Below are 43,063 nucleotides of genomic sequence, written 5' to 3' on the forward strand. Positions count from 1 at the left end.
ACACCCGCCAGACGCAACCAGCCGAGCCACCTATCGCCACCCCTGCGCCAGCCGGCAGCAGGTAACCACCGCTCCATCAAAGCGGGGGGAACTCACCCCGTCGTACCAGCGTTTCCATGCCGCGTGCTGGGCGTCGAGGACGGTCACGCGTCGGCTCTGCTCGGCGATCTGGTGGTCGAGGCTGGCCAGCTTCTGCTGAAGGCCGCCGACCTGGTTGGCCGCAGCGGCGGCGTGGGTGTGCAGGCTGCGTTGTGCGGTGAGGCGTCGGGTACGTGACGGGCCGCGGTGCCACCAGCGAGGTTGCAACCGTTGCGCGCGCATCAAGGTGTGGCGGTGGGTGGCGTCGGCGTCGGCGAGCAGCTGCGTGAGGTCGTGGCGGTGGTGTTCGGCGTCGGTGAGGGCGCGGTAGGTGGTGCGCAGCTCGTCGGCAACGTAGGCAGGTGCGGTGCCGTCGATGTTGCGTTGCGCGGTGATGAGGCGGGTGAGTTCGTCGTCGGGTGCGGTGGTGAGCTTGCCGGCGAGGGTGGCGGCGCCGAGAACGAGTCGGGCCCGGTGCCAGGCGTTCCAGCGGGTGATGTCGCTGATGCGGGGTTCGGGTCCGATGGGGTGGTCGCTGGTGAGCTGGTAGGTGTCGCGGTAGGCGGCGATGACCTCGGCACGGGTGAGCCATTGTTGGTGGCCGGTGTCGTCGGTGGGGATGTCGCCGAGGGCGAGGCTCCAGGCGGGCCGGGTCTGTGCGGCGAGGTGCGCGAGTGCTTCGGCGCGGCGGTCGCAGATGGCGGCGACCTGGCGTAGCGCATCACCGATGTCGCCGGTGAGGTCGGCCGGGAGGCGGTCGGTGTGGGTGCGCCAGTGCTCTGGGCGTTCGGCGACGGCAGGGTCAGCGGCGGCTCGTTGCACGAGGCGGTCGACGCGCCAGCTGAGGACGGCGACGATGTCGTCTGCGGTGTCGAGTTCGCGTATGCGGATGACGCGGCGGAGGACATCGCGGGGTTCGTGCCCGGCGGCGGCATAGGTGGTGAGTCGGCTAATGAGCGCCGGTAGGGCGAGGTCGTGGGCGAGCCGGTCGGCGAGGGCGGGGCTGCTGAGTTGGCGGACGATGGCGAGGTATTCGGGGATGCGGGCGCGGGCGGCGAGGTCGTCGTAGATGGGCGTCCAGGTGTGCAGAGCGTCGGCGTCGGCCCAGAGCTGCTGTTCGGTTTCGGTGGCGGAGCGCTCGGGTGCGCCGCGGCGCATGATGTCGGCGAGCACGGCGACGCGGGCGGTGGGTGGCGCCGGTGGGGTGCCTTCGCGGGGGTCGTCGTCGGTGACGACGTACGCCTCGTTGAGCGTTCGGCCGCGGGTGAGCATGACGTAGACGCGGGCGAGTGAGGTGTTGTCGTCGATGAGCGCGCGGGCGGTGTGGACGGTCTGTCCTTGGACCGAGTCGACGGTTTGGGCGTACGCGAGGTGGGTGTGCTTGGCGGTGTAGGCGGCGGGCAGGATGGCGGCTGTGCCGGTGGTGATGTTGGTGACGTGGAGTTGCCCGTCGCTGGTGATGGCGTTGATGCGCCACTGGTCGCGGTTGGTGACGTAGTCGGGGCCGGCGGCGATGCGCCGGTCGTTGCGGCGGGTGACGATGGTGTCGCCCACGCCGGCCAGGTTGCCGTCCCGTAGATGGACGGCGCGGCCGGGCTGCACGTGGCCCGCGGCGATGAGCAGGTTGCGTGCGCGGTGGGCGATGTCGCTGGCCTCTTCGAGGGTGTCGACGAGCATCATGCTGCGGCGGCTAGCGGTGATGTCGGCGAGCCACCGGGTGAGCATCTGGTCGACGAGGTGGCGGCGGTGTCCGCCGACGAGGCGGCCGTGCCGGTCGTACTCGTCGAGGACGTTGGGGTCGCCGTGGCGGAGCCGTAGTGAGGCGGGGCCTTCCCAGTCGTGGGTGAAGCGGTGCACGTGCGACAGGGAGGTGGTGACGCCGAGCGTGGCGAGGTAGCGGAGCAGCCCACCGGGTCCGACGGCGGATGTCTGATTGGGATCGCCGACGAGGATGAGCTTGCCGCGTACCTGGTCGAGCTGGGCGGTGATGCGGGCCAGATCGTGGCTGGAGACCTGGGATGCCTCGTCGACGATGACCCATTGCCCGGGGGCGAACGCCCAGTGGTGGGCTCGGGTGCCGGGCGGGGGCCGATGTTGAGCGTGCAGCCACCGCGCGACGTTCTCGGTGCGCAGGGTGTTCCCGTCGGGTTGGCGGGTGGCGTCAGCGAGCAAGTTGGCGGCGGCCTGACCGACGGTGAGACCCAGAACCGGTATGCCTGCGGCGTGGGCTGCGGCGACGACGGCCCGCTGAAGGTGTGTCTTGCCGGTGCCGGCGGGACCGATGACGCCGGTGATGCGCCGGTCGTCGCCGATGAGGAACCGCAGCACCTCGGCTTTCTCGCCGGACAGGTCCAACTGCTCGACGGCGGCGTTGACGACCTCGGCGGGGACTGGCCGCGCGCCGCGCCGACGGGCGTAGGCGATGACTTGGTGCTCGGCGGCGAGGACGGCGTGGGTGGTCAGGTGCAGATCTCGGTGGCGGGTGTATTCGCTGTGCAGGTCGCTGGCACGTTGCAGGCTCGGTCCCCACTGCACGAGCGCGGGGGGAGTCAGGACGCGGAGGCCCCCAGCCCCTTCGGTGACGGCGCGCGCGGCGAGGCGCTGCACGCGTTGCCAGTCCGCGGCGGGCGAGTGCCCGGGTGTGATGTCGAGGACCTGACCGATGGCGAGTTCGAGGTGATCGCGGCCGAAGACGGCGCGCTGACGGCTGAGCGTGTGCACGGCACGGGCGACCGCCAACCGCTCGTCGGCGCGAACGGCGGCGTCGATGACGCGCGGGCGGTGCGCGCGGGCGACGCGAAGCTGGGCGGCGGCGTCCCGTAGCGTGGCCTCGTCCAGGGCGGCGGGGTCGGCTGCGAGACGGCGGGCCCGGCGCAGCACCCGCAGCGCGATGGCGGCGGTGTCATCGTGCGCGTGACCGGCGAGAAGACGTTGGATCTGCCCGCTGGTGTCGAGGCCCATCTTGCGGTCTTCGGCGAGCCAGCGGCGCACGGCCTCGTGGGTCGACTCGGCGCCTTTGTGAGGGCGGCGGGTGCGCAGGGTGGCGTCCTGGGCGCGAGTGCGCCACTGTCGCGGTGCCATCCGCTGAAGCGGGGACGCGCCGCGGTGGATGTTCTCTGTGATGGCGGCGCGACGTTTGGCGTAGTGGCGCAGGGAGTCGTCGCTGATGCCGACGATCTCACGGATGCCGCTGTCAGGGCGTGGGGCGAAGGTGATGCCGCGGCGCTGGCGTAGCTCAGCTTCGATCGCGCGTTCGTAGGCGACGCGGGCGCCGATCGCGGCGCGGTAGAGGGCCCGGCCGTCGAGGGCGAGCCACTGGGGTTTCGCGTCGTGGCTGTGGGCTTGAACTTTGGCGGAGACCACGATGTGCGCGTGGAGTTGGGGGTCACGTTCACGGCTGAGGCGGTGGTCGAAGACCATGGCCGCCAGGCCGGCGGTGTCGAGTTGGCGGACGCCCCCGGCGCCGGCGCGGGCATAGGCGCCGTGCCGTTGCAGGTGGTCGAGCACGACCCGCACCCCGGCATGGTGGGCGGCCATGACGTCGCGTTTGACGTCGTCGTCGCCGAAGGCCCACAGCAACGACACGGACTTGACCGGAGACACGGTGACGTCGAATGCGGACACTGCGCGGCGCTCCGGGGCGGTCATCGCGTCGTACCACGCCTTGTCCCGCTGTTCGACCGTGGCGTCGTCGGGCAGGAGTGACAGCGCTCGCTGTGCGGCTGCGGCCCGGTACGCGTCTGTCTGCGGCGCGTAGGTGCGCCATCGCTGTCCGAGCTGGTAGCCGGCGCGGGGATGGCGTCCCTGGCCGACGAGGAAGCGCATCTGGCTCTCGGTGACCCAGCCGCTCATTCCGAGGACCGCGGCACCGTCGCCCGCCCACCAGCCGGGGCTCTCACCTCGTGCCGTCGGATCCATGTAGTACGGGGCCGGGCCCCCGGTGGTCGGGGAGCGCATGTCGTGTCGGCCGGCCGCGACTTGCTCCATCAGATAGCGATATCCGCTGCCGGGCGAGATTCGCGTGATGGACAACATGGGAAAACCGTAGAAGATCAACTAGAAGTGGGTGGCGGAGAATGCAAGAGGGTGTGTCGCCTTTAACGGAGCAAGAATCATGAGGGCGAACGTTCGTGCAGGTGGAAGGCTATGTGGCTGGTTCGAGTGAAGGTCTGAGGTGATTCCTGAAATTGCGGCCAGGACCGAACGAGTAGGCAAGATGGCGGGCTCGGGATGTGTTGGTGGGATCGGACAGTCGCTACGGTCGGGATATGGCGAGTCGAACGGGGAATGATGCGGTCCGTGCGCTTCGGGCGCGGCAGGAGGTCGAGCGGCGTGCCGTGCGGGCTGTCGAGCAGTCTGCGTCGGCACTTGCGGATGCTGCCGAGCGGCGGCGCGAGTTGCTGGCAAAGGTAGACGGGGAGGTGCGGGACGCTACGGCGGCACACGACCTGTCGGTGGTGGTCCTCGCGACGATTCTCCGTGACGACGGATTGGCCGCTGAGTTGGCCGGTGTGGACGTGAGCAGGGTCCGGGCGCTGCGGCGGATGGTGGACGGTAAGGCGGTGCGCGAGCGCATCGCGCAGTTGGGGACGGTGGTGCCGCGCCGTCGTGGCCGGCCGCCTGCGCCGGAGGTCGTGTCGCGCGAGGGCGTGATGGGTGATGCCGAGTCAGCCGCCGGCCTGGTGGACGGCGGCTGACCCGCAGATGCGCTGTGGGACGTGGGGTGAGAGTCGGGAGCGGCAGCCGGCGGCGGCGTGCTCGATGCGCGCCGACGACGTCCCGGGTGTGCCGCCCGGCCGCTGCGCGCGGCCGGGCGGGCGTGGGGTCAGGGCTGCTGGCCGAGCAGGCGCCCGGGGTCGCCGGTGGTGGTCCATCCGGCGCAGTCGCTGAACAGCCGGTGCGCGCTGTGGGCGAGCGTGATCGGGTACAGGTTGGGGCGCTGCACGTAGTGCTTGCCGTGCTGCCAGAGGTCGAGCAGCATCGCGGCCAGTCGCAGGGTGGCGCGCATTCGTCCGGGGTTGCAGTCCTCGCAGTGGTGCCGGCGGGCGTACTTGATGAGGGCGACGGTTGCGGCGCGCAGTTGTACAGCGGTGGTGAGGTCGTGGACCGGCTCGGTGGGCCACGCGGGGCGGTGGTCGCACAAGTCGAGGTGGCTGATGACGTGCGCCATGCGGCGGCGGGCGTCTTCAAGCATGGCCAGGACTTGACCGGCGCGGCGGACGGCGGGCGTTGCCGCCGGGATCAATGCCGTGGGTGCCGTGAGGGCAGACATAGGGGCTCCTCGTGATGGCGTTCGTGTGGGGCGGTGTTCGCCGTTCCGCCCGGATGGCGCGCGTGGTGCGAGGGGGAGGGGCGGCCCGGGTGGGGTGACCCGGGCCGCGCCGGGGGCGTTAGCGGTAGCGGCGGCGTGAGGTGGCTGCCTTGGTGGCGGTGGTTGCGGTGGTGTGGTGCCACACCTGGACGGCTGTGCCGTGGCGCTTGGCGTCGTACATGGCAGCATCGGCCCGAGTGAGCAGGTCGGAGGCCGTACGGGTGCCGTGGTCGGCTATCGCGAGGCCAACGCTTGCGCGGCAGTTGACGGACTCACCGAAGATCGCAAGCGTGCTGCGGTCGAGGGCATCGGCGGCGGCGGTGGCGTTCTCGCGGCTGGTGCGTTCGCCGTCGTCGGTGATGATCAAGAACTCATCGCCGCTCATTCGGCCGATGTAGGCGGCGGATAGGTCGAGTGCGGTGAGGGTGTCCGCGACGTGGATGAGCAGGCTGTCGCCTGCGGCGTGCCCGTGTTGGTCGTTGATCGCTTTGAAGTCGTTGAGGTCGAGCAGGGCGACGCTGACGGGCCGGGCGCGGTCGGCCAGGAGCGCGTTCAGGTGGCGTAGGAGCGCGCGGCGGTTGGGCAGGCCGGTCAGCGGGTCGTGGTCGGCCTCGTGGCGGGCGGTGGCGAGGGCGGTGCGAAGTCGTCGGTTTTGTACCAGGAGTGCGACGAGGTTGGCGGTGGTGATTGCGAGCAGGATCGTTTGCCACGCCGTTTGCATTCGGGTGCTCCCTGGGGTTGGGGTTTGTGTGGTGCGCGGTGGGGGTTCGCCGTCCCTCCGAGCAATCATTACTATACCTAATTCGATGGTGTCGGTCTATCCAATTCGGCCGGCACGGTCAAGAGACCTCAGTGACTTTGATGTGCCGGCGGCTACGTCGATCACGCCCTTATTTGTCGAGGTGTTGCCATTGACAGGTGACAGGGGAGCCGGCGAGGCCGGCTCCCCTGTGACGTCTCTACGGCTGGTGTCTCTTGCGGGCGTCGCCGAGCACGTGAACCTGATCGGTCAGGATGAGCGGGGCGTCGGCCGGTCCCTTGATGTGAGGGCGGACGTAGGTTCGGCGGCGCAGTGCGCGGCCGGGGCCGTAGGGCTGCTGCCGGAAGAACCCGGCGACCCACCATCGGCGGGTGTAGACGCGCGTGGTCGTGCCGTCGGGGCTGTCCTGGCGGGCCTGCTGCTTGCGTCGCAACCGCACCAGCCGCACCGTTGGCGCGGGTCGATTGGCGCGCTGGTACGCCTTGCGCGTCGCCTTGTCGGCTGGTTCCTCGGTGATCTCGGCATCGGGCTGCGTCGACAGGATCCACGTGGCGATCAGGGAGCACAGCATCAGGCGCGTCTGTTCGCTGCTGGGTGCGTACGGCTGACCGAAGCGCAGTCCAGCGCCGCTACTGACTGGGGCAAGCCAGCCGATGCGCTCGCGCAGCCCCTGCAATTCCAACTCGGTGGGCTGCTGACCCTGTAGGAGGGTTTCGGCGGGGGTGTAGAAGGTGATCCAAACGCCACCGGGGATCGGTCCCCACTGTGCTGCGACGATTGGCACCGTTAGCCCGGTGTGTGGCTCCACCGGCTGATAAATCGGCGTGTGCCAGACGAGCAGGCCGTCGGATGCCGGCATTTCGACTTGCTCGACGCGCACGTCAGGAAGATCGCGCGCCGCGTGTGCGGCGAGGGCGGTGAAATCGGGGTCGATCCAGAACACGCGTCCGTTTTCCGCGTGGTTTGCCATCAGGGCGGTGTACTGGCGCAGTGCTTCGGGGTTGTGGGCGTCAACGATCGCGGCGGGGGCGTCGACTGGTGCGCCCGGGAACAGGTGTCCGGGGATCTTGTACGTCTCGCCGCTGTCGAGCAGGCGCAGGAGATACGAGCCGCCGGACGTGCGCCAGAAACGCACGAGCCGATCCCGCACCTTTGGCAGCATCTGCGGGCGCAGCGACCGTACCTCGGGGGCGGGAGCGGCGTCCTGCGCGGGAGGGCGACTGCGGTTGTTCGCCCTATAGGGGAGCGGTTGTCGTGCCGGTGTGCTGGGAGTGGCGGCGAAGAGGGCTTGGTGCAGGGGTCGGAAGAAGCTCTGCGCGTCGTCCGACAGGCCACGGCGGCGGGCGCGTTTGACGGCGCGAGCGGTCAGCCCTTCGGGGTCGCGTTGCTCGACCAGGCGCGCGCATCCCTCGCACGCTGCCCAACTGCCGCCGAGGTTGTGCATCGCCATGCCGCTGACGTCGGCTGCGGTCGTCATGGCGATTTCGAGTTTTGCGAAGGTGAACGACGCTACCGGGCGAGGCGCGGAGCAAAAGTCGCAGGTCATTTCAACATGCGTCAGCTGTGCGAGCGGCACCGGGTTGGGTTCGTGGTCGTGGTTGCTGTGGCGGGGATGAAGGAACGTCCGTCCGCCGGCCGGGGTGGTGATCACGGTGAGGGGTACGCCGCACGTCGTGCAGCCGTAGCCCTCGACGATCGGCGGAGTGCCGACGTCGTGGGAGTCCATGTGTCTCCTTTGGGTTGGGGTTTGTGTGGTGTGCGGTGGGGGTTCGCCGTCCCCTCTGAACAATCATTACTATACCTCTTCTGGCGGTGTGGATCTATCCGATTCGGCCTGGATGGTCGAGAAATTGCGATGATCTTGGCGGTGGTTTGCCGGCGGCTACGCCGATCACGCTGCCGTGTACGGACACGGCGCGTCCCCCACTTCCTTTGGCGGTGGGGGGCGAGTTCACTCGGCCCGCGGCGCGCGCAGTGGAGGTCAAGTCCGGGAGCGGGGTTTCGAGGAAAGATCATGCGGGGTGTGCATGATGTTTCCGAGCCGCGCCCGGACTTGACCGGAGCGAGCACGTCGCTAGCCTGTTGCGGCCCCCACCGGTGAAGGGGGTTTGGGCAGTGCGGCCGGAGGCCGCTTCCGGTTTACCCGGCCCGCCAGGGCCGGGCGTCTCGTGAGCGGAAGTACGGTGATCGGTCGGGGTCGGCGGCAGCCCTACGCCGAGGGCTAGCTGAGCAGATCAGGGGTGGGTGGTGTGCCCTGCTCGTCCAGGATGGCCCACAGCGTTTCGCGCCTCCACTTGCGGCGGTAGCGCCCCTTTGGGCCTGCTGTCTGCTCATCGGCGCGCTCCAGCACGCGACTGGGTAGGGCGTTGGCGGTGCTGTAGCCGAGCACTCGGGCGGCTTCCGCTTTGCCCACCAGTTCGTCCGGGTTGCCGGAGCGGTCGGGGTGGCCATGGGGAGTGCCGGCTGGTCGTCCGGTGCGCGTCGCGCCTCCCTTGCCGATGCGGTTTTCCGCGATCTCCCACACGGTGCGACGCTTCCACCGTCTGCGTTTGCGGCCGGATGGGGTCAAGGATTCGTCATCCACCTGTTGCTGCAGCCGCAGCCACACGGGGTTGTTTCCGGCGAGGGCGGTTCGGTCGCGGTAGCCGAGGATGCGGGCCGCCGTCGCGGTGTCGACCAATTCGTCGGGGTCGCCGGATCGGTCGACGCTGTCGCGCGCGCTGCGCCTGGCGTGCTCGCGTGGCAGTTCGTATTTGGCGATGTCGTGGCGGTGCCATGTGCGGCCGTCGGCGGCGCGCTCGGGGAAGCCGTTGCTGTCGCGCTCGCGGTAGAGCCGGTCGAGGTGGCTGACGGAGATGCCGAGCATCGCCGCTGCCTCGACCCGGTTGACGACATCGCGGCCGTGTGGGGAGCGCGTGGACATGGAGTGATGATGCCGTACGCACTGGTGGGCGAGCCGAATGGTCGGCGGATGGCGGCTGAGGACGCTTCTCATGGTCTGCTTCACGGTCGATGGCCGGGGGCTGCCGTACGATGGGCGGCACGCGTCCGGCGTAAGGGTTCGTTGGGGCCTGTGTGGCGTCGGATGCCAGGCGGCCGGGGGGAGTTCGCCAAACTAACCCCCCGGCCTCCGCTGAGCAGTCGCCCCAAGGGCGCTGGGGCGCTGTGGTCACTGGCCCTGCGGTGGGTGGTGCCGGGCATTGGGGAAGGCACCGTCGCGCGGCGCACGCCAGGACCCCGCATTGCGTGTCGCCTCTGGCGATCACCTGCCCGGTCGGCAGCCTGCGCGCCACGTACTCGCGGCGATGGGCGTCCCACCCTCCGACGCAGACGGGCGATGGTTCGGTGATCATGTCCCATCGTTCACCGTCGGTGCCGTTGATGTGGACGTGGAACTCGCGGGTGAGAGTCCACCTGTCGCCGTAGGTGTCGAGCCGGAGGCCGTGGGGATTGTTGTCCCGGAAGAGGCGCCAGCGGCCATCGCGTTCGAGTAGCCGTGCGATATCCCGCTGTCCGTCGAGCGGGGCTTGGCCACGTGGGTGCCGTACTGGTGCGGTGGTCGCGTTTCGGCTGAGCGGCCGGTTTGGCATGGTCGAATCCCGTGGGTTGGTGTGGTGGGCCTCCGGAGGTTCGCCGTCTCCGGAGAGAGTCATTACTATACCTGCATCGGGTGTGTGGGCTGAGCGCGGATTGTGGCGCACGCGGAGCTGGCAGGGCGGGCCGGCTGCGGACCTGATGGGACGCGGACGTGTTCCGGCCCGCCTGGTGGCCGCGGGAGCAACGGTCTGGAGCACGACGGGCTCGGGACAAAATCGGTCTTGGGTGGTGCCGGTCGGGGGCCGGTCGTGGCCCCCGACCGGCAGCGGCTAAGCGGCGAGGTTGTGGGTGGTGTCGGAGTCCGTCTCCGTGTCGGCGTCTGCGGTGTCAGCAGCGGCGACGGTGGTCGCGTTAACGCCGTGGCCCTCGGTCTCTGCCTGCTCGGGTTCGTCCTCCGTGCGGGCAGGCTGCGGGTCGTCTGGCTCCGTGTTTGTGGCTACGGCGACGGCCGTTCGCCGATTCGTGGTGCGGTTGGCGACACCGTCGATGATGAGCTGTTCGACCTTGCCGATCTGGAGGCCGTTGGTGATGCACCACTGCAACCACTTCGCGACGGCCGGGTCCGGGGCACGCCAGGAGGTGCGGGTGATGGCGCTTTCGTTCGCGGCGGCGATGGCGGCCAGTGAGATGACCGTGTAGCGGGCGTCGCTGACGCGGGCGGGGACTCGGCTGGTGCCTGCTCGCTTGGTCTTGCCGGGGGAGAGGAGGTCGTCCAGCATCTTTCGGCCGCCGTTGATCCAGGTGGACAGGATGTAGCCGGAGTCGGCCAGCATTTCTGCGATGAGCTTGTTGGTGCCCTTGGGTGGGGTCTTGGCGGCGAGCAGGTTGGTCAGCCACTCGCGGCGGACGGTGTTCGCGGCTTCCATCAGCTTGTTGTTCTCGATGACGCGCCGCCGCTCGGCCTTTTCCTCTTCGGTCATTGGACCGCTGCGGGTGGTGGTTGTGCTGTAGCTGTACTGGGTGTGCCCGTGCTTGCGCCAGTCGGTGCAGTAGGTGCGTTCGGTGAGGCGGTGGCCGAAATCCAGGTACAGCAGTACGGCGTGGCCGGGGCAGGCGATGTGGTCCTCGGCGGTCATGCGCTGGCCTTCGGCGTCGCGGAGGTCGCTGATCTCCTTGACCTTCGCGTCGTGGTAGCCGGGGTGCTCGGCCAGCAGGGCCACCCCGGCGGCGGTCAGCTCGGCGCGGCGCGCGGCTTCGGCTTCGCGGGCGTTACGGGCGGAGCGAGCCTGTTCGACGGCTCGGGCGAACGCAAACGGTCCGGCGTCTTCGGCTTCCTGCAACAGCGTTTCGATCGTGTCGGGTTCGTCGGTGAACTCGGCGAGGGCGGCAGCCTGGGTGAAATCCAGTCCGAGTGCGTGAGTGCGCTCGGCGGTGTGCTTGCCCAGGGCAGCGACGCAGCGGCCGGCCTTGACCTGCTCGGGGTGGTAGCCGGTCCTGCGCGCGATCTCCTCGTCGCTCATGCCGTCAAGGGCGAGCTGCTGGATGCCTCGGGACACCTGTGCGGCGGTGGGGTCCTTGCGGTGGACCTGCCGCAACATGCTGATGATCTGATCGCGGTTGCCGGCCAGATCGTCCCGGACGATGGCCGGGATGTACTCCTGCTCGGCTTCGACGGCGGACCAGTATCGCTGCTCGCCGTCGATGATCAGGTACGTGTCGTCGCCTAGCGGCGTGACGATGACCGGGGCGAGCAGCCCGCGAACGCCGTCCTCTTGCAGGTTTTCCACGATGCCGGGCAGGGATTGGGCGTCGTCGCGGACGTTGTCGGGGTTGGGCTTGATCTGCTTGATGGGCAGCAGTTCGTAGCCGCCGGGCAGGGCGGGCTTGGCGACGGTGTGCTCGGTGTCGGCTGCCTCCGCCGGGTCGGTGGGGGTGGTCGACAGGTCGGGTAGTCCGTCCGGGTTGGGCTGGTCGGTTTCCGCGCTGGGCTGCGCGCCGGTTGCGGTGATCGTGAGCACCGGTGTGCTCCCTTCGGTTGTGGGTGTGTTGGTTGGCCGGTCAGGCCCGGGTTGCCGTCCGGGCCTGACCGGTGGTTTCGGGGCCGCTGCGTTCAGCGGCGCTGGCGGATCCGTGTCGGGTCGCTGCGGAGTTGCCAATGAACGGAGGAACGTCGCACGGCTGTTAGGCGGCTGTGGCGACGGCGGTGAGGCGGGGGCGGGCGGCTGGTGCGGGCATCGTGCATTCGGTGCAGGTGGTGCTGTTCCAGCGGTGAGGGCTTACGCCGTCGCCGGCTGGGCAGGGGCGGGTTTGCAGGTCGCGGATGTCGGCGGCGTTGAGGCAGGTGGGGCAGAGCCCCCAATTGGCGGTCGAGGGACCGGCGATGGGGGAGTCACATTGGGCGCAGTACAAGCCGGCTTGGCGCAGTGCCTGGCCGATCACGTCGGCGGTGGTGACGGCACGGCGGGCTGTTGCCGCGAGGTTCTTCCATGCGGCAGTGTTCTGGACGCGGCGCCAGTCCTCGGTGTTCAGGGCTGGGTCGTGGAGGCTGCCGGGGTCGTCGGCCTGGGCGCGTAGGTACGCCTCGACTTCCGCGCGGCCGAACAGCGGCCCGGTCCATTGGTAGGTGCGGGCGAGCACGGAGACGAGGTGTCGGGCGTCGGGCTCGGCAAGGTTGCGGGGCAGGGACACGCCGTGGGGCAACCCGATGAACAGGGGCATTGCTTCTCCCAAGGTGCGCAGCGGTGGGTTTGCAGCGCACGGCTGCGGACGGGTTGTAGCCCGGCTGCTGTGGCCGTGCGGTGCGGAAGCGGTAGCCCGCGTCGGCGTGCTCGCTGCGCGCCAACGCGGTCAGCCGTGCGGCCGGGCGCTGGGTCCGGGTGCCGCTGGCAGGTTGCGCCAGCGGCACCCGGAGCTCGGGTCAGAGCGTGGCCGCGATTTCCATCGCCCGGATGCCGACGCCCTCCATCTCGTACGCGGCGTCCGGGTCGGTGAGGGTCTTCGCGGCGCTGGTGACGGCGTGCATGATGCCTCCGGCCGTGCGGTCGCCGCCGTCGATGAAGTGGTTCAGGATGAGCCGCTGCTCGTCCTCGGTGAACCGCAGCCGCTGGGCGACGACCCGGATGGTGTGGTCGGGGTCGGGGACCCGGCGGCCGGCCTTCTCCTCGATCTCTTCGATCTTGCGCTGCACGTAGCGGACGTCGAGGAAGCGGCGCACGGCGTCGCGGGTCTGCTTGCCGATCAGGTTGAGGTTCGCCTGGTGGGTGTCGTTGCTCCACCGGATGGTGCCCTCGTCCATCTTCGCGCCGAGGTGCACCGCTCGCAGGGCGTCTTTGGTGATCGTGAGGCCGTTGTCGCAGACCTGCACGACGATGCGGGGAGTGACAGTGAACGCGCCAGAGCCTGTCTCGCTGTTCGTGAAGACGAGACCGGCGAAGACGGTCGGGTTGTCCGCGCCGGTGGCTCCGGTGAAGGGGCTGCGGTAGTTGCGCAGCAGGTTGCGGGCGAGGCTCTTGATCGCCTCGGAGTGCACCCGGACGACCATCCGGCGCTCGCTCAGGTCGCAATCCAATTTGACGCTCATGCCCGATTCGCGGATGCCGGACAGGACGGCCATCAGGACATCGAGGTTGTCGATGATCTTGTATCCGTCGCTGAGGAAGGCGCGCAGGATTCCGCCGCCGTTACCGTCGGACAGGCACCGCGCGAGGTAGCGCTTGCCCTGGCTGAGGTCGAGCCAGCCGTTGATGTTGGCGTCGTAGAGGTGCAGTGCCTGCGCGCGGGTCTTGCGCAGGTAGCTGGTGGGGATGCCGAGCTTTTCGCCGAGTCCCGCGTCGCCCAGTTCGGTGGGCCGGTAGAGCCCGTCGGAGGGGGTGACACCCGATTCGCTGAGGATGGGTTCCGCGCCGGTGATGCGCAGGTGTCCGGCCTCGGCTCGCAGCATCGCCGTGCCAGCGACGATGTCGAGCTTGTGCGCCTGCTGGAGGTCGAGGATGCGGTGCAGGTCCGGCAGCGTCGCGTGCCGGGTGGCCAGGGGGATGGTGTCGAGCGCGTTGCTCACCGTTAATCCCTTTCGGTTGGGGTGTTGGCTGCGAGGGCGGGGGTTGCCGTCCCCTTCCTCACATATTTAATGATACATGGCGAACCTCGCAGAGTCCACTTGAGACCGTTTCAATTCGCGGGATTCCAGCGTGGTCAGTGTGTGACTGTCGGTAGTTAATAACACATGATCTACTAATGTTTCTCTACGTGCTGAATGGTGAATTAGTCGGCGCAGCCGGTTATGTGATGTGCGTCAGAGAGCCTTCCCGGTGGCCTGATCTTTGATCGACCATGTGTGGCTGTGGGGGTCAAGCCTGGGGTGTGGCTTGACCCCCACAGCCACACATGGTTGGCCCTGTGGGGTCAGGTCGCCGGGAAGGATCGGCGCTGTCTTCCCCTTCCCGGAGCCTGCCTCGCCGGCGAGGCGCCGCGGTTCAGCGGCGGGACGCTGACCCGGCTGGAGGCCATCGACCGAAGGTCGATTCAGCCCAAGCGGCGAGACGGCTGCCGGACCGGGCGGGCTAGCGGGCGTCGAGTGGTGCGAATGGGTCTACATCCGGAAGCAGTCGTCTTGCCTACGGCAAATTCGCTTCAGCGGCTGCATTAGGAGTCACTGGTTGGCAAATCGGGCGGCGTGGCGCTGAGCACCTTCCCGCTCCGGGTGTTGATCCATTCCTGCACGCGTCTGCGCTTCCAGTAACGAGTAGATCCCTGTACTGGTGCGGGTTCTTCGCAGTCGGGCATGGGAAGGTAGCCGTCCTCGCCGCGGTCCCATGCGGCCTTGCTCATTCCGACGTACTTGTCCCACCCGCCCTGCGTGATGGTGAGAATCTCCCGGAACCCGGTGGCGGAGATCAGCTCCTCGGGGTCGCCGTTGAGGTCGACATGATGGACCCGCGCTCGGGAGGATTCCACGATCTGCGGTAGGAGGACATCCCGGACGTGCTCCAGCTCGTCGATGGGAAGCCACGCCTTCTTGTCCTGCTTGACCGACGCGGGCCAGCCTGACCCTTGGGCGCGCTGCTTCGGTGACGTCTTGAGCCGCACCGTCTGTTCGGACCGTCCGGTCAGCTCAGCTGCGCCGGCTATGTCCGTGTGCGGCCGGCCACCAATGTTCCGGATTTCCATGCCTACCCCTGCCTGCATCGGTGGCCAGCGGTTGGAACGGCCGGGGGAACATCGTCCGCGAACGAACGAAGCGGCAACCCCCCGGCCGCGTGATCCAACCAACAGCCCCACCCACAAGCCCACCGCTAAGCGCCGGACGTGTGGCCGAAGCGGTGCAGATGGTAGCAGCCTGACTCTCGGCCGCCTGGGAGATCGGCGGGTTGATGCCGTAGCGACCTGGGAATCAATAGTGGTGATTGTTGAGCGGTGATTCACCATGTAGTCGCCCCGGTCGACGGCCAGGCCCGTGACAGCGCGGATGGTGCCCGTTGATCGCCGTGAAGACGTTGATGCGGTGGTATCAGCGTACGGTCAACGTGCACAGCCAGGTACATCTTGCAGACGGCGGAGGCACGTCCGGGCCTTCAACCGCCCGCTCGCCGGCTAGCGGATTCAGCGAGACCCACAGGAACGGGCGGGCGGCCATCGTGGCGTTCCGTTACCAAGAAGCCGGCATCGACCGGATGGCGTATCCGCTTCTGTCGATGTCAGTGCACCGGCTGTGGCAGAGTGATCCCGGGTTCGTGGCCACGCCGGTGCATCCTGATCGTTAGGACATTTGGCTTGGTTCCGACGTGGTCGAACGGCGGTGGGATCATTGCGGGCTCCCAGCTACCGCAGGCGCCCGGCCAGGTCGAGCACCTCAGACAGCTGCTCGCCGGTCAACCGCCGGGCGTCCCAGGCCAACCGGGCAAGTTCAACGCGGTTGCGGTGCAGACGTGGGTCGGTGGCCGCAGCAACCCCGGCGACGGCGGCCAAGTTGTCGTCAGGGATACCCAGGACGGTGGCGAACGAGGTCACGTACTGCGGCGTCAGCCGCGTACGGCCGGGTCCCAGCATGGCCACCGTAGAGTGCGACACCATCGGGCCGCCGCCGATCAAGTACAACAGCTTCGGGCTGTATGGCCCGATATTGCGGTTCCGCAGTAGCCGCAGCATCACCTCGCCAGGCCCCAGCGCGTACCTGTAGCGCGGCCGCACGGGCGGCCACGCCGGCGGATGCTCGGGTAGCGACCGGACGAACTCGTGTAACCGGCGCAGCGACTGCGGCGCCAACTTGGCCGCTATTTCCAGTACCGTCCCGACATGCCAAGGCCCGGTACCACTGGCAGGCACCAGATCTTGCGGCAGATCGAGCCCAGCGATTACGAACAGATCCGCCGTGTCCAACCCGAGCATCGGCGCCAGCCGCCGCACCAACGAAGGAGCGGCCGCGCCGCCGGTCAGCACAGCGTCGAGTTCCGGCCGCAGGGCACCCGCTGTCGCGGCAACCTCCGGCCACCGATGCGCCAACAACCGCCCCAACGCGGTTCCGCTCCCAGCCTCCACCATCGCGGTCAGCGTATCCACCAACAGGCATCCACAGCATGCACGCATCGATTGAGGGAAACGCCCTGATCTGGCACCCCTCTGTGTCAAGTGATGATCAAGAGGGGTGTTCTAGGCTGGGGTGTGGCGGGTCCGGGAAGTGACTTTTCCGAAGTGTCGATCTCGGGGTTCAGATCGGCCGCGCTGGATTGCAGAGTCGCCCCCGCGTGTCCTCCCGGACCCGTCCTGACCAGCTTGGCGTCGGCGACCATCTGCCGGTAGACGATGTCGGACAGGCGGCGTTTCAGTGCCCGTAGGGCCTCCATCGGGGTCTTGCCCGCGGCCAGTCTGCGCCGGTAGTAGCGGCGGCCTTCGGTGTCACGGCGTAGCTGGACGATGGCCATGATGTGCAGTGCCCGGTTGATGCGCCGGTTCCCGGCTCTGGAGAGACGGTGCCGGTTCTGGTCGCCGGACGAGGCGTCGATCGGTGCGGTGCCGTTCCACGAGGCGAAGTGGGCGCGGCTGGTGAACCGGGCGATGTCTGCGATGTCGCCGAGCAGGCGGGCCGCGCCGGACGGTCCGATGCCGGTCAAATTCATCAGCCGACTTCCGGTGCTGTTGACCAGGTCGGTGAGTTCCTGTTTCGCGGTTTTGATCTTCTTGTCGATGACGACGAGTTCGCCGATCAGCTCGGAGGCGAGCCGCCGGCGGGTCTTGCCGACCACGTCACGCGGGCGCACGCTGCCCAGCAGGGCGCGGGCCTGCTGGGCGGACAGGTCCTTCTTCGCGCCGCCGGGCACCAACTCCAGTAGCAGGTGATGCAGCCGGGAGACCACTTCGGTGCGGGCCCGGCCGAGCTGGTCACGGCGGTCGACGAGCAGCCGTAACGCGACTGTGGTGTCGTCGGTGACGACCTGCCGCAGACCTTCGGTGCGCAGGGCGACCACGGCGACGCTGTGGGCGTCGACGGGGTCGGTCTTGCGGCCCTGGCCGGTGGCGAACACGCGGGCCCGGGCGGACAGCTTCGCGGGGACGTCCACGACGGTCTCGCCGTCGGCGACCAGGCGTTGAGCGACGTGCCGGCCGATGCCGTTGCAGCCCTCGACCGCCCACAGGCGGTCCTTGTGCTTGCGGCCGGCGGCGAGCATCGCCTGGTAGCCGTCGCGGTCGGTGCCGAACCGGCCCTGCCCGAGCGCTTTCTCTCGCGCGTTGATGATTTCGATGGTGGCGGAACGCTTGTGCGGGTCCACGCCGATGATGACCTGGGCCATCGTGTCCTCCCTCGATCCGACGATGGAACGTCGACGGGAGGGCAGCGCTACCTTGAGCTGGGCAGTCCCCTCTTGAGCCTCTCACCGCCGCGGTGACCGGCGGGACGCACGCCAGATGAGAGCCACACCAACCTGCGGTGGGCAGCCGCGATGAGAGCGACCCCACCGGTCACCTCGACCAAGCCTGGCCGGGCTGCGGTCGTACCACCAGTCAACAGGTAGCCGCTGACCGTGCGCCTAGATGTCGGCCAAGGGGTGTTGCGACCTACTCGCCGTTAGCAGTCACTCCGTCGGTTGGTGCCCGCCGTGATCTGTCGCCCCGGGGTGTCGTTCGGTTGGCCACGTGTTGCACCACAGGCATGACCAGCACAGGTTTGCGATGTTGTTAGAACCGCCGTTGAAGCGGGCGAGCCGGTGACCGAGGGAGCCGATGCGTCGACCCACGTGCGCCCACGGTGCCGGCCGCCCGTCGGGGCCCGACGGCCGATGTTCGAGGGCAAGGGAGCCGCAGTGCTCGCAGCGCCCTTCAGCGGCCTGAAGGACGTTCCAGATATCCGCGGCGGTGATCTTGTAGTCCGGTGCCCCGGACATGAGCCTCGTCCGATTCGCTGCGCGTGCCTTCAGCCGACACCATGTCTGGCGTTCCTCTGCTGTGGTGCCCGCAAGGTACTGGGCCCAGGACACGTAGACCAAGGCAGGTGGCGCTCCCCCAGCATCCTCTTCGGGCTTGAGCGATGCGGGATGCGCGCTCGCGAGCAGCTTTCGCGCCTGCTCAGGCGGCAGTTGCGTCGCGAAGCGCACCACCTCATGAAGGGTCGGGGCCTCGCGTATGGGCTCCATGACGACAATTCTGCGCGTCCTCCCGGCCTGCCAGCCAATTGGGTCCGGACTTCGCTGGTGCCGCCAGCGGCGGGCAAATCGATCATCAAGTGCAACGCCCCACATCAGCGATCCGCGCTACGCAGGATCCGGATGCTCAGCTGAGCGCCAAGCTGACGGAATCCCAGCGCCCGCGTCGCGCGGCGCGACGGGTCCGGTCGAGCCCGCCACTGCGGCAGCAGATGGTTCGCCAAACCGTCCGCGACTGCTGCGGAGGCAACGGCACGCGCCAGCCCGCGCCCACGTTGATTCGGCTGAGTAAGGACGCACATGTGGGCCACCAGCCCCGGCCAACGTTGGTAGCCAGCCGCCGCGACAACGTGATTCCCACGGCGCACGACGAACGCGTGGGAGGTGATGTCGGCCAACCCGCATTCGTCGGTGTCGTCCGCCGTGACAGAGAGTTTTCACGCCAGCGAGTTTGCAGCCGTCAGGGTTCGCGCCCTCTTCCGTCGCGGTGCGTGCGTCGGCTCGGACGCCAAACGTCACCCTCAGTTATCACGATCTCGGTTCGACTCGGACAGCGACATTCGTCAAAAGCGATGGCCTGATCGACGGCAGGGTGGCCGGACTCGACACATGGGGTTACGACTGGGTGACGTCGAGGCAGGCCTGCACGTTGCGCATCTTCTTTCCCAGGTTGACCAGGCTGCGGGCGGCGGCCTTGAGGTCCTTGGACGCGGTGCGCATCGCGGCCAGGTTCGCGGCGTCGGCGTCCTGGTTCGCTTTGACCCAGCGGTCGATGGTGCGGGCGATGTGTTCGGCGAGTTCGGCTTCTTTGGTGACCACGCTGCGGAAGTGGCCGGCGGACTCGGTCCAGTTCCACGGGTGGGGCTCGTGACCGACGCCGGCGGTGTCGAGCTGGTAGTTGGTGTACTTCAGCGAGGTGCTGATGCCGTCGAGCATGTCCCGGACCGTCACGACCCGGCCGCTGGTGTCCCTAGCAATCGCCACTGCCACTCCTCAGGTGTCCTGGGGTGGCCCCGCGCGGCGCGGGGGAGGCTGCGCGCGGCCACCGGTTCGGATGACGGTGGCCGCGGGCAGGGTGAAGCGGCACAGGCGCCGCGCGGCCACCGGTTCTGTCAGGTCAGCGGGGCCAGGGTCCGCTCGATCCAGGGCACGCGCATGCCGGCCAGCTCGCGGCGCATCGTTTCGACGTCGGTGCCGAAGGGCACGACGCAGCTGCCGGACATGTTGGGAGCGCCCTGGCAGGCGTGGACCAGCCTGCCACCGAGAGCCGCGTGCGCGAGGATGCTCTCGCGCCGACGCGACTCGTTGAACCAGGTGCCGTGATACAGCTCGTCGAGCACTTCAGCGGTCGCCTTGTCCAGATCGTAAACCACCCGGACGGCGCACAGCATCCAGGCAGGGGAAACGTTGCTGATGTGCCCGTCGAGTTCGACCCGATTGAGCGCCATCAGGGTTCCACACTCGCGCAGCATCAGCAGCGTCCCGTCGGGCACGAGGTCCAGGCCAGGGTCCTGCAGGTGCTCCTCGCGGAACATGTAGGCGTACACGTCGTGCGCGGTCCGCAGCATCTCGGCCGGATCCGTACTGGAGTAGCTGTGCTCCCTGACGAAGTTGAGGACAGACGATCGGCGGAAGAGTGCCACCGGCTGCGGGCAGGAGCAGGGCTGTGCGCCCAGAGAGGACGTCGTTCAGTTGCCGCGCCAACGAACCGGGGAACTAACGCGGGGTATCGGACGAGCCCCTCTGCAAGGAGTTGTCTGGTTCTGACGGTGGATCTGGGAGACCTTCGGCTGGTAGACCACTCGCGGGGGCACGAATTACCGATTCGGCAATGTCGAGCGCGCGGAGCAGGGCTCTTAGCTGCGCCGCCGACAGGGTGCCTGCGTCCAAGCCGCATGTTGATACGAGCGTCTTGAGCTGATTGACCCGTTGATGGTGGGCGGCGGCAAGGCAAGTGGGATGAGTCAGTAGATCGCGTGCGGCGTACCCGTCGCCAGCGGCGTGTTGGATCAGTTCGACGGCGAGCTGCTCGGCGGCTGGGTGATCTTTATCGAGGGCGTCTAGAAGGGTGAGGCCGAGCCGGGTGTGGAAGACGGTGAGTCCGGGCTTGGCGGGTCCGAGGGCGTGGTAGGCGGTCAGCGCCTTGTTCGCCTGGTCGTCTGTGGGGTCGGAGTCTGGCATCAGCAGGAGCAGGCAGGCAGTGACGGCGTCTTCCCATGGTTCGCCCGGTTGGGTGGCGTCTAGCATCGCGCGTGCCTGGCGGTAGCGGCCTGCTGTGGCGTGGGCGATGACGCTGATCTGCCTGCCGTCGAGCATGCGTGCGCCGACGCCGTTGTATTGGGTGAGGCGGTGGCTGGCGTCGTCCCACCGTCCGGCCGTGGCGAGGGCGTGGGCGCCGGTGCCGAGCAGGACGGTCCATAGCCAGGTTCGTGTCTTGGTGTGGGCACCGGGTGCCTCGGTGAGGCGGGCGGCGGGGATGGTGAGGCCGTCGATCAGGGTGTCAGTGCGGGTGTCGATGGCCTGGAACAGGGTTTCCAACAGGGTCCAGGCGGTGGGGCCGTCGCCCGCGCGGATGTGGAGGCGGGCGAGGTTCACGATGGGTTCGAGTGCGTGCTGGGGATCGCTGCCGTGGTCGAGGGCGGCGGTGGCGAGCCGGTGGCACCAGGTGTGGGCCAGGTCGGGCATGTCACAGTCCGAGGCTAGGAGCGCGGCGAGGTTGAACACCGCGGTCGCGGCGGCCACGTCACCGCTGTGGTGGGCGAGGTCGGCACGTTCCTCTAGGTCGGCGATGCGCTGGGGTAGGGATGTGCATACGGGGCGGGGCCGGGCGATCAGCGGGAATCTACGGGTTATGGCGGGGTTCATGAGTCACCGTCGGGGGTGAGGGCGGGGCTGGTGGGCTTGGGTCCAAAGATGATGGTTTTGGCAGCGGTGGCGATGGCCGCTTGGTGTAAGCCGGGAATGCTGCGCCGGTTCCAGGCGAAGATCACGTGGTGGGCGAGGGTTGCGCGGAGGCCGCGCTGCAACTGTCCTGTCTGATTGAGCCGGTTTAGGGTGTCGCCGGCGGCGATGTAAGCCTCGAACCAGCTGCGAGTGGCGGCCAGCGGCGCCCCCTGGTGGGTGAGGCTGGCTGGATCGGCTGTGAGGAGCCGTTTCACCGCGTGCAGCAGGTTGTTGACGAGCGTGGGCTGGGGTGGGTCTCGGTGGTTGGCGACGCGGGCCCAGACGTCGCCTTGTTCGTACCAGTCAAGGCCTGCGGCTCGCATCATGGCCGCGGTGAGCATGATCGACAGCTCGGGCTGCCGCGTGGCTAGGTGGTTGGTGTCGGGGGTGAGTAGCTGTCGGCTGTCGTGATGCCAGAGCTGGTGGGTGGTGTCCATGGCTCTGGTGCCGCCGAAGGCATGGGCCTCGGGCTCGTAGATTCCGGGAACGGCAGCGCTGATATGGCGGTTGTGACGTAGGCGGGTCAGCTGGCTGGTCAAGTAGTGGTCGGCGGTGGTGGAGGCGGGAAGGTAGCGCAACCGCCAGGTGTCTTTCCGGACGTAGAACCAGGTGGTGATGAGCTGGCGGGTTTCGGCGTCGACGAGGATCGGCGCGAGCTGGGCGGTGGCTACTTGGTCTGCGGCGTGGGGGTCGGGGAAGGCGATGGTGGTCTGCCGCCATTTGGGTGGCGTCATGTTCGTTTCCCTTGGGTTCAGGCGAGGGCGAGGAAGGTGTCCCAGCTGGTCGCCGGGCTGCCGGTGACGGCGGTCTGCAGCGCCAGCACGGCACCGGCCGTGCCGTTCAGCAGCTCTGGATCACCTTGGGCTTGGCTGGCGAGCTGGTTGGCGAGTTCGGCCGCCAGGCCGGGCAGCTCGGCGGTGAGCTGACCCGCGCGGTGCGGGTCGGTGCTGGCGGCGGCCAAGCGGCTGGCAGTCTGCAGGAGGCCGGCTTTGCCGTGGCAGAGGCCGATCTCGGGCAGCCGGGCGCGTTGGGCGGCGTCTCGCAGCACGGCGAGCAGCGCGTCTTCTGCCCGTTGCTGGCGGGCCGTATCTCGCAGGGCGAGCCCGGCGAGTTGCTGAGCGCGGGCGATGCCGGGGGTGCCGTAGCACCAGGAGGGCCGGTGCCGCCGTGGGGTGGTGTCGGGGGTGACGTAGCCGGGCCACCATGTTCCGGCCGGGTCGTCTTGGCGGTGGTGGTCGGTCCAGTCGCATAGGGCGGCGAGGGCGTTGCGGGCTGCGGGGGTGTCGTGGCCGTGGAGGATGGCGTGGGCGAGCAGGGCGATGACGGCGCTGATGCCGTGGGCTACGCCGATGTTGCCGTGCCCGTGGGGAAAGTCTGGGTGTGGTGTGCCGCCGAGCCCCGATGGCAGCCACCACGGCGGCTGCGTGGAGCCGTTGTCGAGGGGTTCGGTGATGCGGGCCAGGTAGGTCATCACGTCGCGGCTGATGGGGTGCTCGGGGTGGGCATGCAGGTGGTAGAGCCCGAGCCCGGTCAGGCCGTGGACGAGGTCGAACTCGTACATCGTCAGCGGGTCGCGGCGGTCGATGCGGGCGTGGGCGGCGGCGAGCCGTTGTCTGGTGAGGGTGATCGTGGCGTCGTTGAGGCTGGCGAAGGCGCGGCGGTAGCCGCCGAGAGGGCGGGCGGTGTGCAGCATGAACGCCAGCGCGGGGGCGCCGTGGAAGGGGTCGGAGTTGCGGCCGATGCTGACCGGCTCGCTGCCCGCGGCGCGTATCCAGAGGTGGGCGGTGGCTTCGTCGCCGTGTCCGGAGACGGCCCGCTCGATGTGCAGCAGGGCGATGCCCACCGCGCCTCCGGCCAGCGATTGCGGCCGGGTCCGCCCGTCCGGCGACGAGCCGACGATGGAGGGGCTGGCGAGTCTGACGCAGACCGCCGCGAGCACATCCGAGCGGTTAGCGGTGGTGGTCGGGGCGGTCACGAGGTGCTCCTTGTCGTCCAGCTCAGCGCGGCGGCGCGGGCGAGGTGCAGGCAGGCTCGTTCGCTGTCGAGGTCGGCCCCGGCGACGCGGACGTGGTGCAGGTGCAGCAGGTCGGGCAGCAGCTCGGCCGGCGGGATGGTGCTGACGGCGGGCAGGCGGTCGCGCCAGGCGGCCACGGTGCGGCGGCGTTCGGCCCAGCGGTCCGTCAGGTTCTCGCAGCCGGGCAGGGACGCCACGGCGGTGGGGTCGTACGGGTTGGCGAGGCGAATGGCCTGGTCGTAGACGGCTCGTGGGGGTGCTGGCCGGTGCGGGCGGGTACGGGCTATCAGCCATCGCAGGGCATCGTGTGGGTCGCCGATGACCGCCGTGACGAGGTCGACCATGCTCGCGGCGGTCAACGCCTGCCAGCCCAAGGTGGGACGTCGCGTGGTGACGGCTAGCTGGGCGAGCGCGGCTGCGGAGTCCGCCGCGAACAAGGCTGTCGTCGCGTGGTACGCGGCCAGGCTGCCGAAGCGGCCGGGCTCGCCGAAGTCGGTGTCCCACTGGACTCGCCGGGTCAGGTCGGCGTCGGTCAGTTCCTGCGTCCAGCCGGTGATGGCGTCGATGGGCAGGCCGCTGATACGCAGCCGCAGGTGCGGCTCGGGGTCGGCGTGGCGCAGGAACCACCACCCGCCCGCAGGCGGGAGTTGCCCAACAAGCCGTGGCAGGTGGGCGGTAAGGATGGTGGTCTGTTCCTCGGGCCGGGCGTAGATCTTCAGGTAGTGGTGGTCGCGGCCAGGCAGGCTGCCGTGGGTTCGGACATCGACCAGGGGGCTGGTGAGGCGGGGCGCTGGTGGTCTCGGGGTGGTGGCGGTCAACGGGATGACGATCTCGTGGGGACGCCCGCCGATCCAGGCGTCGCCTTCGGGGATGAGACGCAGTAGGGCGGTGGGGTTGCGGGTCAGGTGGTCGCGTAGCAGCGCCCGGTGAGCGGGCTTGTCCAGGTCGAGGCCGAGGGTCTGGTCGCCGATACCGAGCGAGACGGCGGTAGGGCAGCCTGTGGCCTCGAGCCAGGCGGTGAGCGCTCGGGTCCAGTGCTGCCAGCCGGCATGCCGGTCGGGCAGTTCGGCGGCGCTCAGGTGCCACCGCGCGGGGCTCAAGAGGGTCCGGCCGTACCGCAGCGCGGGCAGGAACGGCAAGCCGTTGGCCGCTGGCCCCCACTCCACGGGTGAGCACGGGGTAGCGAGGGCTACGGGCGCTTCGGCCAGGAAGCGGGCCAGAGGGTGGGCGTGCCGTACCGGCTCGACCGCGTTGACCGCGACCGGCTGCAGCGCCCGCCGGCGAGAGATCGACACCAGGTACAGGCGGTGCGGGTCGGCGGTTACCGCGATGTCGTCCAAGCTGATCGCGGCCTGCGACGGGGCGTGATACTCGCCGACGGGGATCAGATGCGGCAGCACCTGGGGGGCGCGGTTGACGTCCAGGCTGATGGTGTAGCGGGTGACCGCAGACAGCTGGGCCAGCAACGCGCCGGCGCTGGCTGGCGGGCTGTCGACGGCGCAGGAAGCCATCCGGTGCCAGTCGGTCTCGCCGAACATGTCCAGGAACCGGCCCGCGGTGGAGAAGGCTTGCGCTGACACCCGTACGACCGACAGCAGGAAGTTGCCGCCGGCGATGGCCTGGAGGGAGTCGGCGTGGACGCGCACGGTGAGCTCGGCGGTCGGCGGGATCTCGGTCGGAGCCGGGCCGGCCAGCCTGTCCAGGAGGACGTCGTCGAGGTCGACCTCGTGTTCACGGCGCAGGGCGGCACGTTGCGCCAAGGCGAGTAGCCTCCGGTCCCTGTCGGTCAACGCGGCCGAATCATTGGCCGGCTCGCCGGTGAAGCCGTCCGGGTAGCCGAAGCCCACCTGAACATCGATCGCATCCAGAACCGGGACGAGGGCGTGCAGGCCGTACCGGTTCAAGAAACGCGTATGCCAGTCCCGCCACCGAAGCGATGTCGGACGGGCGAGGCGGGTCAGCGCGGCAGCGGCGCGGCACGCCTCGGCCGTCACCGTCGTCGGCACCACGAGGTCGCAGTCCAGCCGCAGATCCACCCCGACCGCCTGCCCGGGCTGGATCACGGCGGCCGCTCTGCCGAGGTCCCGGCGGCGGGCAGCAGCTGTGGCCCCGTCCGGTGCGCGGTCGTGTCGGGCCTTGAGATCGCGAACGCGACGCAGCGGATCAAGTAGCTCGCCCACTTCGCCGCCTTCGGCTGCGGCAGTCTCCAGCTGATCCACGAGATGCGCCAGGGGGTCGGTCTCGGTCGACGGCGGGCGCAGGCTCGTCAACAGCAGACGCTGCGTCACCATCTGCTCGATCAGCCGCTGCGCGCCTTCCTGCGGCGCCCCACATTCGGCCGTCAGCTTGCCGGTGAGGTCGGCCCATCGGATCGGGTCAGCCGCCAGCGCGAGAGCCGTGCGGATCATGTCGGTGGCCTTGATGCGCAGATGCGTGGGCGCGCCCGCGGGGTCGGTCGTGGCGGCGCGGTACTCCAGCACCAGCTTCTCACTGCGCTCGACCAGCAGGTTGTTGGCGCGCACCATTACATGCGGGCGCAGCCGCACGTCGGATTCCAGGCCATCGAGGACGGCGGCCAGCCAGGATGCCTGAAGGCGAGCGAAAGGCCGGTGTGCAGTGCCCCAGCGCATGCGTCCGGTGCGGCTCGCGGTGGCGGGGGCAACGCCCGCGAACAACCCGTACGGTGTGGCACGGGTGGTAGTGCGCAGCAGGTAGCGCATGACCGCGAGCACCACCCGGCGGGCGTCAGCTTGCGACAGGCCGCCGCTGATTGCGGCGGTGACCCGCTCGGCGAGGTCCGGTGACGCGTGGGCCAAGGCTGCCGCGAACCCTGGAATCGTCAACGTCTCGGCAAGCCACGACCGCCAACGGGCCGCCGTGTCGCTGCCGGTCAGGTCAGGCCACGCGCCGAGCTGGCCCGGGCGAAGTACGGCCGCCCGGAGCATCAAGGCATCGTTCACGCTGCGGTACACACCAGCCTCCCCATGGGCGTGATCATCTGTCTGCGGGTGAGGAGTGCCCGACCTTCGAGAGCAGGTCTCCCCGGGCCGGGCACTCCTGACCCGATGTCGATGGCTCGCCTTACGGCCTGCCCACCTGGTTTGGGCTGGCCATCAGAGCGAGCCACCAGCGGATGCGGCTGGTCAGCAGCTGGTGCAGGCCGACGCGCAGGTGCTGCCGCAGTTGTCCTCGGTCATCTTGATGATGTGCTCGACGGTGCCACCGGCCTCGATGAACTCGATGTCGAGATCGAAGTCGTCGAGGGTGCCGCCCTCGACGTCGGGCTGGACCGTGGCGAGCTGGGCCATGACAACCTCCCTGGTTGGAGTGATAGGGGTCCCCGACGCTCCCCCCGGCATGGGCCGCTGAGGTGAGCGCCGAAGTCTTCTAGGACCAGGCGATGGCGAGGACGCCGTGTCGCTTGGTGCTGTGCCACCCGGTCAGGTCGCTGGTGTCGGCGGTGTTCGGGTGGTAGGTGATGTGGGCAGCGCCGCGCCGGTAGTAGCAGTCCGCCCAGGTGCGGATCATGGCGAGCAACTCGCCGCCGACCTGCTCGGCTTCCGGCCCGTGGGCGATGACACCGGTCTCGTAGCCGCTGACCGTTTGCGGATTCTCCCGCTTGATGCGATAGGCGAAGCTGCCGCCGCGCACCAGCGTCGGGGTGCCGTTGCGTACCGTGCGGTTGACTACGCCCTGATCGACCGCGGCCTGCGCGGCGTGCAGCATCGGCAGTTCCGGCCCGCTGGTCAGCAGGTACAGCTCCAGCTCGTCCGGCATGTCGAACGGCGTGTCCGACCAGCTCTCCACGGGCTTGGTGTTGAGCGCCTTGCGCAGCGCCGGCACGTCGAACGTGAGAGCGCTGTTCTGATCAAGGCGCAGCCCGACGTCGGGCGTGACCGGGATCAGCTGCTCGCTGGCGGCGCCGTCGCCCTGCATCGGCACGAACGAGCCGAGCCGGTAGCTGCTGGCCGTCAGCACCGACATGCCGGGGGTACGGTCGAAGGCGACCATGCGGGTGATCCCGGCGAAGCGCAGGGGAACGACGATCCGGCCGTCCGGGGTGAGCTGATCGAGCCAGGCGGGCGGGATGTCCCACGCCCCGACCGTGACGATGATCCGGTCATACGGCGCGTGCTGTGCCACGCCGTGCTCGGCGTCGGCGAGCACGACGTTGACCTGCTCGTACCCGGCCCGGCGCAGACCCGCTCGGGCACGGTCCACGACGTCGGCATCGATGTCCACGGTCGTCACCGAACCGGTCCGCCCGACGACCTCCGCGATCAGGGCGGCGTTGTAGCCACCCGAGCCGATCTCCAGCACGTTCATGCCCGGCCGTACCTCGGCCAGTTCTAGCTGGATGGCCTGAATGTGCGAGGCCGAGACCACGCTGGTCTGACGCCCCTGAGCGTCAATCTTGGGCACCAGGGTGCTGTTGGTCTGATACACCTTCTCCAGCGGTTCGCCGGGTGCGAACTCGTGCCGGGGCACCGCGTTCATCGCCGCGGCGACGCTGTCGGTGGTGATCAGACCTTCGTCGCGCAGCGTGCCCACCATGGCCTGGCGCAAGGTGGTGGCGTCGTCGACCTGCAATGTCATGGGAATCCTTTCAGGTAGCGGGGGCTGGCGGACTTGGCGTCCCGCTTCGCCCTATGGGTTTGGGCGGCTGGGTTGTTGCAACCTGGCCCAGCGAGGCTGGCCCGAGGCCAGAGTCAGCTGCTCGTGGGCCAGGAGATCGTCACCACGCCGTGGGTCTTGTTCATGACCGTGGCGTCGGCGCGAATCTGGGAGCGGTCGCCGCCGGCGGGCCAGTAGGCGAACGTCGGAGGCGTGTGCCGCCCGGCTCGGTCCCACGCCTGGATCTGTTCGATCAACGCGGCGGCGGCCACCTGCCCGTCGCGTCCGTAGGCGCGGGCACCGAACTCCGCCCCGGCGCCCTGCATCGCGTCCCGCAACACGAGGCAGGCGAGCCCGGCTCCGCGTACGACCGCGAACGGCAACCAGCGCTTCCGGGCAGCCAGGGCGCTGCCCTCGTCGGCGGCGAGGCGGCAGAACCCATCCAGGTACCACGCGAGCCACAGGTGCAGGTCGGCGAAGGAGATCCCGTGGCTGACCGTGACGCCAGACCACCACTCGGCCGCGCCGGCGTTCAGCACGCCATCGAGCTGAATCAGATCCGGGGGTGCGCCGGAGTCGAACGAAAGCTTGACCTTGCCGCCGGTGGTATCGGCTAGCTCGAGCACCTGGTTGGCGTGGCTGCCGGCGCCCTGCATCGGCACGAACCCGGCCACTTCGGCCGACGTGCTGACCAGCTGGTCGCCGTCGCGCCGGAACCCGATGGTGCGGGTGACCCCGTTCATGATCAGCGGCAGAACGAGCACGCCATCCGGAGCCAGTTGGCCAAGCCAGGCCGGGGCGATGTCCCACGCCCCGACCGTCACGATGATCGCGTCGAACGGCCCCTCGTCCGGCACGCCGTGCTCGGCGTCGGCGACCAGGACACGGACTCGGCTGCTGTAGCCGGTGGCGTCCAGCGCGGTCGCGGCCCGGTCGATGACCTCCGGGTCGATGTCGATGCTCACCACGCGGCCCTCCGGCCCGACGATCTCGGCGATGTAGGCCGCATTCAGCCCGCCCGAGCCGACCTCCAGCACCGTCATGCCAGGTCGCAGCTCGGCCAGTTCCAGCATCCGCGCCTGGATGTACGCCGCGGACACCGACGAGATCGCCATGCCGTGCTGATCGCGCTTGGTCACCACTGAGTTGTCGTAGGCGTAGGCGACCTCAAGCGGCGTACCGGCCGGCATGAACCGCTCCCGCGGCACCACGCGGACCGCCGCCTCCACGAGAGCCCTCGTGACCATCCCCTCATCGCGCAGCGTGTCCACCAGCGCGGCGCGCAGCTGGGCGGCGCGGTCGGCACTGGTGCGTGGCTCAGCCATCTGGGTCACTCGTACTTCCTTCTCATCGGGTCGGACAGGCACTCCTGCATTCGGGGCACGCCTGGTGCGGCGAATGCAGGAAGACAGGGTGCCGGCGGGAGCGCTGCGCTGGTTCCTGCGATGTCACGGACGCCAAACGACAGGAGTGGTTCGTCGTACCCATCGCCGCCCGAGCGGCTGTAGTACCGACGAGTTGTTCCGGGGGAGGGGCGTGCGGTCACGGCGGACCTCCTATCAGGGCGAGGCGGGCGGTCAGGCGTCCTGGTGCTGGTGGCCGTTGGTGGCGCACTCGCGCCAGATGCGAGACAGGTGCCGGGTCATGTGGGCGGTGGCGGGGTGGCCGGGGTGTTCGCGCCGGTGGGTGGTGATGGTGTCGGCGAGGAGGGTGCGGGCGGCTTGGCAGTGGCCGAGGGCGTGCAGGATGAGGGCGGTGGCTGCTTGGACGGCGAGGGTCTGCTGGGCGTGCGGGCCGTCGGTTTTGGTGAGGTGGCCGGTGAGTTCCCGGTAGAGGTGGTAGGCGCGCTGATGGTGTCCGCCGCGCGAGTGGGCAGCGGCGAGGACGTGGAGGGCGTGCAAGGCCCGCCGGTGGGTGGGCCCGTGGAGGTGGACCGTGCTGGCACGGGCGTAGGTGGCCCAGTCCATGGCGTCGGCGGGGTGGCCGAGGCGGAGTTGCAGTTCGGCTAGGAGGATGGCGGCTTCCGCGTGCAGCGGGTGAGCGGGCGCGGTGGCGGGGTCGACGCCGGTGAGGCTGGCGTGTAGGAGTTGCCGGGCGCGCAGCGGGTCGCTGAGGACCAGGGTGCGGGCGGTGGCGACACGCTGTGCGCGTTCGGCCTCGAACCGGCCGGGTTCGGGAACAGGGGTGGCGCGCCAGGTGAGGGTGACATCGCTGGGGGTGGCACCGACGGTGACGCGGGCGAGGACGCGGTGGGCGTGGACGGCTGCGAGGTGTGGCGGGATCGGCGTGCTGGTCGACGGGATGATCCGAGCGGCGCGCGCCAGGATCGCCCGACCGACCGTGTCGGCGACGGCCACGCTATCCAGGGGCCGGGGCCTGCAACCCTGCTGGCACTGGTAGCCCTGCCCAGAGTCGTGCGACTCGGCGTGAGCCATCGGCTGCTGGCAGAACCTGCAGTGCAGCAGTCCCGGCGGCAGGTACATCTCGCACGAGTCGGCGGCCGGCCTGCATGGCTGGAGCGCGACTGGGGCAGTCGCTTTGGTGACCCATTTCTGGACTAGGCGCGGGTCGAGGTTCATCTGACGGGCGACGGTGGTGACGGCGCCGTATGCCCTGACTCGGCGGGCATCCGTGACGCGCTGGACGACGGCGTCGATCAGGTCTGGAGGGTATCTGCTTGGAAAGGCCATGATTCGCGGAGCCAGTTTCAGGACGGGGGTGGTCAGCTGCCTGTGGATGTCACGGGTGGGGCTGTTAGTGACGGGAGCGATGGGGCTACACATGGAAGCCTTGCCAGCGGTTGTCGACCGGGCGGGCCGGGTTGATCGGCATGACACTGCTGCCGTGGCGAGCGTTGCGGCGCATCGGCTGCAGGGTCGGGCCGTCCGGCAGGGTGATCGCCGGCCGGGGTGTGTAGCCGTATCGGGCGAGCAGAGGCTCCTTGCCTGAGGGAACAGCGGTCCAGGACGGCAGGTCGATGCGGTCGAGGCGGCTGCGGTGGTGGGCCAGCAGCGCGACGCCACAGCCGCCCCGTTGGGCGTCGGTGCGGACGGCGAGGAACGCCAGGTGGTAGTGCGGTTCGGTGGGCTGTTTCTCGGCAAGGAGCGTGTCCAGCAGGTCGAAGCGGTCGGCGTTTGGTCCGGCGGCGTCGGTGAGCCTGGTCCGGTAGTTGGCCGGTGGCGGGATGGGCCGGTAACGGTGAAAACCCACGGTGGCGGCGGTGAGGTCATCGGTGAGGTGGATGTCGCCGAAGAACATCGCATGTTCTACCCAGATCGCGAAGACGTCGGCCAGCACCTGGCACCTCTGCCCTGGGTCGGGCACCAGCCACGCGGCGAGCGGTGTGGGGTGCAGGGCGTCGGCGATCAGCAGGGCGACCAGATCCTTGTCTGCCCAACGGGCGGCGCGAATGTGCACCAGGCTCTCCATCGGATTAGATGTCCTTGTGGTCTCGCTTCACCGGTACGTTGCGGTGGCGAGGTCACCGACGGCGGCGTCGAGGGCGGCGATGATGTCCCGCACCGACCGGTGGTGCTGGCCGGCGATGGCCTTCAGGTGCGCCGTCACGGTCGTACTGTCGTCGTTGAGGTAGAGGTGGCCGGTGAGGCCGAGGGTGGCGACGAGTCCGGCGAGTGCGGCGGTGTGGTTGTCGGGCTGCTCACGGCCTTGAGCGACGTACCGCAGGCGTGCGCGGGCGACGACCGCCCACTTGGTGTCGGTGGCGAGGTAGGTGTCGGTGCGGGCAAGGCCGCCGAGGCGCCGGCGAGTGACCTGCCGGAGGATCCCGGCGGCGACGAGTCCGGCGCGGGTGCGCTCGTATAGGTCGTCGGCGAAGCCGCGCAGGAACGCCTTCACCGGTGGTGCTGTACGCCCATAGCGGATGAAGCCGATGGCACTGTCCCCGATCAGGTCTCCGAGCGGTTGATCGGTGTGCAGGCGCAGCCACCGGTCTCCGGACAAACGGTCGTTGTTCGGGTCGAGGACGATCCGCCCGGCGAGAAACAGGTCGATCAGGACCGCGCCGGCCAGCCCCAACGCCAAGGCTTGGCGGTGGATGTGCGGGTGGCCGGCGTCGTCGTCATGGCCGAGCAGGAACAACTCATCGCGCAGCGGCAGCCGAGCAAAACTCATCGGCCCGCCCCTTCCGTGGTCTGGACGCAGCCTGCCGCAGGCTGGCACGCAACCTGGGCGGACGCCCACTTGCCGCCGCTGGTGGGTCCCGCGGATCCGATGAACATCAGTACCCAGCTGGCACTGGGCAGGGATGGTTCCCTGCGGATAGCGAGCCGAGGAGGTTCACTCACGAGCTGCTGCTCCTTTCATCCCGACCCCGGCGAGGAAGCCGGTGAGGAAGGGGCTGGCTGACGCGTGTCCCCTCTCGATCTGGTCCTCGGGATCAGGGCGCCACCGAGCAACAGGGACGAGCGCTGCGTTGCTCGCCGACTTCGCTGCTGGCGCGTCGGCAGGGACCATGGCGAAGTCGCCGAACAGCGCCTCGACCTCTGCGGGGGCGCGCAGTTGAAGTGGGGTAGGCGTGCGCTGATACAGCCTCTGCACCTCATCGGTCTGGCTTGTGGCCGTGCCGGAGGTCGCGTGGGAGATGACGAGGGCGCTGCCAGGGGGCATCGCGGCGCGGAGTGGTTCCACGATGGCGTTGACGTCGCCGGGGATGAAGTGCAGGACCGAGACGAAGAGGACGGCGACGGGACGGGTGAGGTCGATCAGCCGCTGCGTGGTGGGGTTCTGGAGGATGAAATCCGGAAAGCAGATGTCGGCCTGGATGACATCGACCCGCGGGTCGTTATCCAGCAGGGCCCTGGCGTGCGCCACGGCTACCGGCTCGACATCGACGTAGAGAACCCGTGCATCGATGTCGATGTGGTGGGCGATGTCGTGGACGTTGCCCACGGTCGGTATCCCCGAGCCGAGGTCGAGGAACTGGTGTATGCCCTGCTGGAGTGCGTAGCGGATGGCGCGGCGCAGGAACGCGCGGTTGGCGCGGGCCGCGTCGGCGACATGGGGTGCGACGGCGAGTATGGCATCGGCGGCGTGACGGTCCGCGGCGAAGTTGTGGCTGCCACCGAGGAAGTAGTCATACATCCGTGCGGCATTCGGACGAGTCAGGTCGACCTCGGCGGGTGCCCAGCTCATCGCCTCAGTTCCCATGGTCTTTCCCCGGTTGCTCGCTCGGGGCCTTGGCGATGTGGCGCAGCCGCTGGTGCACTCCCTCGTAGGGGCTCATGCCTGCCAAGATCGCCTTGTTGACGGCGGCGTGCATGGTGTAAAGCGGGTCGCAGACGTTGCCAGGTGCGGCTCGACCGGCCTGCGAGACGACCTGGTAAGCGTCAAGTAGCTCCAGGCCGGTCAGTTGTGCGGTCCAGGTAACCAGGTCGTGCTGGCTGATGCGGTAGGCGTCCTCAAGCGGACGGGCGGCGCCGATCGAGATGATCCGGTGGTCGGTCTCGATGCGCGGCCATGGTGTGGCCACGCCCTTGATCAGGTCGACAGCGACGGTGACGTTCATGGCTGTCTCCACCGCGACGCCGCACACCTCGCCCTGGCCTTGGCGGGCGTGGCCGTCGCCGATGGCGAACAGCGCCCCGGGGGCGTTGACGCCGAGGTACACGGTGGTGCCGGGGCGGATCTCCGGGGTGTCGAGGTTCCCGCCGTGCGCATCAGGTACGACCGTGGAGCGGGCTTCCCCGCCGGCCGGGGCCAGTCCCACGGTGCCGAGCATCGGCTCCAGGGGCATGACGATCGCATGACCGGAGCGGCGGGCGTGGAAGGTCACGGTGCCTGCCGCGGTGTCGATGGTGTAGCGCCACACCCGCTCCTCGAGCGGTGGGTGCAGCATCGGCGTGGTGTGGGTCGCGGTCAGTGCCCCGAAGTGCGGGAAGGTTGCTGACATGCCCCAGTCGCGGGCCGGGGTGATGGCAGCGAAGTGCAGCGCGAGGGTGTCGCCAGGTTCTGCGCCGAGCACGTGGAATGGGCCGGTGACGGGATTAAATGCTTGGCACACCTTCGACGGCAGGTCGTCCACGGTGCGCACGGCCCCGCCGAAGCAGTCCTCAGCGCTGGTGACAAGCAGGCTGCCCGGCTTGATCTCGGCGACCGCCGGGTGGGCGCCGAAGGTGTAATGCAGCTCGTCTTCGGTTGGCTGGTAGGTGACCGTGCTGGTCATGCCGCCTCCCGTCCGCTGGCAAGTCCGGACAGCTCGGGGCGGCGGCCGGCGGCGTACAAATTTGCCAGGGCCAGGAGGCCGAGGGTGAGCCAGACGAAGCCGAGGCGTTGGGCGGCCACGTTGGCGTTGACCACGACGTAGGCGAGGATGGCGAATCCGATGCCCGGAAGGATCAGGTGTGCGATCAGGTTGCGGCTGCGTCGGCGGACCAGGTAGTGCCAGACGACGGCGAGGTGCAGCACGAGGAACGCGGTCATCGCGCCGAAGTTGATCAGGCTGGACAGCAGTGCGATGCCATCGTCGCGCCAGTTCATGTAGAGGCCGATCGTCAGCGACACCAGCGCAGTGAGGGTGATGGCGTGGGTGGGCACGCTGTGGCGCACCGACACCTTGGCCAGGAACTTCGGCAGCTGCCGGTCGCGGGCCATGGCGTACAGCAGCCGCGAGGTGGCGACCTGCGCGACGAGGGAGTTCGCCACGCCCCAGGCGACGGCCGTGGCGACCGCGCACAGGGTGGCCAGCCAGGGACCACCGGCGAGCCGGGCGGCGTCGTAGAACGCGGTGCCTTCCGGATCGCCATTGACGAGGAGGCCATCCGGGTTGGGCAGCAGCAGCGCGGCCATCCAGGTCTGGGCGATGAACAGCAATCCGGCCACACCCAACGCCGCGGCCATGGCCCGGCCGATCTGCCCCGCGCCGCCCTTGTTCTCCTCGGCCAGCATCGAGATGCCGTCGAAGCCGAGGAAGCTGAGCACGGCGATCGACACCGCGCCGAACACCAGCGCCCAGGTGAACGTGTCGGGGTTGTAGATCGGCGCCCAGGAGAAGCCCTGTCCCTTGCCTTGCGTGAGGGCGCGGCCCGCGGCGGCAAGGAAGATCACCAGGACGATGATTTCGCCGACGAGCATCACTCGGGTGATCAGGGCGGTCATCCGGATTCCCCGGTAGTTGACCAGGGTGTTCACCAGCACGAAGCCGACCAGCCAGACCCACACTGGAACCGCAGGCACGGTGGAGTGCATCGCCACCGCCGCGATCAAGTACAGCAGGCTCGGCACCAGCACGTAGTCCAGCAGGATCGCCCAGCCAGCGAGGAACCCGACCGGTGCGCCGATCCCTCGCCCGGCGTAGTTGTACACACTCCCGGCAAGGGGAAACGCCTTGACCATCTGGGCGTATGAGGCGGCAGTGAACACCAGCGCCGCCATGCCGATGACGTACGCCAGCGCGACCATCCCGCCGGCGCCGGAGTAGACGGATCCGAAGATGCCCATGGGCGCGATCGGCACCATGAACACCAGCCCGTAGAAGAGCAGGTCGGCGAAGCCGAGTGAGCGGCGCAGCTCCGGTCGGTATCCGAACCGCGAGGAGTCGGGCGACGCCTGCGCCAAGCCGATCTCCGGCGGAGGCGCTGTCTGCCTAGTGTGCATGCTGTTTCATTCCTTCCTGTCGGTCAGCGACGCCAGCTCACTTCCGCCAGTGCTAGAGCTGGCCAAACGGCGGCAGCGGCTTCGAAGGCAGACGCATCGCCGGGAGCTGCTGAATCGGTTGCTAGAGGCGCCAGATCATGGACAAGTCCTGGGCGCAGCCGCCGAGAAGTACGGGCGACCGACAATCGGCGGATGATGGGCCAAGTTCCTCGGACGCGGCGTCCGCCACCAAACCCGGTGCCGGCGCCGCCGGCTCCAGAACGAACTGTTCGATGTCCTCGGCATCCACGGCCGGTCAGCTGGCAACCGCAGGGCCCCCGGGTAGTCCCGCTGACCGAGCACTCCGAACGGGCTGCAGCGCGTGCCGCAACCGCGCCAGCGCGGCAGACCCTCGAGGGTGAAGACCCCCGAGACAGGTGATCCGGGCTGCGCCAGCCACTCACCACCGCGGCCGGAAGCGGCACAGCGAGCGCGGTCACGCACGCTGTCGCTTCGCACGTCGACGACCACGAGGACACCTCCACCATCACCGCTGCTCGCAAACGCGAGGGCTGCCACAGCAGTGGAGGTAGCGCGAAGCCGCAGCGCCCATCCATCGCCGTGGTCGTCTGTGCGACCAGCCTGCGGGTTCGGCCTGTCCCATGACGATGCGTGGACGTTCTAGTGTTGTCCTAGTTTCAGCTCGTCTGCGCCCGCCGTCGTCTACTACGCTGCCGACTGCGACAATGACGCTGAGTGCATAGCCTGGGGGATATCCCGTGGAGACGGTACGGCGGTGGACCGGCCGCGAGGCGAGAGCACTACGCCTGGCCCTGCGCATGAGCGTGCGTGGCTTCGCCGAGCACTTGGGCGTCAATCCGGCGGCCGTCTCCAACTGGGAGAAACGCGGTACCGCGACCCGCATGCGCTATGAGACCCAGCAGATGCTCGATGTCGATCTGGCGCGGTCGCCGATCGAGGTCAAGCAGCGGTTCGCCCAGACCCTTAAAGCGTCAGCGGCCGCAAGTTCGAGCGCCTCGCGCCCGCCTGCCGACAGCCCCGGGCCCGCAATACAAGATCTCGGCGCCCGTTCCAGGGAACGGACGGCTGCCATCCTCGCGGCGCTCGGTGGCCAGCAGCCCGACGACCTCGTGTACACGCCTCCGGCCGACGTCCAGCGGCAGGTTGCGGACTTCCTCGCCTCGGCGGCGCGCGTCTACCTGGTCGCTGGCCCCCCGGGCTGCGGCAAGACCAGCTTCACGCGCCATCTGGCGTCTCAGGCTCCTGGGGTGGATGTTCAGCTGCTGACCGCGGACTCATGGACCGAGGACATCGACCTGGCTCGGGAGATCCTCCGCTACGGCTCCCTGCCGGCCGGCGAGGATCCGCTGCTGACCCTAGAGGATGAGAGCCGGAGCCTGTCCAGGCCGCTGCTCGTCGTCATCGACAGCCCGCAGTCCCGCGCCGTGGTGGACAAGGTCTGCCGCCAGCTCGACGGCACGCTGCGACAGGCGCTCTCGGGCAACCTGAGGTTCCTCCTCGTTCTACGCACACCGCCGGACGTCGAGCTCGCGCCCTACCCCGTCCTGGCCGCAGCGGTCATGCCCGGACAGGATCATGGTGCCGGCCCGTCGCTGCGGCTGGGCCGCTGGGACGCCGGCACGGCCCGCGACGTGTGGAACGCGCAGCGGGATGCAAGCGAGCCCCCGTTCGACGCCCTGCCCCCGAAGATTCGTAACTTGGCTCGCCTGCCGCTGTACATGAGCCTCATCCGGGCCGCGAAGTCGACCGAGCCGCTCGGGCAAACCAACGCCTACCGGCTCGTGGAATTCTGCGTCGCCTCGATCTTGAAGGCGGCGGGCCTGGACGTCGAACGTGCGACGGCGGATCTGACGGCACTCGCGCGACGGCAGCTCGCCTCCGCATGGCCGCACCACCTCCTTCCCGCAATCCAAGGCGACCCGCCAGGGAACGTTGGTGACCTCACCGTGTCCTCGGTCGCGAGGCTCGTGCGGTCCGGCCCGTTCGGCGGCTTGATGTTCCATCACGACGTCATTCGTGAGTACCTCTTCGCACGGTGGCTCGCCCAGCTCATCGAGTCCCATGGACGCTCGACCGTCACCATCGAGCTGCTCAACGACCTGGCCGCTCGCACGAGCACGTCGGCCGACCTGCGAGGAGTCCTGGAATTCCTCTTGCAGGGCTTGGATGCGACCTCACCGGAGCTGCTGGCCGCCGTCGCGCAGTCACCGTCGGTCAGCATCACCGAAACACTGCCATTGATGCTCGACCTCACCAGCGATGCCCCCGCCTTCGCCACGGCCGAGGTGCTGCGCGTGTGCGCCTCCCGGTGCCTGCACGACAACGGCCTTCCCCTCGCCAGAGCTCTCCTGCACACCAGCGCAGCCGCCTCGGCGCTCGGTGCGGAGTACCCCCGGTGGATGCTGCGGGTGCTGCGCCGCTTCGGCCCGGCAGTATGGTCCGACATCGTGGCGTGCGTGGAGACGCGGCTGCCCATCGCGGCCATCCACGACTTCGTCCGTCTCGCGCAACTCGACACCGTTGAAGACGCGGTGTTCATCGCCCGACACTTCTACGTCTTCCTCGCCACCGACGACGGCGGTTCCCAAGAACTGAAGACACTGCTGGCCCACCCAGACTGGCGAGCCCGGGCCGCCCTCGCCGAGGGGATCCGAGCAGGCCGTGCCATCCCACACCACACGATGGCCTCGATCATGGAATCGTTGGCCGCGGACCGCGACTACAAGGTCCGCGCAGCCGTCGCCGAAGCCGTCGGCCGCTCGACCGCACCCGGCGTGGAACACCTACTCGCCGCTCTCCTCGACGACCGGAACTGGCACGTCCGCGAGCGCCTCCTCCAAGGGCTTGCCGCCCGAGTCGGACACGACGACTCTGCCGCCGGCCTGGTCATCAGGGCCCAGGGAGCATGGCGAAACGGTCCCCGCAACGTCCGAGTCGCCGCGCAGCGGCTCCTACTCAAATCCGGCAGGCAACCGATCCAAGACGAGGATTCGTCTCGCAGCGCCCTGTTCGGCCTGCTACGAGAAATCCGCGCCGGCACCCTACGGCTACCCACGAACGTCCAATCCGCTCTGGTCAACCAGGGCGTCGCCTCGGCCGACTGGCTCGTTCGCACCGAAGCCAACCTGCTCGCCCCCTCCGCCACGGCCACGAGCACAGCAACAGGCATCAGCAAGGAAGCCTTCCGCCGTCTCCGAGACAGACGCGCACTTCAAGTCGCGCTCGATGTCCGCGACGTCGATCACGCCATCACCGTCGCACTGGCCGCCGCTACCGCTGGCGTGCAATTCATCGAAATCGGCGACCCGCTCATCAAGAGCATCGGAATTCAAGCCATCAGCGCCATCAAGCAGCGAACCCCTGGCGCGTGGATCGTCGCCGAGATGATGTCCGCAGACTGGGGACGCGATCAGGTGGTCCTCGCGACCGAGGCCGGAGCTGATGTCGTGCTGCTCATCGGACCCGCCAGCACTGCCAGCGTGTCCGCAGCCGTCGAAGCGAGCAAACGCCTCGCCGTCCCCATCGTCATCGACGTGCCCGAAGGCCGGCTGATCCAACGCTGGGTCCAGGACATGGAACGCGCGGGAGTCGACGGCTTCGCCATCACCACAAACATCGACCTGGGCGTAGCCGGTTTCCACCCTCTCGACCAGGCGCAACTCATCAGGTCATGGACCAAGCTGCCGGTCGCGGTCTCCGGCGGCTTCGAACCCACGGACGTCGAAGCCAGCAGACGACACTCATGGGACATCCTCGTCGTCGGTCGCGGAGTCACCGACTCCCTGGATCCCGCCGTTGCCGCGCGGGACCTCGCCGCATCGATCGAACTCACCGAAGGAAACCGTTCATGATCATCGCCCCACTCACGGTCGACCGCGTCCCCGACCTCGAGAAACTGCTGGCACTGGGAGAGCCGTACATCAGGCTTCGGGGTTCATCGGACTACTGGTTGTACGCCACGCTGTTCGCCAATACCTGCCCACTTGCCATCATCGATGGAGAGGTCGTCGGCAGCGTGATCGCCTTCCGAAGCCAGGTCGACCCGTCAGAGATCTACCTGCAGGACGTGATGACGCACCCAAGTCACCGCCGGACAGGAATCACGCGGGCGCTCGTAGAGGAAGTTGACCGCCAAGGCGCTCTCTGGGGATGCCGGCGCCTCTTCCTCACATCAGAGCCGGACAACCACGCCGCGCACGGAGCGTGGCTCGCCATGGGTTTCAGCAATGTTCCCGGAGACACGACCGAGCAAGGCGTATCTGTGATCTACGACTACAAGGGGCCGGGGAAGCACCGCGCCGTCTATGAGCGATCGATCGGTGCCTAGCATCAAGTGGCCCGCGCAGATCACCGTCGAGACGTGCACGGCGAGGTAGACCTCGACATGGTGTGATGCCAGTCGGCGAGGGGGTCGTACCGGCGAGATCTTCGGCTCGCGCGCAGCCGTGCAGGCAGGTAAAGGCTTGCTCGCTGCGGCGAGACGTGTCCTCCAGCCCGCCGCATGTCGCGCTGCTCACGTCAACGCGGACAGGGTCCCCTGCCCGCCGAGCTCGGGCTGGCGGCCGCGCAGCGGCTGCGCCCGGCCTGGTTGGGCGGGCGTAGGTCACGCGGCGTGTGGTGGGACAGCGGGCTGGTAGTGAAGGCGTAGGAGGCGGGCGCACCATGTCCGCGCGCCGAACCTTTCTCGTGTCCGACCCGTGCCTATAGCCCCTGAGCGATAGCAGCCGTTGAATGAGACGGGAGGCGCCCAGAACATGGCAGGGCAACGACTACCCGAGATGCCTTGCATCAGGCGCACTTCCCCGTTGCCGACGCTGGTGATCGTCCGCGGCAACTCGGGCAGCGGCAAGACGACCGCGGCCCGCGAGGTCCGTCGCCGCTACGGCCGCGGGTGCGCTCTGATTGAGCAGGACTACCTGCGCCGGGTCATGCTGTGCGAGCACGACAGCAGCCGTACCAATCCGGTCGCTCCCACGTTCATCACCGCCACAGCCAAGACAGCGCTCGATCTGGGCTACCACGTGGTCCTGGAGGGCATCCTGCACACCGGCCGCTACGGGGCCGTCCTGCGGCAACTCATCGCCGAGCACACCGGCCCGACGCACGTCTACTACCTCGACGTGTGCTTCGAGGAGACCATCCGCCGCCACCAGACACGCGCCGAACCGATCAACGTCACACCCGAGCAGATGCGCGAGTGGTACAGCGCTCGGGACTTGCTCGACGTGCCTGGCGAGCGCATCATCCCCGAGACCTCCACGTTCGAGCAGACCGTTACCACCATCCTTACGACCAGTGGCCTGGCAGGCAGCCCACCCTTGACGCCATGCCCGAACCGGTGCCCCCACTGCGCTGCGAAAGCCCAATGAGCGCCAGCGCGGCGCCGGAGTTCTGAGGCGTGGGCTACCACCGCCGCTGTCCTACGAACACCGGCCCTTCGACCTCACCGTGGCCGACGGCGAACCCTCGCCCGTCGGTTGGACCATTCGCGATGCACTTCTGGGCCGGCGCACCGGGCCGAGCGAGATTGTGGCGGAACGTCCGGCCCATACTCGGCGACGGCAGGCAGGGTAGGCAGCTCGACGAACGGATCTCCGCCCTCGCCGCTAGCCGAGCCGCCCGACCGGGCAGCTAGCCGCCGACTCGTTGTGCCGCACCATTTCGGGCAGCTCAGCTAGCGAGTCGAGCCGGAACAGGCAGCGCTCGCTGACGGCCTTGTCGCCGACGCCGAGTGTCGACCGGTTCGGCCATGTCACCGTCCGCACGAACTGCTACTCCGGTTCCGGTGCACCTGGTTAGCCGCCAGGTCAGGGCCCAGCGCCCGCCACCGCAACTGTCCGGAAAGTGGTTGCAGGTGGCGGTCATTGCATCGCACTCCGTTGCTCGAGCTTTGTGCGTAATGGAGTTGACCGAAGCCTTCGGCACTCGCGGTTAATCCCTTACTGCGACTCACCCACGTTCTGTCACGCTGCAGCGTCTCAGTGCGCAATGGATGACCAAAACGACTCTTTGGTGTTGAAAGACACCCTTGCGCGGTCATACGTTCCGACTGGTGTCGATACAGCGGAGAAAGGGGGGTGCTGCAATGCGTAAGGGCGTCGAATGGGGCTGAGCACCCGTCGCATACCTGCTACTGTGGACGATCTGCTTGGAAGGGCTGGGGCTGATGATCACGGGGGATTGATTGATGCCGATCCAGCGTGGAAAATGGGCGCTGGGCCTGTTGACATCCATCGTTTTCGTTTCGGCGCTGGCGTGCCTTGTGTGGGCTGTTAAACACGCGGGGCGGCCGGCGCCTTACTATTCCGTCTACCTCTTGATGGGCGCTGCGCTCATGGCGGTCGGCGCGATTTGCTCAGCGCCGCTTCCACAACGGGTTCCGATCCGGATCACCTTGACGCCTACGGCGTGTCTGGTTTGTGCCTCGGCTCTGCCGGTTCCGTGGGTCGTCCTGTGCACGGCGGCCGGGGTTACTGTGGCGCGACTCGTAATGAGCCGTTCCCGGTCGTCCGGCCTACACAAAGTGCTCCACAACAGCAGTATGGATATCGTCACCGCGGCAGCGGCGGGGTCGGTGATGTATGCCTTTGGCGCCCAGCCCGGCTTCACTGAGCATGCTCTCGGCAGCCCGGACCTGCTCCGGCAGGTGGTCGCTTTCCCTATCGCGGCGGTGGCGGTGCTGGCTCTGGAAGAGCTGGTCACGATGACCACGGTCACATTGGCGACCAGAAGGCCCTTTCTGGCGGTCCTGCGCCACCTATGGCGGACCCGCCTGATCGTTGCCGTCGGAGAAACCGTCACTGCAGGCATCGTTGCGGTCGTTACTGGGCTTGACCTGCGAGCGCTGATAGCGCTGCCGGCGGTGATGCTTATCGTGCACCTCGCGTTGACTTATCGACTTCGGATCCGCGAGGAGCGACGTGCTTGGGAGGACCTGGCGGTGCTGAGCGACGCATTGTCCGCCCGGGATCTCGAGTTCGTTCTTCGCACCGCCGCCGCCGGAGCGGTAAGGCTGTTCGGTGCTCGGGCCGCAGACATCGAGGTCGATGGCGGCAAACGGCTGGTGCGTGCTGGTGGCGACGCTGGCGACGCTCGGGTGGTGTTTGACGGGCCGGCCTCCGATGCTCCCGACGTCGTCGAGTCGCGGCCAACGGTGCGGTCCGAGTTCGGGGACTACGCGACCGGGCTGCACGGTGTGGTGCGGTTGTATTTCGGCGGGGCCGGCGACGAACTGTCAGCGCGAGAGCGTGTCACCCTACGAACGTTCACTGCCACCCTGGCAACGAGTCTGGACAACGCGCACGCGTACGACCTGCTGGCGCAGGAAGCGCGCCGGCATGAGGTGGCAGCCACCCAGGATCCGGACACCGGCCTGTTTAATCGCAGAACGCTGCTGTCCCGCGTCGCCGAGATCGCCACCGGGACGTGCCATGTGGTCGCGGTTCGCCTAGTACTCCAGCCGGGGATTGTGATCACGGCTCGGTGAGGGCTTGTCGGGTGTAGTGGCTGGTCATGGCTTGGGCTTGGTGGCGTCGTCGGCG

General features: G+C 68.6%; 34 protein-coding genes. 6 read left to right on the forward strand and 28 right to left on the reverse strand.

All coding sequences use genetic code 11. From position 1 onward, the window contains the following. Positions 1–30: 30 nt before the first annotated feature. Positions 31–4,113, reverse strand: coding sequence for a MobF family relaxase (gene mobF / locus FB454_RS32090; protein WP_145824129.1), 4,083 nt, complete (start codon positions 4,111–4,113; stop codon positions 31–33). 233 nt (positions 4,114–4,346) lie between these two features. Between mobF and FB454_RS32095 the strand changes: the two genes are divergently transcribed. Further along, positions 4,347–4,775, forward strand: a complete 429-nt coding sequence (locus FB454_RS32095; protein ID WP_145824130.1) for a hypothetical protein — start codon at positions 4,347–4,349, stop codon at positions 4,773–4,775. A 128-nt stretch (positions 4,776–4,903) separates the two neighbouring features. Here FB454_RS32095 and FB454_RS32100 read toward each other — a convergent pair whose 3' ends face one another. The 8 genes from FB454_RS32100 to FB454_RS32135 all read right to left on the reverse strand — a co-directional run bounded on the left by FB454_RS32100 (position 4,904) and on the right by FB454_RS32135 (position 14,852). Further along, positions 4,904–5,272: a hypothetical protein gene (locus FB454_RS32100; protein ID WP_145824131.1), complete on the reverse strand. Its 369-nt coding sequence runs from the start codon at positions 5,270–5,272 to the stop codon at positions 4,904–4,906. A 196-nt stretch (positions 5,273–5,468) separates the two neighbouring features. Further along, positions 5,469–6,110, reverse strand: coding sequence for a GGDEF domain-containing protein (locus FB454_RS32105; protein ID WP_186461707.1), 642 nt, complete (start codon positions 6,108–6,110; stop codon positions 5,469–5,471). Between the two features lie 238 nt (positions 6,111–6,348). After that, the gene (locus FB454_RS32110) at positions 6,349–7,875 is read right to left on the reverse strand and encodes a hypothetical protein (protein WP_145824133.1); all 1,527 of its coding nucleotides are present in this window, start codon (positions 7,873–7,875) and stop codon (positions 6,349–6,351) included. Positions 7,876–8,370: 495 nt separating this feature from the next. Continuing rightward, positions 8,371–9,072 (reverse strand): hypothetical protein, encoded by a 702-nt coding sequence (locus FB454_RS32115; protein ID WP_145824134.1) that lies wholly within the window; start codon positions 9,070–9,072, stop codon positions 8,371–8,373. A 943-nt stretch (positions 9,073–10,015) separates the two neighbouring features. Beyond that, positions 10,016–11,704 (reverse strand): ParB/RepB/Spo0J family partition protein, encoded by a 1,689-nt coding sequence (locus tag FB454_RS32120; protein WP_145824135.1) that lies wholly within the window; start codon positions 11,702–11,704, stop codon positions 10,016–10,018. A gap of 163 nt (positions 11,705–11,867) precedes the next feature. Beyond that, entirely contained in the window at positions 11,868–12,404 is a 537-nt protein-coding gene (locus FB454_RS32125; RefSeq protein ID WP_145824136.1) for a hypothetical protein, read from the reverse strand. A 199-nt stretch (positions 12,405–12,603) separates the two neighbouring features. Further along, on the reverse strand, positions 12,604–13,743 hold the full coding sequence (locus tag FB454_RS32130; RefSeq protein ID WP_186461708.1) for a DUF932 domain-containing protein: 1,140 nt from the start codon (positions 13,741–13,743) through the stop codon (positions 12,604–12,606). Between the two features lie 584 nt (positions 13,744–14,327). Then, on the reverse strand, positions 14,328–14,852 hold the full coding sequence (locus tag FB454_RS32135) for a hypothetical protein (RefSeq protein WP_145824137.1): 525 nt from the start codon (positions 14,850–14,852) through the stop codon (positions 14,328–14,330). Between the two features lie 308 nt (positions 14,853–15,160). On the opposite strand from FB454_RS32135, the gene FB454_RS32140 reads away from it, so the two are divergent. Further along, complete coding sequence (locus FB454_RS32140; protein ID WP_145824138.1) at positions 15,161–15,445, forward strand: hypothetical protein; 285 nt, start codon at positions 15,161–15,163, stop codon at positions 15,443–15,445. Positions 15,446–15,503: 58 nt separating this feature from the next. On the opposite strand, the gene FB454_RS32145 is transcribed toward FB454_RS32140, so the two are convergent. The 18 genes from FB454_RS32145 to FB454_RS32230 form a co-directional block, all read right to left on the reverse strand. After that, positions 15,504–16,241 (reverse strand): hypothetical protein, encoded by a 738-nt coding sequence (locus FB454_RS32145; RefSeq protein ID WP_145824139.1) that lies wholly within the window; start codon positions 16,239–16,241, stop codon positions 15,504–15,506. A gap of 65 nt (positions 16,242–16,306) precedes the next feature. After that, a complete protein-coding gene (locus tag FB454_RS32150; RefSeq protein ID WP_145824140.1) occupies positions 16,307–17,470 on the reverse strand; it encodes an IS110 family RNA-guided transposase in 1,164 nt (387 codons plus the stop codon). Between the two features lie 944 nt (positions 17,471–18,414). Continuing rightward, positions 18,415–18,717, reverse strand: a complete 303-nt coding sequence (locus FB454_RS32155; RefSeq protein WP_145824141.1) for a GNAT family N-acetyltransferase — start codon at positions 18,715–18,717, stop codon at positions 18,415–18,417. 217 nt (positions 18,718–18,934) lie between these two features. Next, on the reverse strand, positions 18,935–19,303 hold the full coding sequence (locus FB454_RS32160) for a hypothetical protein (RefSeq protein WP_145824142.1): 369 nt from the start codon (positions 19,301–19,303) through the stop codon (positions 18,935–18,937). A gap of 128 nt (positions 19,304–19,431) precedes the next feature. Continuing rightward, a complete protein-coding gene (locus FB454_RS32165) occupies positions 19,432–19,962 on the reverse strand; it encodes a hypothetical protein (protein WP_186461709.1) in 531 nt (176 codons plus the stop codon). 73 nt (positions 19,963–20,035) lie between these two features. Continuing rightward, positions 20,036–21,061, reverse strand: coding sequence for a hypothetical protein (locus FB454_RS32170; RefSeq protein ID WP_145824143.1), 1,026 nt, complete (start codon positions 21,059–21,061; stop codon positions 20,036–20,038). 119 nt (positions 21,062–21,180) lie between these two features. Next, complete coding sequence (locus tag FB454_RS32175; RefSeq protein WP_145824144.1) at positions 21,181–21,996, reverse strand: thiopeptide-type bacteriocin biosynthesis protein; 816 nt, start codon at positions 21,994–21,996, stop codon at positions 21,181–21,183. 17 nt (positions 21,997–22,013) lie between these two features. Next, positions 22,014–23,237: a lanthionine synthetase C family protein gene (locus FB454_RS32180; protein ID WP_222433956.1), complete on the reverse strand. Its 1,224-nt coding sequence runs from the start codon at positions 23,235–23,237 to the stop codon at positions 22,014–22,016. Next, positions 23,234–26,248, reverse strand: a complete 3,015-nt coding sequence (locus FB454_RS32185) for a lantibiotic dehydratase (protein ID WP_091331262.1) — start codon at positions 26,246–26,248, stop codon at positions 23,234–23,236. The genes FB454_RS32180 and FB454_RS32185 overlap by 4 nt, the downstream gene beginning before the upstream one ends. Positions 26,249–26,419: 171 nt before the next feature. Beyond that, positions 26,420–26,584, reverse strand: coding sequence for an FxLD family lanthipeptide (locus tag FB454_RS32190; RefSeq protein WP_082171406.1), 165 nt, complete (start codon positions 26,582–26,584; stop codon positions 26,420–26,422). A 79-nt stretch (positions 26,585–26,663) separates the two neighbouring features. Continuing rightward, complete coding sequence (fxlM, locus tag FB454_RS32195) at positions 26,664–27,872, reverse strand: methyltransferase, FxLD system (RefSeq protein ID WP_091331263.1); 1,209 nt, start codon at positions 27,870–27,872, stop codon at positions 26,664–26,666. Positions 27,873–27,985: 113 nt separating this feature from the next. Continuing rightward, a complete protein-coding gene (gene fxlM, locus FB454_RS32200) occupies positions 27,986–29,215 on the reverse strand; it encodes a methyltransferase, FxLD system (protein ID WP_387034047.1) in 1,230 nt (409 codons plus the stop codon). 252 nt (positions 29,216–29,467) lie between these two features. Next, on the reverse strand, positions 29,468–30,247 hold the full coding sequence (locus FB454_RS32205) for a hypothetical protein (protein WP_141722614.1): 780 nt from the start codon (positions 30,245–30,247) through the stop codon (positions 29,468–29,470). Between the two features lie 418 nt (positions 30,248–30,665). Continuing rightward, entirely contained in the window at positions 30,666–31,319 is a 654-nt protein-coding gene (locus FB454_RS32210) for a GNAT family N-acetyltransferase (RefSeq protein WP_091331266.1), read from the reverse strand. Positions 31,320–31,346: 27 nt separating this feature from the next. Then, complete coding sequence (locus FB454_RS32215; protein WP_091331267.1) at positions 31,347–32,021, reverse strand: GOLPH3/VPS74 family protein; 675 nt, start codon at positions 32,019–32,021, stop codon at positions 31,347–31,349. Between the two features lie 165 nt (positions 32,022–32,186). Further along, positions 32,187–33,056 (reverse strand): SAM-dependent methyltransferase, encoded by an 870-nt coding sequence (locus tag FB454_RS32220; RefSeq protein WP_230650685.1) that lies wholly within the window; start codon positions 33,054–33,056, stop codon positions 32,187–32,189. Beyond that, positions 33,046–34,071, reverse strand: coding sequence for an acetamidase/formamidase family protein (locus FB454_RS32225; RefSeq protein WP_091331269.1), 1,026 nt, complete (start codon positions 34,069–34,071; stop codon positions 33,046–33,048). Before FB454_RS32225 ends, FB454_RS32220 begins: the two co-directional genes overlap by 11 nt. Continuing rightward, the gene (locus FB454_RS32230; RefSeq protein WP_091331270.1) at positions 34,068–35,501 is read right to left on the reverse strand and encodes an APC family permease; all 1,434 of its coding nucleotides are present in this window, start codon (positions 35,499–35,501) and stop codon (positions 34,068–34,070) included. Before FB454_RS32230 ends, FB454_RS32225 begins: the two co-directional genes overlap by 4 nt. Before the next feature lie 758 nt (positions 35,502–36,259). Here FB454_RS32230 and FB454_RS32240 point away from each other — a divergent pair. From FB454_RS32240 to FB454_RS32250, 3 genes are all read left to right on the forward strand, one after another. Beyond that, complete coding sequence (locus tag FB454_RS32240; RefSeq protein ID WP_230650682.1) at positions 36,260–39,373, forward strand: orotidine 5'-phosphate decarboxylase / HUMPS family protein; 3,114 nt, start codon at positions 36,260–36,262, stop codon at positions 39,371–39,373. Next, positions 39,370–39,849, forward strand: coding sequence for a GNAT family N-acetyltransferase (locus FB454_RS32245; RefSeq protein WP_091331271.1), 480 nt, complete (start codon positions 39,370–39,372; stop codon positions 39,847–39,849). The genes FB454_RS32240 and FB454_RS32245 overlap by 4 nt, the downstream gene beginning before the upstream one ends. Before the next feature lie 451 nt (positions 39,850–40,300). Next, on the forward strand, positions 40,301–40,891 hold the full coding sequence (locus FB454_RS32250) for an AAA family ATPase (protein ID WP_091331272.1): 591 nt from the start codon (positions 40,301–40,303) through the stop codon (positions 40,889–40,891). Between the two features lie 237 nt (positions 40,892–41,128). Here the strand turns inward: FB454_RS32250 and FB454_RS35130 are convergent, their stop codons facing one another. After that, positions 41,129–41,287 (reverse strand): hypothetical protein, encoded by a 159-nt coding sequence (locus tag FB454_RS35130; protein ID WP_176739664.1) that lies wholly within the window; start codon positions 41,285–41,287, stop codon positions 41,129–41,131. A gap of 422 nt (positions 41,288–41,709) precedes the next feature. Here FB454_RS35130 and FB454_RS32255 point away from each other — a divergent pair, with 422 nt between their 5' ends. Continuing rightward, positions 41,710–43,008: a hypothetical protein gene (locus FB454_RS32255; protein ID WP_145824146.1), complete on the forward strand. Its 1,299-nt coding sequence runs from the start codon at positions 41,710–41,712 to the stop codon at positions 43,006–43,008. Positions 43,009–43,063 lie beyond the last annotated feature (55 nt).

The sequence above is a fragment of the Micromonospora sp. CNZ297 genome (genome assembly GCF_007827625.1).

Excerpts from the sequence above, each read along its gene's own strand:
- mobF (WP_145824129.1), bottom strand. The coding sequence starts at position 4,113 with ATGTTGTCCATCACGCGAATCTCGCCCGGCAGCGGATATCGCTATCTG.
- FB454_RS32095 (WP_145824130.1), top strand. The coding sequence starts at position 4,347 with ATGGCGAGTCGAACGGGGAATGATGCGGTCCGTGCGCTTCGGGCGCGG.
- FB454_RS32100 (WP_145824131.1), bottom strand. The coding sequence starts at position 5,272 with ATGCTTGAAGACGCCCGCCGCCGCATGGCGCACGTCATCAGCCACCTC.
- FB454_RS32105 (WP_186461707.1), bottom strand. The coding sequence starts at position 6,110 with ATGCAAACGGCGTGGCAAACGATCCTGCTCGCAATCACCACCGCCAAC.
- FB454_RS32110 (WP_145824133.1), bottom strand. The coding sequence starts at position 7,875 with ATGGACTCCCACGACGTCGGCACTCCGCCGATCGTCGAGGGCTACGGC.
- FB454_RS32115 (WP_145824134.1), bottom strand. The coding sequence starts at position 9,072 with ATGTCCACGCGCTCCCCACACGGCCGCGATGTCGTCAACCGGGTCGAG.
- FB454_RS32125 (WP_145824136.1), bottom strand. The coding sequence starts at position 12,404 with ATGCCCCTGTTCATCGGGTTGCCCCACGGCGTGTCCCTGCCCCGCAAC.
- FB454_RS32135 (WP_145824137.1), bottom strand. The coding sequence starts at position 14,852 with ATGGAAATCCGGAACATTGGTGGCCGGCCGCACACGGACATAGCCGGC.
- FB454_RS32150 (WP_145824140.1), bottom strand. The coding sequence starts at position 17,470 with ATGGCCCAGGTCATCATCGGCGTGGACCCGCACAAGCGTTCCGCCACC.
- FB454_RS32175 (WP_145824144.1), bottom strand. The coding sequence starts at position 21,996 with ATGACGCCACCCAAATGGCGGCAGACCACCATCGCCTTCCCCGACCCC.
- FB454_RS32190 (WP_082171406.1), bottom strand. The coding sequence starts at position 26,584 with ATGGCCCAGCTCGCCACGGTCCAGCCCGACGTCGAGGGCGGCACCCTC.
- fxlM (WP_091331263.1), bottom strand. The coding sequence starts at position 27,872 with ATGACATTGCAGGTCGACGACGCCACCACCTTGCGCCAGGCCATGGTG.
- fxlM (WP_387034047.1), bottom strand. The coding sequence starts at position 29,215 with ATGGCTGAGCCACGCACCAGTGCCGACCGCGCCGCCCAGCTGCGCGCC.
- FB454_RS32210 (WP_091331266.1), bottom strand. The coding sequence starts at position 31,319 with ATGGAGAGCCTGGTGCACATTCGCGCCGCCCGTTGGGCAGACAAGGAT.
- FB454_RS32215 (WP_091331267.1), bottom strand. The coding sequence starts at position 32,021 with ATGAGTTTTGCTCGGCTGCCGCTGCGCGATGAGTTGTTCCTGCTCGGC.
- FB454_RS32220 (WP_230650685.1), bottom strand. The coding sequence starts at position 33,056 with ATGGGAACTGAGGCGATGAGCTGGGCACCCGCCGAGGTCGACCTGACT.
- FB454_RS32225 (WP_091331269.1), bottom strand. The coding sequence starts at position 34,071 with ATGACCAGCACGGTCACCTACCAGCCAACCGAAGACGAGCTGCATTAC.
- FB454_RS32230 (WP_091331270.1), bottom strand. The coding sequence starts at position 35,501 with ATGCACACTAGGCAGACAGCGCCTCCGCCGGAGATCGGCTTGGCGCAG.
- FB454_RS32245 (WP_091331271.1), top strand. The coding sequence starts at position 39,370 with ATGATCATCGCCCCACTCACGGTCGACCGCGTCCCCGACCTCGAGAAA.
- FB454_RS32250 (WP_091331272.1), top strand. The coding sequence starts at position 40,301 with ATGCCTTGCATCAGGCGCACTTCCCCGTTGCCGACGCTGGTGATCGTC.
- FB454_RS32255 (WP_145824146.1), top strand. The coding sequence starts at position 41,710 with ATGCCGATCCAGCGTGGAAAATGGGCGCTGGGCCTGTTGACATCCATC.